The organism is Nocardia sp. Tas62D01 (assembly GCF_055232035.1).
In genome coordinates this window covers 914898-967941 of record NZ_JBUYUZ010000001.1, presented here as the reverse complement: position 1 = coordinate 967941, position 53044 = coordinate 914898, and the positions used below count along the sequence as shown (strand labels likewise).

The following is a 53044-nucleotide window of genomic DNA, read 5'->3' as shown; positions in this document are numbered from 1 at the left end:
GAGTCGAGATAGGTACGCATGGTGGGTTCACGTCCGATCGTGTCACGATCGACGATCTCGAGCGCAGCGTTCAACACTGCCGCCCGCGTGATCGGCCCCTCACCGCGACCATCGGCGGCAGGGCCGCGACCGTCGGCAGCGGGACCGGAATTGTTGCGGTTGGTCGGGGGTTCGGTCATCGCGGGAAGCTCCCTCCGCCGTAACAAGCACTGTAGATTATGAGTGTAGACCTACATCGTTGACATCAGGGTGTGGGCGGCGTGTACTGGGAGGATCACCAGATCCGAGCAAAGGCTTGGAGGATCGTCATGATCGTCATCATCGGGCTCGTCATCCTGATCGCCGCCGTGTTCGTCGGCGTCGCGGGCGTCTTCGCCAATGGTGGCAGCACCCACGCGTTGACCGATCACTTCGCGGTATTCGGCTACCACGTCACCGGCTCCACCGGCGTGCTGTTCCTCTACGGCATCGTGGTCGGCGGCATCGGAATCGCGGGACTGGGCATGTTATTAGCCGGCGCCCGCCGTGAACTCAAAACTTCCCGTCAAAACACCGCGGTCGACTCTGCCCGCCTGCCCGACCCGCAACAGCCCATCAGCCCCCAGCAGAACACCTCTACCTACTACAGCCACACCGGCACCACCGACGTTGCGGCCGATGCACCCGGCAACGACGCCGGGCAGGGGGCCGGCGACCGGCCCGGGACTCGCAGACGCGGTCTGGGCCAGCTGTTCGGTCACACTCCGGCCGGTCCCGCACCGGCCGGTACCCCTCGCGGCGATCAACGTCGATAACCGCGTTCCCATCGGCCATCCCGCCTTTGCCTCGTGACATCTCACGTATTTTCGAAATCAGGTATTTGCTCATGATCGTTCTCGGAGCCGTCCTCCTCGTCGCCGGATTCCTGCTCGGCATCCCGCTGCTGGTCACCGCTGGAATCATCGTGCTGATCATCGGTGTGGTGTTGATGGTCGCGGGCCGCACCGGCCACGCCATCGGCGGCCGAGCCCACTACTACTGACCGGCCCGGCGCAGCCTGCCGACATCGACTGCGCCGCAATCCGCCTGCTAGACAACCTGATTCGAAGGACAACACGATGCGGGAATCGGCCATCGACAGCCGGAACGAGACATTCTCGATCCGCGAGAAGCGAACTCTATGTGGCATACCGGAATTCACGCCCCCCGGTAGACCGGAATCCAGTGGAGGTGCGTGATGCGGCGTCTAGTGCCGTTGGTGGTGCTTGTGTGGTTGATCATCGGTGTGATCGCCGCGGGTCAGCGTGGATACTTCACCAACCGTGAACAGAACTGCGCCAGCGCAGGAACCATCTTCGTGACCGTGATTGCGGGGCCACTGAACTACGCCGGTATCAATCCCAAGGTGAACAGCTGCCACGTGCCGCAACCCAGTCCATAACGAGACCTCACAGGGGATTCGAAACCAAAGCACTACCCAGGAGCTTCCCGATGCTCGTCATCCTGATCGCCGGCGTCGTCATCGGCGCCATCGCAATGGCCGTACGGAACCGTCTATCGGCCGATGGCCGGCGTCCCGCCCTCGGCGGCGCAGCGCGACGTCTTCTGAGCCGATCGCGTCCCGAGGAGACCGCGATAAGCCGCGATCTCAACGAAAATGCCGGCGGCTCACGGCATATCCGCACCAACCCGAGTTGGCGGGACCGACTCGAATAACCGGACAACCCGGTAGCCGCACCCGTCTCGCAGAGGACAAGGACCACCACGATGAGCATCAGACGGACGATCGCCCACAAAACCAAAGTCGCCAGGGGCGCCATCAAGCAATTCCTCGGCCGTGCCACCGGAGATACCCGCCTGCGGAACGACGGACGTCTCGACCGCGCCACCGGCAACGCCGCGCGCACAGTCGACAAACTCGGCGACGCCTTCAAACCCTGACCCGCACCCACTGTCCGTATCGTCTGCTTGGGGTCGCCAGTCGGTCCGCTGCTGCGCTAGGGAGCGCATGTGCTGTTTGTCGGGGCGGGTTTCCAGACACGGTGGGGCGTACCCGCAGGACTGTAGACGACCCTCCCGGCGCACCTCCTGGCGGCGAGCCGATAGAGCGCGCTCCGAGGTCTCGGGTACGAATCCGAGCCGGCACGATGCAATAGGGCATCCACCGAATCCGCAATGTAGGTACGGACAAATCCTTGTTCGAACTGTCCGTGCGATCTTTTCGGGCCGCAGGCCAGTCGGTCGCTGCCCGCAAGGTTCGACCGGAACGGACACGAATTGTCCTGTGCAGGTATAGATTTCGGTGTTCGGGTTGGATTTCGGGGGTGGTTGCGGAGTTCGGACATAGTTTTCGGGTTCTGGGGACGTGGGTGATGGGCGGGTCCTGGCGGGCAGACTGCCTGCCTGCCTGCCTGCCGTGTCGGGCCTGAGCGTAGTGGACAGCGGCGCGTCAGCGCCGCCGGAGGGTGGGGAGTTCGAGATCGCCTACGTCGATGCCGAGTCGGGTGAGGGGGTGCTGCTGACCCGTGTGTGGGCGGTGCCGTTGGAGGACTGTCTGCCGGTATGCGGGTTCCCCTCGTACGAGGGGCCATGCGAGCACGTCGGGCGGTGGTGGACGGCCAGGACCAGTGGCCGTGTCGGTTACGAGTCGTGGCTGGAGCGGATCGGTTGGCGTTGTTGGATTTCGACCGAGGAGAGATCGTTGCCGCTATGGGGTCAGCACGAGTTTGGCTGGTGCTCCGTGCCGTTGTTGGTCCCAGGCGGTGGCGACGTCGGCTAAGGGCACGGGCAGTACGTCGATGGTGATGTCGGCCTGGGCGGCGTGTTCGGTCAGTTTCCTGTATGCCTCGCGTCGTACTTGTTGTGGGGCGTGGTTGAAGGCGAATCCGAGGATGTTCAATGAGGTGGCGCGGATCGTTGGCGCCGGCAGGGTGATGGTGGCGGCTGCGGAGTTCCCGATCTCGATGTGCCGGGCATCGGGTGCGGCGGCGCGCATGGCCGCGAGGGCGGGTTCGCCCCAGAGCGAGTCGATGATCACGTTCACCCCGGACTCGCCGGCTGCGTGCTGGAATGCTGTGGGCAGATCGGTGCTGTCGTCGAGGACGACTGTGGCATCGGCGCCTCGCTCCCGCAGGTGTTGCAGGCGGTTGGGGTCGCGGTCGGCGGCGATGACGCGGCCGGCGCCCTGTACCTTGGCCGCTTGCACCGCGACCGACCCCACCGCGCCGCCGGCGCCGAGCACGAGGACGGTTTCGCCGGGCTGCAGCCGCGCTCGCCAACTCAAGGCCAGCCAGGCCGCCATGCCGGTGTTACCGAGCGCGGCTGCGGTGACATCGTCGACGCCCTCGGCCGGTTCGAACAGGTCGGTGTCGGATACCAGGGTTTGTTGGGCCCACGACCCGTAGGGGGCGACTGGAGCGTCGAAGAACACTCGGCGTCCGTCCAGGGTGCGGCCGACACCATCGGAACCGACCACCGACGGTGTCACTGGCTTCCCGCTGTGGTGTGTGCCCGAGGTTCTGGCCAGGTCGAAGTGGTGTACACCAGCGGCGGTCACGTCGATCACGATCTGGCCTTCACCGGGCTCGGGAGAGGGAAAGTTGGTGAAGTGTGGTGCAACACCGACCTCGCTGAGGACTACGGCCTTCATCGATCCAGACATGGAATCGCTCCTTCGTGTGATTGCCCATCGCGCCACGAGCCGGGTCGGTACAACCAGCAAACCGGCACACTGCTACTGCGAGCAGCACGTGGCCGTGACAGCGCATCTGCGCCTTGTCACACGACTGAAGAAGACCGACAATCGCGCCGAACGAAAACGGCGGCTGTCCACGCTCAACGGTTGGCTGAGCCGGGAACCGGAACGCATGAGAAGGCACACCGGCCGCCCCGGCTACGGCGGGGCACGACAGGCATTGCCTGCAGGTGGTCCCGGATCTCGACATCGACGCCGTGCCGGTATCAGCCGGCGCCTGCTACATGCGTCGACCCGGCGCCGACGATGTCATCGGGTGACTCGTACGCGGTTTTCCGCGCTCAACATCCAGGCTTGCTTCTCGAGCTGGTCGATGATGGTGTGCAGCAGGTCGGAGGTGGAGGGGTCCTCGGCGTCGACGTCGTCGTGAACCTCCCGCAGGGCTCCGGCGGTGTGACGCAGTTGCGCGGTAACCGCGTCGACGATGACGCTGGTGTCCAGTTCGCCTGGGTCGATCGCGGGCTGGTCGGCAGCGGCAACGGTCCGGGGGCGTCCATCCGGCACGGTGTCGAGTGCACGCATGCGTTCGGCGATGGTGTCGCTTGCTCCGCGGGCGTCATCGACGATCTCGTCGAGCTGCAGGTGCAGGTCGCGGAAGTTGTGGCCGACGACATTCCAGTGCGCTTGCTTCGCATTGAGGTGGAGCGCGATGAGGTTGACCAAGACGCGCTGCAGGTGTGTGGCGAGCCTAGTGGAGGCGCGGAAGCCATTGGTTGAGTCGAAGCTGGACATGATGTCTCCCTTCGGTGTGAGGGGCGGACTATTGGAGGCACAGGTTCGAGGCTGACTTGGACGTGAATGGTCGGGGGTTGAGACATATCGGTGCTGGCGCGCGCGGTGTTGTCTGCGGTGATACCCACATCTAGCCGTCGAGAGCGCGGCTATACCCCCAGGAGAGTGTACGACTGGCACGGGCCATAGTGAAAGTCCCGACCCCTGACGCAGCCCCCAGGCGCCCCGGATCATCCCCCACTGAATCCGCAAGGTAGGTCCGGACACCACGATCGCCCGAGTCGTCCGGCCAATGTTTCGGACCGCAGGTCAACGGGCCTGTGCTCCGAAAGGTCTGTGCGGAACGGACAGTTCTGTTCGGGTATAGGTTTCGGTGTTCGGGGTTAGTTTTCGTGGATGGTTGCGGAGTTCGGACATAGTTTTCGGGTTCTGAGGACGTAGGAGGGTCCCGGCGGGCAGACTGCCCGCCCGTGTCGAGCCTGAGTGAGCGTCCGAGACCGCGGCCGTGTCCAAGCACGCCCGAGATTTCCGATTCGCCGGATCGGTGCTGACTCACGCGCTGCTGCTCGGCTCCCTGCCCGGGCCATCCGAACATCAGCGACAGCGCAATGGTTGCGTCCGCGCTCGTACATGGGCGCGGACCAGACTACTCGGTCGATCCGCTGCGGCCGGAAACTCGGCAGGCCAGACTGGGCGGGTGGCCGACCTACCCGTTGCCGCCGTGGTGTGTGCGTTCGTCGCTGCGGTGCTGTTCGCGGTGTCCGCGGTGGCGCAGCAGCGGGTGGTGTCGGACGAGCCGGATGGACAGGCGCTGCTGGCCCGGTTGATCCGCAGCCCGCGCTGGTGGGCGGGGTTGATCGGCGACGCGGGCGGGTTCGCATTCCAGGTGGCGGCGCTGGCGTTCGGGTCGGTGCTGGTCGTGCAGCCGATCCTGGTGAGCGCGCTGGTGTTTGCGCTGCCGTTGGCTGCGCACTACAGCGGGCGGCGGGTGACGCCGATCATGTGGGCGCAGACGCTCGCGCTGTCGGTGGCGCTGGCGGTGTTCCTCGTCGTCGGCAACCCCGCCGGGGGGCGCACGGATGTGCCGTGGCATCGCTGGGTGCTGCCGATGGGGCTGATGCTGGCGGTGATCGCGGTCGTGGTCGCGGTGGCGGCCACCGTGCGGGTGCCAGCGCTGCAGGCGCTGCTGCTGGGCACGGCTGCGGGTCTGCTGTTCGGCCTGTCCTCCGCGCTCATCCAGAACGTCACACAGTTGTTCGGGTACGGCGTCGGCGCGGTACTCGGCAGCTGGGAGCTCTATGCCGTGGCCGCGACCGGACTTATCGGCCTGTATCTGCAGCAGCGCGGCTATCAGGTGGGCCCGCTGTCGGCGTCGTTTCCGGCGTTCACCGTCGCCGAACCGTTGGGCGCGGCCGCCATCGGGATGACCGTGCTCGACGAGCGGTTGCGCAGCGGCCCGCTCGGGACCTTCTTTGTCTTGGTGGCGGTGCTGGTGATATGCGTGGAAGCTGTGCTGCTGTCGCACGCCCAGGCCGCGGCGTAGCGATCAGCGGAAATCCAGGCCGCCGTCGACCGTGACGGTCTGTGATCGGCAGGGGTTGGGGAGTGCGCTGTGTGGCCATGGGTGATTCGAATGTCGTAGCCGGGCGGGAGCATCAGCACACATACGGTGAGGCACGACAGGCATGCCTGCAGGTGGTCCCGGATCTCGACATCGACCCGGTGCCGGTATCAGCCGGCGCCTGCTGCACGCGTCGACCCGGCGCCGACGATGTCATCGGGTGACTCGTACGCGGTTTTCCGCGCTCAACATCCAGGCTTGCTTCTCGAGTTGGTCGATGATGGTGTGCAGCAGGTCGGAGGTGGAGGGGTCCTCGGCGTCGACGTCGTCGTGAACCTCCCGCAGGGCTCCGGCGGTGTGACGCAGTTGCGCGGTAACCGCGTCGACGACGACGCTGGTGTCCAGTTCGCCTGGGTCGATCGCGGGCTGGTCGGCAGCGGCGACGGCACTGCACTGCGAAGCGTCGCTGGCCTTTCCGTCACGACACGTGGGGGTTTCGCTTGTGGTGGGGGTCTCCCGGTCGCGGTGGCGTCGATCCCGGGCGATACGGTCAGGGTGTGTCGGTGCTGAGCGCCCGTGGCTCGTTCGGGAGCTACCACCTCGAACGTTTGGTGGGTCGTGGCGGTATGGGTGAGGTGTGGTTGGCGCGTGACCGCACCGGCAGCGCCGTCGCATTGAAGGTGTTGTCTGCGGCGTATTCCGCCGATTCGGGCTATCGGCGCCGTTTCGAGCGGGAGGCCCGGCTGGGCGCCCAGGTGCGCAACCCCCACATCGTGCCGATTCGCGCCTTCGGCGAGGTCGATGGTCATCTGTTTTTGGAGATGGCCTACATCGAGGGCGTCGATCTGGCCACGCGGCTGCGGTCGGGCGCGCTGGTGCCGGCTCGGGCGGTCGAGGTCATCGCCCAGGCCGCGGAGGCGCTGGATGCCGCTCATGCGGCGGGGCTTGTTCATCGGGATGTGAAGCCGGGCAATATCCTCGAGAACACCAGCGGTTTCGTGTATTTGATCGACTTCGGTATCGCCCGCGCCGCCGACGGCGCTGCCCTCACGGCCACCGGCCTGGTGGTGGGCACGATGGGCTATATGGCGCCGGAGCGGTTCACCGGCACGGCCGAGGCCCGCTCGGATGTCTATTCGCTGGCGTGCGTGCTGTATGAAACCCTCACCGGGAACCTGCCGTATGGTGACGGCGACCCGGCACAGCAGATGCATGCGCATTTAATGTCCGAACCCCCGCGTGCCTCGCGGGCTGCCCGCGGTGTCCCGCCAGCGCTGGACGCTGTCATCGCGCGCGGTATGGCCAAGGAACCGGGGGAACGCTACGCCAGCGCGGGTGAATTCGCCGCCGCGGCATGTGTGGCCTTGGGCTGGCCCGCATCAGCGCAACCGACCCCGCCGGTCGCGGACCCTGCGACATCGGGCCCTCATCCGCTTACCCGCGTCATGACCGCCGTCGGCCCGCCCCCGACCCTGGCCGCGACCCGGCCGGCGCCGCAAACGCCCGAGCCCCGGACATTCTCACCTGCTCCGGTCGCGCATCCGGATCCTCGGCGAAAGCTTCTGGCGCGCCGATGGTTACCGATCGCCGCCGGGCTAGCACTCGCTGCTGCGGCGGCACTGTGGCTGCTGAGCGGCGTCCTCGGGTCTGATTCTGCTCCAAGCACGACGACGCGCGCGGCCTCCGCTGCTGCCTCGACCGATTCCCTGCCGTTCTCGACCGGCGGACAACCCCCGGATCCGGCTGGTGCGGTGCGCGACGGGAACTTTGCTTTCACCGTGACCGAGGTGGTGTCCAACGTGAGCCGCACCGGTTCAGTGCACCCAGGCGGTTCCTACACCATCGTGACGCTGACGGTCACCAATGTCTTTCAACGCGAGCAAGTCTTCCGCATCGCCGATCAGCGCCTGATCACCGCCGCCGGCCGCTCCCTCGTCCCCGACGCGACCGCAACCACCGAACTCAACCCGTCCCGCAACGGCGTCGACCAGATCGATCCCGGCAGTACCCGCACGATCCGGCTGGCCTTCGACCTACCCAGCAAGGACAAGAACGGCAAGAAAAACTACAAGAAGAACGACGTCCCGAGCCAGCTGGTCCTGCACGGCGCCCCGTCGTCCCCCGGCGTGACCGTGCCGGTCGGCTAGCCGCAAGCCGACCGATATCGACGCGTCGGTACCCAGAACCTGGAGTCGGACGATTGTTCCAGATCGAATTGGCGAACCGCAGCACAATCAAGGCACGCCTCGCCATCAAAAGTCGGAACAGACTCGCCCGCCGGCGCACCGGACGACCTGTACGCCCTGCTCGCGGACCGCGCACACCGGCACGGAGTCCGCGTTGTCGTCGATAGTTCCGGAGATCCGCTGGCGGCCAGCCTGATTGGCGCACCGACCTGATCAATCCGAACTCCCACGAGCTCGCCGAACTGGTCGGACGAGACTTGGCGACCCTCGGCGACATCGTCGACGCCGCCAACGAAATCCGCGGCCGCGGGGTCGGCGCGGTCCTGGCAAGCCTCGGCGCCGACGGTGCGGTACTCGTCGACAACAACGGCGCTCTACACGGTGAAGCACCGGTCCAGTGCGTCGTGAGCACCGTCGGTGCCGGCGATGCCATCCTGGCCGGTTACCTCGCCGGCCGACCCTCACGAGAGCGCGCGCTGGCGACTGCGCTGGAACGGGGCGCCGCGGCAGTCCAGCACGAGGGCACCCTCTTCTCCCCCGCCAGTGCCCCAGTCGACGTCATCATCCACGACACCATCGACCGCGCCTGACGGCTCAGCCGCGACGAACCGGCACCCCGAAACCGCACAACCGCCGACGACATCACGACGAATTCATCATCGACGATGCCGGCATGAGCTTTTGATTCCGTTGCACCGCAACAACATTAATGCGATCACGAGGAATTCCCATGACTGACACGATGCATATTCCGTCCGGACACCGGCGAGCGCCTTCCCAAGGCTCATCGGGAGTGACGTGGCCGGTTACCAGATCCTAACCCTGATAATTCGGATCGTCGCGAGACACACTCACCGTCAGCGGCCCATGCTGGTCCACTGTCTCCGCCGGAAGCGACGGCAGGTTCGCAGTGATCGCCTCCTGCCACCTGTCGATCGTGACGGGCTCGGTCCAGACCCTAGCAGGCAGCGATTCCGAATCCTCGGCGATGGCCAGGGCCAGATGCTCGACACCGAGATACGGGTAACCACGGTCGCCGGCGATCTCGGCCGCACGGCGCATGATCTGTTCCAGACGCGGAGTCACCCATCCGTCGACGCGCAGGAAGTTCTCAGTCACGGTTTCCATGATGGAAGTTGCCTTCTTTCTCTTTTGTCAGGACCACACTTCAGCGCCGTCATACATGCCGCCGACACACTGGTGCGGAAAATTGCTGTTCTGATGCACGACGCCACCACCCTGCACGCAGACGGTTGCCGTCACCGAGGCCGCCTGGGCGGTGCCGGTGGCCATGAGCAACGCCGCCGAGGTAATCCCGAGGGCAGCGATCAACTTGGACAAGAAGATCGCGAACTCCATTCGATCATGCAGAGAACGGTATCTCGCCAACAGCACAGGCACATCGAATCCCATCCCCCCGCAACAGGTTTGCCGCAAGGCCGGATAGTTAACCGCTGAGGCGTCTTGTCAAGGTCGATCACTTCCACCACAGCTGCGACACCCCACCACCGTGCCTGGACTCCCGAGAACTTGTCGGTCGCCAGTTGCACAATCATCAACGAGGGTTGCCGGTGACGTCGCAAGCGCATCATTGGTGGCTCAGCTCGTGCAACGCACTGCCGGATGTGGGGAGTCGGGGATGTTCGAGCCACACGATCTACTGATGTTGACGGTCATCGCAGCAGCTCGGGAACAGGGCTATATATGTTTTCCCGACGGACCGAATAGTGTTGTGCTGGTAGGACAGTCGGAGCCTATCTATCAATCGCTGACCGATCTGCGTCGTCTGACCGCCGACGAACCGCATGATCGGTGGCCGATGCTGGTCGCTGACCGGCTCGGCACCTGGGTGATGGCGGTGGAGCTGGCACGTGAAATGCCCCTGGACTTCTCCGATTTCCATGTCATCGGTGGGCTGATACGCACCCGGCTCTACTCGACCAGCACCCCTGCCGGAGACACCGTGCGCCGGGTAGCGGCACCCGGGCTGATCCAACGAGTCGTGCTCGACCACGTCCACACCATGACACCGGTGACCTATGAAATGTTGCGGGACTGGCCGATCGATGAGACCGAGCTGTTCGATATCGCTGAACGCAACGTCCACAACGACGGTCCGCTGGAACTGCTGACGACCGAGTTCGATGTACCGATCGCCGCGGGTCTGCCGATCACGATGCTGTACGGGTCCGAGTACGCCTCCGCCCACGCCCGCTGGCTAGGCGAGTACCCGGTTACCGGGCCAGCCGGAGCGTTGCTCATCATCCCGTCGCAGTTGTACCTGTACTCGTATCCGATCGCTGACCTCGAGGCGCTGCGCGCGATGGCGGTCCTTGCCCAGATGGCGGTCCACGGGCACGCTGAGAAACCCTGGCCTGTCAGCCCTTTCGTCTATCGATGGCATCGAGGACGCCTCGGCTTGGCTGCCAGCACAGCACGAACCGACAACGGCATCAGCATTTGTCCGACCAAGGAATTCGAGGACCTACTGAATGGTCTCGGCCCTACATCCTCGTGACGCGGCAAGGCGGTGCGGCACACGAGAATCTCCCTCATGCGACGTGCAGGAGGCCAAGGTAGCCGACGAGTCCGCCTACGGCGACGGGTTTCGTCGACGGAAGGGGACCGGTGCCTGGTCGTCGGGCTACCGTTGAAGTTCGTCGAGGACGGTCAGCATTGTTTGCCGCTCGGCGGCGAGTTCCTGCTCGTCTTCGGCCAACTGCGCTCGGAGGAGGCCGTTCGCGGCAACCGAAAGCGATTGAGGGCCAGCCGAAAACATCCGCCCACACGCCGGAATCGGCCACCAGCCACCGAGCAGCCGCGCTCCACTACGCATGTACTGACTCACCGACACCGGAATCGCCATTCCCGCCAGCGTGATTCACGGGCCCGAACAACTCGCCTTCGAGATCACCACCGTGGAACCAATGTCCTGAGACACCACGGTTAGTGCGCGTTGTAGATTTGGACGATCGCGGCGGCAACCTTCTTCTTCATGTCGCAGGGCATTCGCCCGGACATCTCTACCTCATCGGCCCACGACTCGGCTCGTCCGTCGCCGTAGATGGCGCGACGGTCAGGGTGTTGTTCGTCCAAGAAGAGATCTATCTGGTGACAGTCCCCACTGCTGAGGTACCCGCGAGCGGTCCCGGCCCCGTTGGGTGCGGTGATGGTGACGACCTCGTGACTGATCGAGGGGGCGTCGCGGAGCATCTCCAGCGTCTTCTGGGTATAGACGAGGGTGATATCGGTGCCGTCCAATTTGAACTCGCACCAGTACGGCCGGGTGCTGCCTGAGACCAACAGCTTCGGATAGTCCTTGCTGAGGATCGTGAGCGCGCCGCACGGGTCGGAGTTGGCTAACTTCGTGTTCAGTGAGCTATGTGTGGTCGCGCTGCGCAGTGGTTTGGTGGCCAGTGTCGGCAGCGCGGCGCGCGTGAAAGCCATTGCCTCATCACAGGTGTCGCTTCCGTCACGGCCAACCACCTGGTACGCGAAGTCGATGACCGGGTAGGGGACGCTGACCGCGCAATAGTCGGGGAAGGTTGTGGTGATGTGGATCGGCGTGCCGTCGAGATCCACGGGGGGCTTCGAGCGGTCATACATGCTGAGATCCACGAGGGCCTCATTGATGCCGTCGGGACCGACGGACGGGTGGTACCGCACCGAGCACTGGTCGAAGTCCTGCGGCTGCCCGAAGTAGGCGGGCGTGCCAAGGGTGGCAATGGCCTCGGGGTTGATGAAACCGCAGGGGTCGAGCTGTCTGATTCGGTCCATCGCTGCGAGGTGGTCTTGGACGGTCACGGATTGGGTTCTGCGGTAGTCCAGGGCCGGGTTGCTCTCGCGAGCATGGCCCGGGATCTGCTGACCGCATCCCGTCAGCACAGCCAGAACGAGCAACGAGACCAATACAGGCAATTCAGATCCCCACCGCATCCCGCGAGCCTATCAACGCGCGTGTACGCGAACGCGCGCCAGCCGCGCCGACTCTGGATCCAGCTCGGCATGGCTGGGCAGCGATCTCCCTACGGCAAGCACGAGATCGGCGTGGTAGATCACATGATCCGAGGTCCTCGGCTCTTACGAATATGTGCGGTCGTCGAAACTGAACAGTGCCGAACGGCATCGGCAGTCGGTAGCGCTGACCAAGCCCGTCACTGCGGTTCAGTGGCGTCTCCGAATCCCTCCCATTCGACTTCGAGTGATTCGACGTCGTCGAATTTGAAGCCCATGTTGTCGCCGTAGCTCTCGAATGGGTCGGTATCCGACCAGTTCAGGGTTGCGTGCTGCTCTAGTAATGCGACGACTCGGGCGTCGTCAGCGGACGCCAACGCCAGGGCGAGCTCCCGGGATTCCTCCTCGGAGAACGGTTCGCGAGTGATTCCGAAGTCGAGGTTCTTCTTCGTCCTGTAGTCATATTCGTATCCGACGCCGCTGGTTATGGCGTTCCGGTCGAGCGCAGATCGCCAGTACGGCGGTAGGGGGGGTTGACGGAGTCGACCGGCGGGTTCAGGCCGGTTGGCGTGAGGTGGGGTGTGCTGGTGCTGATTTGGTCGGTGTGAAGGCGGGGCTGGGCTGGGGACGTCCTGCCAGCGGGTGGCGGAGGCGTAGGCACTCGCGCTGCGATCGTCGGTCGTTGCTCCAGTCGCTATCTGGCGCACGGGTTCCGACGACCAACACTCCCGGGGTGTAGTCGATGTCAGTCCAAAATCCTTAGGTGCCCCATGCGTTGGCGCGCCAGCCGGGGTGGGCGTGGTCAGACCGCGGCGATGAGCGCTGTCCGCGAGAGGGGGCTTGAACACGAAAACGTTGCAAACCTGCGCAAGGCAGGTGTTCATGGGGCCTAATATCCGCAGGCGGGTCCGCTGTCCGTCAAGCGGTGTTGGGGCGTGTGAGCTGGGGATATGCGATCGAAGGGCCTAGGGTTGGCCTGTTGATTGTGTCTGGGCCAGTTGGTGCCTGCGATTCTTGGATCCTTGTTGGGACGGAACTTTGCTCCGCTGCGGATCAGGGGCTTCTGGTTGATGGAGAGGATAGGTCGAGCGGGCGTTTCGGCGATGCCGGGCGCAGGCCGTTCAAGGCGGTAGGCTGGGCGTCGTGCCGGAGGAATCGCCAGGTCAGCGTCTGCGTCTTGCGTTGGAGATGTACGAGTTCGGTGTGCGTATGCAGCGTGCTCGCATCCGCCGGACACGACCGGAGGCTACCGAGGCCGAGGTGGAGGAAGCCGTTCAAGAGTGGCTTCTGTCCCGGCCTGGTGCACCGCTTGGTGATGCGGTGGGGCATCCGTCGTCCCGGTTCGTATGAATCAGCTTGAAGCCGCACTCCGTCGCGCGGCCGCAGATCTGAGTCGGCATGGCTATGGCTGGGCGCTGGTCGGGGGATTCGCGGTATCTGCGCGCTCGGCGCCGCGGTTCACCCATGACATAGACGTCGCGGTGGCAGTAGCGGACGACCGCGGGGCCGAAGAGTTGGTGCGTCTGCTCATCGCTGAGGGGTACGGCTTCTACGCCTCGGTCGAGCATGACAACGGCAGACTGGCCACGGTTCGGCTCAAACGAGCCATCGATGGCGTGTCGGTCTTGGTCGACATTCTGTTCGCGAGTTCTGGAATTGAGGCCGAGATCGTGGCGGCTGCCGAGAACTTGGAGATTGTGCCCGGGCTGACCTTGCCGGTGGCGACCACCGGCCATCTCATCGCGCTCAAACTACTGGCCCGTGACGATGTTTCTCGTCCCCAGGATCTCGCGGACCTCCATGGCCTGCTCGAGGCGGCAACCTCAGACGATATCGGGCAAGCTGAAGAAGCTGTCCGCTTGATTACCGAACGTGGTTTCAACCGCGAACGTGATCTGCTCACATCGCTTCACGAACTGACATCGGCATAGAACGCTCTGGCTAATTGATTGATTCCGTGCGTCCAGCGAACAGGAGGTCGCCTCTGGTAGGTGATTGATGGTTCATTAGCTCGTCGTCGCTTGCCGGTGGAAGTCCGGTCCGGGTAGCAGCCAAGGTGGCCCGGTAGCAGACTGGCGGCTTCACCTGGAAACGGGTGAATCCCAACGTCCGCCGCATCACCAGATAAGCCTCGGCGGCCTCACGCAGCGTGCTCATGACCGACCACCCACCGGCCACGGGCGGGCCAGGACCCGCAGAGCGTTGTCGTCGACCTTGGCGTAGATGCTGGTGGCGAGCTGGCTGCGATGCCGCAACACCTGCCCCACCTCGGGCAACGACGCCCCGGCGCGCAGCATCTCGGTGGCCTGGGTATGGCGCAGCCGATGCGCTCCTAGCCGGTCGAGGCCTGCGCGTTTGCAGGCTTGACCCATGATTCCGCGCACCGCTGCCGCCGAAAGACGTCGGTAGGGCGCGCGGACGGTGCAGAACACCGTCCGGGCGTCGCAACGTGGCCGGCCGTCGGTGACATAGGCGGCCATCGCTTCACCGACCTGCGCCGGCAACGGGAGCCGGTCGATCCGGTTGCCCTTGCCGTGCACGGTGACCTCGCCCGCGCGCCAGTCGATGTCGCCCAGTTCCAGGTCGGCGACCTCAGCTCCACGTAACCCCAACCGCGCCAACAGCAACAGGATCGCGTAATCACGGCGGCCGGTCACCGTGTCGCGGTCACAGCCGGCCAACAGTCGCGCCACCACCGTGGCGTCGAGACCACGCGGCAGCGACGCCAGCCGCCATCCCGCCACCGCGGGCACCGCGCCCGCCAACCCGACCGGGACATGCCCGGCCACGTGCAGGAACCGCAACAACGCCCGCAACGCCGTCACCATCGCCTTCGCCGACCCGCGGTTACGACCCTGACAACGGGGCGAGCATGAACGCGGTGACCTGAGCGCGAGGAGGCGTTGCAGGACACGGACGGTGACTCCGGCGATGGTGCGCCCGCCGTGGCGTTCGAGGTCGAGCTGGGCTTTGAAGGTCTGGTTGATCGACTCGATGACTTGGCGCAGCGGTTTGAACAGGGCGCTGCCGGGCCGTTCGGCCTCGCTCTTGCGGGCAGGACGCAGCAGCCGCAGCCCGGTCTCGGCCAGTTCGGTTTCGAACCCGGCGCCGAAGTAGTTCTTGTCGCAGATCAGGGTTTGTCCCGGCCGCTGGGCCGCCAGAGCGGGGTCGGCCGCCAAGACGCCCATCAGCGTTTCTCGCTCATCGGCTTTCGCGCCGGTCAGCGCGAACCCGATCGGCAAGCCACCGAGGGTGGCGACCAGGTGCAGGCGCAGACCCCAGAAGTAGCGCGAATGCGAAGCGCAGTACCCGTATTCGGCCCATCCCGCTAACTCGGAGCGTTTGACGGTCTCGCGGGAACGGCCGCATTCGACCGGGGTGGAATCGGCCACCCACACGTCGTCGGTCCACAAGCTGGTGTCGGTGGCAAGCGCCCTGATCACCGCCGTGATCAGGCCGGCAGCGTTGCGCAGCCGCTTGTTGTAGCCGGGCTGTTGGGGCAGGTACCCGAACAGATGCCGCAGATGCTTGCGGGCATGCCGCGGCCAGCGGGCCTCGGAGGTGTACCCGAGCAACGCCTGCATCACTGCCAGGGTCACCAGTTCGGCGTCGGTCAGCCGCGGGGCGAACCCGATTATCGGACGTCGTGGGGCCAGGTCGGGTCGGGCCTTCAAAAGGTCGTCGATCGTGACATAGAGTGCGGTGGCGAGGGTGTCGATGTCATTGCTCACAACCTTGATATTTCGGCATCCTCGCCCACTCTTCAGTTCGAATGAGCTTCCCCGGCAATAGCTTTCACGCAGAACCGCACGTAACAGCCACCGCTGCCGACAACCATCCACCACCACAAACGGGTACCGCCACTGTAGGTCGACGTGTCTCGATCCGAGGTGAGCTGCTTGGTCGGCGGCGCCTCGGGTGTGGCCACATTTACCTGTGAGGGAATTGGTTCGGATCGGCGGCGGGCGCAGAGTCCTTGCCATGACCACATACCCGATCATGACAATCGACACCGCGCCCGATGTCGCAAAGCCCGCGCTGACCGGCCTACACAGGGCATTCGGCCTGATCCCGAACGTCGCGGGGGTGATGGCGAACTCTCCGGCGCTGCTGAACTCGTTTTTCTCGGCATTCGGTCATTTCCGGGGTGACACCGGTACCTTCAGCCCAGCCGAACGGCAGGTGCTGTTGCTGTCCAACGCGATCAACAACAACTGCGCCTGGGCGGTGGCGTTCCACTCGGTGGAGGCGCTGGAAGACGGCGCCGCCGCCGAGGTGGTCGACGCACTGCGGCGGCGTGAACTACCGGCCGACCCGCGCATGGCGGCACTGGCCACGGTCAGCGCGAGGCTCATCGACCAGCGAGGCCACCTCGACGAGACCGATCTGAAGGCGTTCACCTCGGCCGGTTTCACCGCCAGCCAACTGCTGGAAGCGATTGCCGCGGTAGCGATCTCGACGATGACGAACTACGCCGGCAACGTCGCGAACCCGCCGCTGGAGGCGCCGTTCGAGTCCCAGGCATGGGATGGCGCACACTGATGCGATGTCGGATATCGGCTCGCAGCTCAGACACTGGCGGAGTGCTCGGCGGCTGAGTCAGCTGGCCCTTGCCTCCGAGGCCGCGGTGTCCATCCGGCACCTGTGCTTCATCGAGACCGGCCGGGCGAGTCCGAGCCGCGCAATGGTGCTCAAGCTCGCCGAGGTGCTCGAAGTCCCCCTGCGGGAACGCAATACGCTGCTGCTGGCCGCCGGTTTCGCGCCGGTGTATCGGGAGTCGGCACTGGACGCACCGGAGCTTGCCGCGGTGCGCGGCGCACTCGACGCGATCCTGGCGCAACAGGAGCCTTTCCCCGCCGTGGTGATGGATCGCGAGTGGAACATCCGCCACACGAATGCGGCAGCAGGCCGTTTCTTCGGTTTCCTCGGGGCCGGGCATACCGCAGAGCCGCCGGGTCCGGCCAACGTACTTCGGCGGCTGTTCCATCCCGACGGTGTGCGCCGCTATGTGACGAACTGGCCGGACGTTGCGGCAGCCCTGGTTCGGCGGGCGCGACGGGAGGCGATCGGTGGCATTGCCGACGAACGGGCGCAGCGGATCCTCGACGAGGTTCTCGGCTACCCGGGAGTGCCGGCATCGCTGCGGTCGCTGGACCCGACCGCCCCGCTGCTGCCGATCGTGCCGATCCGATACGCCCGCGGAGGGCAGCAGTTCGACTACTTCTCCACCGTCACCACGCTCGGCACGCCGCAGGACGTGACACTGCAAGAACTGCGCATCGAGTGCTTCTTCCCCGAGAACGAGACCACCCGGTCACATGCACACCGGCTGGCCGAGGCGGGCTCGGTAGTAGATTCGGATCATTGACCGCGACCGGCCGCACGGCAATTGCTCAATTCCGGTCGGCCCTCGTCCACTGTCATCGCGGTCGGGTAGGCCGCCCGCAGGCGCTGCTGGGCACCCGGGCTTGCCTCGAGGTGGTCGAGGCCGAGCAGGGCGGCGCCGAGAACGGTGGGGCGACGACGATCCGGGGTAGGACGATGTCGTCCTGACCAATTCCTTTCATTCGGTCCCGCAGGAGGACATGCCCCGCAGTGCCCGCTTCCTCTGATCAGGCAGCGGCGCAGCAGGTGTGGTTAGAAATGGCATACGCAACGCCTTGGCAAGTCAATGAAGTTCAGCTCGGCCGGTCCGAGAACAGTGGCTATCGCATTCGCGAACTGACCGCGCAACGTTTCGATCTACGATCCGACTGGGGTTACCTGTGCGCCGCGGGCCTGAGCCTGCTGACGTTCCTATTGCTGTTCCAGCCCTGGGTTTCGGCAACGGGACCGAACGGCACGGTCAGCGCCAATGCCTTCGGCCGAATCGACGGCTTCACCAGCAGCAGTTGGCAATCGGGCGGGCAGGACGCGGTGAGCATCAGCAGTGCATGGGCCGTCCTCACCACCATGGCAGTCGCCGGCACCGTCTTCTCGGTCGTGCTGTATTTCCGGGTGCGCAGCCAGACGCTGTCCCGCCTGGTCATGGGCACCAGCGGCGCTGCGGCTCTCTTCGTGCTCATCACCTTGCTGTATCTCAACAGCAAGGCGCCGGAGCTACGCGGACTTACCGAATCCGCCGCTCATGCCGGACTCTTCAGCTGGATCTTCGGCAATGACCTGACCTCGAACCTCGGGCCGGGTGAGCACCGAATCGCCAGTGCCGGGCTCGACCTCGGCGCGACGCTCAGTGCCATCTCCGCCTTCGGCGCCGCGCTGGCCGCCGCGGCGATGGGACTGCGCAAACAATCGATCGCCGTACTCCCCATGATCGCGACGCCGCGACCATATCGCGCGAAGATCGCTGCGTGACAACCTGACTCAAGTCGACCATCACTTGACGGTCGTGTTCACCCAGTCGACAACAGCCCGCTGATACGCAGCGGTATTCGGTGCGAGATTCACCGAATGTCCGCTGCCGGGCAGTACGAAGGTGTGCAGCTTCGCGGCCGGAGCGGTACAGCTCCGGCATTCCGTCGGCGGCCTCGACCACGGCCGGCAAGGCGTCGAGGGTGGCCAGCCCTCCGTTGGCCTGGCGGCTGCCATGGTGGGAAGTTGGCGGTGTTGAGGTCGCGGGGGCGCCATCTGGTCACCCAAGTGTCCAACGTCACGACAACGGCCTTAGGCGTCGAACATCGCGAAGAGGGTGTTGAGGCCTTCGCAGGAGCGAGTGCGTGAAGATCGCGTCCGCCATGGCGGTGTAAGTGAGCTTGCCCAGCATGGCGACTTGGATCATGGTCATGATCTCGCCGCCTTCACTGCCGAGGACCGCGCAGCCCAGGATCTGCCCGCTGTCCGCGTCGATGACGGCCTTCATGAAGCCGCGCGTCTCCCCGGTCTCGATGGCCCGGATAACGGCGCTCATCGGGAGCTTCGCTACCCGGATCGCGCGTCCTTGCGACTTGGTTGACCGAGAGGCTCGCGTAGAACTGAAGGCCCCGGGATCGAACATGCCGAACCCTGGGTGATGGCGTTTCGATGAAAGGTTCTGTTGCGAGGAATCCGCCGGGCCGGTTCGGGCCGCGCATGTGCGCGGATCCGGGCATGCAGCGACTCCAATCGATTCATGCTGGCGATGTGTGCGCAGGGCGCACATTCGTTCGTGCCAGCCGCACCATCGCGGCGCGTGGCATGATCCGGTAGCCACTGGCGAGCATCCGGTTTGCCAGGCCGGAGACGACCGAAGGACCGCGGCCGGAATCGAAGGCGCGCAACCCGACTGCCGCCACGTGTTCGGGGGTTTGGCGTCCGTGGGTCATAAACTCCCTGCCCGCAGCTTCAAAGAAGCGCGTCTCGGTGGCTCCGGGACACAGCGCCAAGACCCGTACTCCGGATCCCCTTGTCTCGTCCCAGAGTGCTTCGGTGAACGAGAGCACGAACGCCTTCGACGCCGCGTAGACGGCCATCGTCGGCACCGGCTGAAACGCGGCCGTTGAGGCCACGTTCAGCACTCCGCCGTGGCCGCGGGCAAGCATGCCCGGCAGCAGCCGTGCGGTCAACGCGACCAGTGAACCGCAGTTGAGTTGAATCTCGCGCGCAACATTGTCCGGATCTTCATCGACGAACAGATCATGCGACCCGAATCCGGCGTTGTTCACCAACATATCCACCGTCACCCCCGCCGCGACCAGCTTTTCGGCTAGCCCGGCCACGGCCGGTGAAACCGAGAGATCCGCTGGAATAACGGTGCTTCCCACACCCGGATGTGCCGTTTTCAGTTGATCGGCCAAGGACTGCAGCCGAACCTCGTTTCGGGCCACCAGCACAACGTTCACGCGGCGCGCCGCTAATTGACGGGCGAACTGCTCCCCGATGCCGCTGCTGGCCCCTGTCACCATTGCAGTACTGCCGGGTTCGATCATGACGAACACCTTTTCCCGGATCGGACGTGTGTTGTCATTGCTCAGTGTAGGCCGCGTCAGGTACACCGATCCGGCCCAGTTCAGTCGCTGCGGGTCGACCGGCGGGCAATCGGCCCGGCCCGGCCGCACCAAACACCAGCGTCGGGCCAGGCTGGCGTCGAACGTCGTCGCGCCGATCCCGTCATACACCGCCGCCACCCCGGTACCTCCGGTCAGCTCCCGGATCCGCGCACCGAACTGCTCAGGGTTGTCGGGGGAGGCCAGCACATCGCTGGCGCCGGCTCTTGATCAGACCTAATTGGATTTTCATGGCGTCATGCTTTTGGTGTTGTGTAGCGCTTGCCCTTTGCTTTGTCCGGGCGCCGGGTGCTCAACGGTGGCCAATGCGTGTCGAAAGCCGGCCAGAATACCCGGGGCAGAATCGGTGAGCGTTCCGTCGAGATCGAAAAGCGCAGTCGAGAATCGGCAGGGCGCCGAGGCGCCTAGCCTCGGCCATTCAGTGTGGTTCAGACACTGTATGTCGGAATCAGGAAAAGGTGCTCTGAGCTGCGATAATTCGACTTGTTTAAAATTGAATGTCGCAGTTGCAGGAGCACCTTTTCGGTGAGCAAGTCTACGTCGTGGTATCCGTCGCTGGCAGTTGACGGAGATGGTTCGGGGGTGTTCGGGGTATGTCGCAGGCGGGGACGGTGGCGTTGCTGCGCACGGTCGCCGAAACCGGGTTGGAGCGGTGGTTGTCGGCGGCACTGGCGCCGTGGCGCAAGCCCGCGGCTTCGGTTTCCACCCGCTGTTAGCGTTCGTCGACCACGGCGCCGACGGCACCGGCGAACCAGCCGCAATGATGCTGCGGCCCGGTAACGCCGGAGCCAACACCGCCGCCGACCACAATCAGGGTGCCAACGGGTCCCCGTAGAACCGGCATGAGACGGTCAGACCTGCTTTAGACCTCCGTCGACGAAGAGTTCTGCTCCTGTCATGAAACTGCTTTCGTCCGACGCGAGGAACAGCACCGCCGCGGCAATTTCCTCCGGTCGTCCGACTCGCCGCATCGGCACCGGTGCGGCCAGGCCATCGAGAAACTCTTGTTCGTGGCCAGCTGGCGCTGCGCCCTTGAGTCCGGGTGTTTCCACTGGCCCGGGCACGACTGTGTTCACCCTGATCTGTTTGTCGACGAGTTCGGCCGCCCAGGTCCGACCGAACGACCGGATCGCCGCCTTCGATGCGGAATATGCGCCGAAGGCAGGCATGCCGCTGTAGGCGTTGGTGGACCCCGACAGGATGATCGAGGCACCTGGTTTAAGGATCGGCAAGACCTTTTGCACAGTGAACACCGTGCCGCCAACGTTGCGGTTGAACGTGGCGAGGAAGTGCTCGGTTGTAGTGTCGGGCAGCGTGGCGACTTCGCCGCCGCCAGCGTTCGCGAACACGATGTCCAGCCCGTGTCCGTAGGCCGTGACCACGTCGACGATGTTGTCCAGATCGGTCGGGTTGGTGACGTCGCTCCGAATGCCTGCGGCCGCGACCCCTATTGACGCGGCGGCCTCATCAACTGTCTGCTGGTTGCGGCCCGTGATGAAGACGTGTGCGCCCTCGGCTGCCATCCGCTGCGCGGTCGCGAGTCCGATACCAGAGGTCCCCCCGGTGACGAGTGCGGTCTTGTTGATGAGCTGGTCCATGATGATGTCTCCGTTCTGCGTCATTGGGAGCGCGATTCGAGAGGAGTTGTCGTCAAAGTGGTTTTCAGTCGCATGTTGTGATATGTCGTGATGAACTTTTCGATGCCGACTTCGGAGGCACGAAGTTCGCACCGTCGCGATCGAAGTCGTGCCTCCTGTCGATGACGAACTGCTCTACGGTCATGGGGGAGCGATTGCCGATGACCTCGATGAGGTTATTCGTGCCCTGGAAGATGCCGTTCTGGTAGTCGATGGCGACATTGCTCAGGTGCTGGATCAGGTGGGACGACACCCCCAGGGAAGCCAACCCGTCCGCGAACTCCTCGACGCTGATGGGTTCGTACGTGACGGGGATCCTGAGTGCTCGCGAAACCGCCTTGGCGATCCCGTAGTGGTCCATCTCAACCGGGCCGTGCAGAGGATATGCCTGGCGATCGTGCGGCTCCGGCTTCTCGAGGATGGCGGCGATCACGTATGCCTGATCAATCCCGGCGACGGGAGCGTGACGGCCGTTTCCGAACGGCAGGCGGAGCACGCCCTCGTCTCCCTGGCGGCCCCACCACCAGCTGATCGCACGGTGGTTTTCCCCGTGTTCCCCGTTGCGCCGGTGATCAGGAAGGGCGGTCATCGTTCTTCGTCATGTTCGTCGGCCTCCTTGCGAATCGTGCCTGCCCGCGACCGGGGAATGGTGCGCAGCTCAGGAAGGCGCCGGGCGGGCGGCTGGAGTGTTGTGGCAGGGTGGCCTGCGACCTGCGCGAGGCTGGCGCCCTCCAACGCCTGGTCCAGGCCTTTCCGCGAGATCAGGGCGACACCTGTGGGCAGTGCCGCGGGGACGGCCTCATGTCGGACCGCGGTCAGCTTCTGCACCACCTGGGAGCCGATCCGTCCGGTACCGCCGATGACTATGAGCTTCATGGTTCTCACCCTTCACGGCGTGTCACCCGGGCATGCCGGGGGTTCATAGAGGTCGATTGCACTGATGTCCGAAGTCGTGTTCACTGCGGCGGCCCGAAGTCGATCCCGCCCATTCCCGCGGCCGTGGGCACGAGCGGTCGACTACCTTGCCGCGTCTACAGCATCCCACCAGCAAACAGGTGGCGGAATGTGTCTGTCAGAAGTCGATGAATTCGAGCCCTGCGGCGTCATGTTGGGGTCAACCTCAACGCCGCGTGCTCCGCAGTGGCAAGCTGCGTCAGGTTGGAACCCGTAGAGGGCTTTCTGACGTCTGCCTGTTGGGTTTCTCAGGCTTCGATACCGGTACAGCGTTCCCGTCGCCACGCTCGTCTCCGCCGATCCGGCACCGCGGCCTGGGAGGTCTAGCTAGGCGTATATGGCTCGGCGTCCAGGACGTACTCGAGGCCTCTGATCTGGTCGGCTCCCTCTTGTGTGAGGAGGAGATGACGACGCGGTCGGCGCCGCAGAGCTGGACGACTTCGGCGTCGGTGGTTTCCAGCCGGTCGAAGAATTTCCCCCGAATCCCTGGCGGAGTCGCGGTGTCGCCGAGGATGAATGGATCGAGCCGGACCAGGTCGGTGTGGCGTCGCGCTGGCATAGCGCTCTCCTTCAGTCGTCCGGGGTAAGCGGTGCATGCGGAGTTGTCCGTCATGTGCTGGGCACCGTCGGGGCACGATGTTCGTTGTGCGGCCGGGAGACCGGTCTTGTCACGGCGATGCAAGGCGAGATCTGGTGTCGCCGGTACCGGCCGGCCACCGTCATGCTGGCTCTGGGTACAGCATGCGGTCAGCCGGCGCCCGCATCGGACATGCGGGTGTTCGCCATTCTCGGCACGAAGGTCAAGTCGGTCGGGCGCACCAGCGCCAGGTCCTCCAACAGGGTCGACAGGTCGCTCTTGGCGGCGAAATAGACCGTGCCGCCGCGGCCGAGCGATCCATACACGCAACTCTGGCGAATTCTTCTGCCTACGTGTCGAATTCGTGGAGCGGTGATGTCGACGGTGTCAATTGCTGCGGTGCGAGCTGAAGAGCAGCCGGATCAAGCACGTGCAAATCGCGGTATTCGAGCGAGTCGGGCGTCACCACACCAGTTCGGTGCCCGCTGCCACCATGTCCGGCATGGCGGATAGGTCGAACTTATTGTGGCACCGTCAACCTACCCCGCTTGTGGCGGGTAAGGTCATCCTTGATCATCGATGAGTTCGCAGCATTGGTGAAGGTTTCTCCCCGTGCGCATCGCGGTGGCGTCGACGGCCGATCGATCGCGGGCTGTCGGTTGTGTAGCCTCGCGCGTGACGTACTCACACTGGAGACGCTGCGCAACAGTAACGTAAGGATTCTCGTCTGGCTTGCGAAAGGGAACCGATGGGTACCAAAGCAACGGTCGCGTCGTGTTTGATGCGAGTCTCCGACGTGAATTTCTACTGTGATGTGTTCGGATGCCGTGTATCGATTCACGAACCGGGCGCGGCGCTTCTCTTGACGCCCGATGGCTTCCAGATGTACTTACGCTCGCATGAGGCGATCAAAAAGCGCTGCATCGGCTATATCGGCGTCGAGCAGATCATTTGGTCCGTCAGCAGCGATGAAGAACTGCAGCGGATCGAACAGCGGCTGCGGGCCCACTACCCCAGTACGTACTCGGACACGCTGAACGGGATCAGTTTCGTCGCTGGCGCCGACCCGGACGAAATTCGCGTGCTGGTCGCCTACCCGTCTCCCGAACAGCTTCCGCGGGAGGTCATCGACGAACGGTTTCGGTGACGGCCGCTGGCGGCTCGTTCATTACCCGGCGGCAGCATCAGCGCGTCCGAAGGCACGAGTTCGTGGCGGATTCTCCCCGCTCGGCGGCGGCTACAACGAGGACCACGAAGCTACCGCCGGACCATATAGACAGCGAACCGAAAAGGGAGGCGCGGAATGGAGAAGATGTCGTTGACGGCCTTGGCGCGCGAGCAACTTCAGGTGGCACGTACTGCGTCGAGTGGCCGCCGTGCCCAGACCGTGTACGGCGGGCACGAGCATGTGCTGCGCCAGACCCTGATCTCCATCGTCGCCGGTCAGGCACTCGAGGAGCGCGATAGCCCAAGGGACGCGACCGTCTACGTGCTCAACGGGCGTGTCCGGTTGATCGTCGGCCACAACTCGTGGGACGGCATGGTCGGCGATCTGCTGATCGTGCCCGACTCCTGCCACACCCTCGAAGCGCTGGTGGATGCCACCGTGCTGCTCACCGTCGGCATGCACATCCCCGCCGAGCCAGCGGCTGACGACCACCCACATCGGATTCGACGGTGCGGCTCATGACAGAAGAACACACGACCACGACACGTTCGCGGGCATCCGGCAGGCCACCTACCATGAGGTCCACATTCCCGGCGCCCGGGTCGAGCTACAGGTTCCGGGTGCGCAGCTGTCGAGTGCGCGACAGTTGACCCTTGTCGGGTGCTACCCACCCGAGCCGGCAGCACACCTCACCGGAGGACTGACGGTGCCGATGCTCGACGACGTGCTGAGGTCGGCCCGAGACCTTGCCGGACTGTGACCAGTCGGGTCCGCGCGCCGATCGCCCGAAACCGACAGTATGAGCAACCGCCGGGAGTGCCATGTCGACCGTTTACACCACCGGCCACTCCACCCACTCCGTCGAGGAGTTCATTGGGCTGCTGAAGCATTTCGACATCGGTCTGGTGGCAGACATACGAACGGTGCCCAAGTCCCGGCACAACCCACAGTTCCACATCGACCGGCTCGCGCGGTCGCTGGCCGCGGCCGGTATCGACTACCGGCCGCTGCCGGGGCTCGGCGGACTACGTAAGCCGGCAAAAGATTCGATCAACACCGGATGGCGCAACACGTCCTTCCGCGGGTACGCCGACTACATGCAGACGCCCTCGTTCGAGGAGGCGATCGAGGAGCTCATCGCGCTGGCCGCGGACCGCGACCGTCATCATGTGCGCTGAGGCCGTTTTCTGGCGGTGCCACCGTTGCCTCGTTGCTGACGCGCTGCTCGTGCGTGGCGTCGATGTCCAGCACATCATGGGCGCGGCAACGCTCACGCCGGCAGCGATGACAAGCTTCGCGAAGAACTCGACTGGCCACGTCGTCGCGCGGATAGGCGGGATTGAAATCACGCCGGCCACGACGGGTGCATTGATCTACACCGCCTTGGTTGTCGTAGCGATCAGCTTCTGGGGTTTGTTGGCATACGAGACCTTCACGGTTCTCGCGGTCATCGTTGCGCCCGGCCTCCTGGATCTGAGTGCCTTTTCGCGATTGGGCGGACTGCCGGGACGACCAACATTAGACGAGGCTAGGTCAACGATTCTGCATAAGACCGAGCGTCAAGGGCTTCCAGGGTGGCGATCTCAGCGTCGTCAATTGCCATCAAGGCGTAGTCGATCGAAGCCGAGGCATAGCCCTCCGCGTCATCGGCTCGGCGATTTGCGACATTCAGGTCGTGAGTGTCTTTCTTGGTCGCAATAGTGTTCTTGATTTTCTCGACCCGCTTGTTATGCTCCGTCTGGAGTGTTTCCCAGTCGGAAGCCGCGGCAGCCTTCCTCGCTGCGACATTCGTCTTGAATTTATCCTGCCTGACTTTTGCCTCCGCTTTGGCGGAGTCGATAGCGGCATCCATTTTCTTCTCAGTTTCTTTCTGAGCCGCCGCTATCTCCTTCTCCGCGTGCGCTGCATGGTCTTTAAGTTCTTGCACCTTTTCCGAAATCTTCGTCATGATCCTTTCCTTTCTTTTCCTAACATATCCACAAATACTATTATAGCTCGTAGTGCACTTGAACGACAAGATGAGACGAATGTGTATCTCGAATCCCGTATACCGCCGGGCAAGGGAAAGGAAAATTGTAATTGGTCACGGTCTGGCCGGCGTGGCGTCGTGTCTGGCGTATTGCGTTGTGGCACAGTGTGTTCATGCCGCAGCCGACCTATGAGCGACTTGCCGAGTTGGTGGTTGCACAGGTTGCGGAGATAGCCGCGTTGAAGGCCCGGATCGTTGAGCAGAACACCGGTATCGCGGAGCTGGAACGCCGGCTGAGTATGAACTCGAAGAATTCGTCGAAGCCGCTGGGTAGCGAGGGCTGTGCAAGCCGTCGCCGAAGTCGCTGCGTCAACGGTCGGGCCGCAAGCCGGTGGCCAACCTGGCCTTGGGGGCCGCAGCCTGCGGCAGTCGCACTCGCGATGGTCGTCCTCGCGATCCTCACGACCGCGGCCCTGAAATGGCTACAACGCCGTGCCCCTACACCACCGATACAGCTCGCGCCCGTCATCGACGCCACCGAGAAGGACCGCTGGCGGATGCCGCCGCTGACCCTGCTCGAACCCGTAACCTGGTCGGCCGGAACAAAACTCGGGATGCTTGCCCTGCGCGGCTACCTCATCGTCGGCGCCATCCTGCTGCTGGTCAAAGCCATCCAACTCGGCCGCGGCTGACCGATGAAAGCTCGCACGCCAGCCGGCTGACAAGAGCCCGTATCGCGCGACCAACCTGCCGGACCCTATCGTTTCCGCCGACGACGGAGGCGCTCAGACCACCTTGGATTGGACCGACCGCGACCAGCACTCCCACGCCGACTGCTGACCACAACCCAAACCGTTACCGCCAGAAGTATGACGATGAACAGTCCCGTCCCGATCCATACGCCGGTCTGGCTATATGCCGGTACATCAGGGGTCTGCGAAGAGCTCGCCGCCAGTCCAGTGGCGAGTTCGGCGGACAATCCCACGACCATGGAGGCGATGACGGCACCTTCCTGACAGAGTTACCGGCCAGTGCGATCAGCGAGGTGTGCGTTATTTATCCTGACACCGCCTGCAGGCCGCTTGTACCCAATCACCATCAATACTGTTCACCGTCATAAAGCCACGGTAGGCCTGTACCCCGGTATCGGTTGCAACCCCGAATCGAACCCCAAATGTCTGTTGCTCACCGACCAGCGTGACGCGACCGCGGCACCAGCTGTCGGTGCGCAGTTGGGTGATCGAGTCGAAGTAGAAGACCGGGGTGCGGTCCAGTTTGTCAGCCAGCGGTCCACCTGCGGTGCAAGCTCGGCGAATGCCTCGCGGAGCATCTCTTTTTGCCGGGCGGTGTCTCGGAGGTGGTAGTCGAGCGGTTCCTGGGTGCGGAACAGAAACGGTCGGTCCGACCGGATGCGACCAGCGAGCCGCGTTGTCCGGTCGTGTGAGGCTAACCGACCGGTGGTGTTGGTCTTCCGGTAACCAACACGTTGCCTCGGCTGAATCTAGGAGTTTCAGGCTCGTCCAAGTGCCGGCTGCTGAATATGCCGCGGCGCCCCGACTCGAGGAGCAACCGATCCCATGTCCCCCTTCACCAAGCGCGTGCTGATCGCGCTGGCCGTGACCGCGTCGGCCACCCTCTCCGTTGTCGGCTGCAGCAGCAGCTCGTCGACCAGCGCGAACGGCGGCACCCGCAATCCGGACACCCTGGTGTTCGCCGCGGTACCGGCCGAGGAGTCCAGCGCGCTGGAGCAGAGCTACAAGCCCATCACGGATCTGCTGGCGAAAGAGACCGGTAAGAAGATCAAGTTCCAAAAGGCCACCGACTACGCCGCCATTATCGAGGCGCAGCGCGCCGGCAAGGTCGACATCGCCCAGTACGGGCCGTTCTCCTATGTGCTAGCCCGCACCTCGGGTGTGAAGACCAGCCCCGTTGCCGCGCAGGTCACCGCCAAAGGCGCCATCCCTGGCTACTACTCCTACGGCATCGTGCCGACTGGGTCGCCGATCAAGGATCTGGCCGGGTTCAAGGGCAAGAAGGTGTGCTTCGTCGACCCCGCTTCCACCTCCGGCTACCTATACCCCAAGGCCGCATTGATCAAGGCCGGAATCAACCCCGATCGTGACATCACCCCAGTGATGGCCGGCGGGCATGATGCCTCCGCCCTGTCGGTGGCGCACGGTCAGTGCGACGCCGGGTTCGCCTCGGACTCCATGGTCGACCACACCCTCATCGACAAGGGTCAGCTGGCCCCGGGCCAGCTGACCGTGGTGTCGAAGTCGGATACCATCGCCGGCAACCCGGTGGCGGTGTCCGATGATCTGGATCCTGCGCTGCGCACCGCCATCACGAAGGCGTTCCAGGACAAAGCCAACGTGGACTATCTGAAGGCCAACGGATTCTGCGCCGACAAGTGCACCATCGGCGACTCGACGGTGTGGGGCTATGCGCCGGTGGACGATTCGTTCTACAACGGCATCCGCGCCGTGTGCGACGCGACAAAGGACAAGCAGTGTCTGCCGTCGTAACCTTCGACCGGGTCACCACCCGGTTCGGGGATGTTATTGCGCTGAACGATGTTTCGTTCGAAATGTCGGCGGGCGAGATCACCGTGCTGTTGGGTTCGTCCGGTTCCGGGAAGTCCACGCTGCTGCGGCACGTGGACGGCCTGCAGCCGGCGGGCTCGGGCGTGGTGCGGGTGCTGGGCACCGAGCTCGCGGCCGCGCGCGGACGGCGTCTGCGGCACTTGCGACGGCGCATCGGTTTCGTATTCCAGCAGTTTCATCTGGTCGGCAGGCTGAGCGTGCTGGAGAACGTGTGCACCGGCGCGCTCGGTCGGCTGCACGGGCCTCGGCTGGGCCTGATCTCCTATCCGCGCGCTGTGCGGCGTGAGGCACTGCGGCATTTGGATCGGGTCGGCTTGGCGGACAAGGCTTTTCACCGCGCGGACACGTTGTCCGGCGGCCAGCAGCAGCGGGTCGCGGTGGCGCGGGCGCTGATGCAGCATCCGGACGTGCTGCTCGCCGACGAACCGGTCGCTTCCCTGGACCCGGAGTCGGCATCCCAGGTGATGGCGCTGATCCGGGAGATCGCCGCCGAACGCGGCCTCACCGTCCTGTGCAGCTTGCACAATGTGGACCTGGCGCTGTCCTGGGCCGATCGGGTGATCGGTCTACGTTCCGGCCAGGTCGTGCTCGACAGGCCGGCCGCGGAGCTGGATCACTCCGCGGTGCTCGCGCTCTATGCCGGCCAGGCCGGTTCCACCGCGGCATCCGTGGTGGCCGCGGCGACTATGCCGACCTACGCGGCGGTGCGGTGAGCCGACGATCCCAGCGGATGGCGTCGCCGGGTCCCGGCACGCGAGCGCGCCTCGGCCCGGCCACGGCAGCCGACGGTCCCGTAGGTGTCCCGGAGGGCGCGATGAGCACGGTCGACGCATCCCGGGCGACGACGGCCGCGCAACCGGCATCCGGCGCCGGCCGGACGCTCGTGCGGCCGAGCAGTACCAGCATTGTCGCCGCAGCCGTCGTGCTCGTCCTGGTGGTGGCGGGGGCGCTCGCACTCGGGAGCCTCGGGATCGATCCACAGTCCATGTCCGGAAGTGTCGGCAACGCAGTCGATTTCGTACACCGCATGCTGCCGCTGGAGTTCCCGCCGATCGGGGAGATCGCGCGCCTGACCGGGCGGACGCTGGCCATGGTCGCCCTCGCCACGCTGCTGTCGGTGGTACTCAGCCTGCCGGTGGCGGTGCTGGCGGCCCGCAATGTCGACCGGTCGTGGGCTGGGCGGACCGGGGCGCGCGGGTTGATCGTGGCCGCGCGGGCCGTTCCGGACGTGGTGCTGGCGATCGTGTTCTTCCGCATTTTCGGGCTCGGCGCGCTCACCGGAGTGCTCGCGATGGGGCTGCATTCGGTCGGCATGGTGGCCAAGCTGTATGCAGATGCCATCGAGCAGATCGACGAGGGGCCGCGGCATGCGGTGCTGGCCTCTGGCAGCGGCCCGGTGCAGGAGCTGATCTCCGGCGTGCTGCCGCAGGTGCTTCCCGCGTTCGTCGCGGTCGCGCTGCATCGGTTCGACATCAACTTGCGGGTGTCGGTGGTGCTGGGTTTCGTCGGCGTCGACGGGCTCGGTTACGCGATCGCCGCGAATATCCGCCAACTGGACTATCGGCAGGGCATGGCATTGGCGTTGGTGGTGCTGACGCTGTGTGTCGTGGTGGAGATCGTGTCCGGCACTATCCGCCGGGCGCTGCTACAGCCGGGGACACCGTCGCGCGCGGGCGGCCGGTTCGCGCCGGAATGGCCGTGGCAGCGCATCCGCCGCTGGTGCTACGGCGCGGTGACGCTCGCCCTGATCGTCGCCGCCGTCCGCGGCGCGGGCCTGTCGCTCGGGCAGATCATCGCCGGTGTGGGTCGCATTCCGCAGACGTTGAAGCTGTTCTGGCCGCCCGCCGCGCCCGGCGGCATGCTGCCCGCCTTGTTCGGCGACCTGTGGACGACGGTGCAGATCGCGCTGGCCGGCACCCTCATCGGCGCGATCGCGGCGCTGCCGCTCGGTGCGCTGGCCGCGGCGAATGTGGCGCCTACACCGTGGGCGAGACGGGCGGCGCGTGGCGCGATCGTGGCCGTGCGCGGGGTCCCGGAATTGGTGCTGGCCATCGTGTTCGTGGTGATCACCGGGCTCGGCGCGCAGGCCGGGGCGCTCGCGCTCGCGGTAGGCGTGATCGGATTGCTCGGCAAACTGGTCGCCGACTCGCTCGAAGAGGTGGATCGCGGGCCGGAGCAGGCGCTGCGGGCCACCGGCGCCGGGCGCTGGCAGGTGTTCTGGTCGGCCACGGTGCCGCAGGCGGCGCCCGCGCTGATCGGGCAGGTGCTGTATCAGCTGGATGTGAACGTCCGGGCGGCGACCCTGCTCGGCATCGTTGGTGCGGGCGGCATCGGCTACGAGCTGCAGAACGCCGCTCGCGTCCTGGAATTCGGCGTGGTGACGACCGTGCTGCTGCTGGTGTTCGCGGTGGTACTCGCGATCGAGGGACTCGCGGCCTGGCTGCGGCGCCTGCTGGCGTGACCGTCGTGCCGGGGCGAATTCGATACAACTGTCTCGAATGTTCACCTCAGTGAACGGCCGGATTCGCCGCAGGGCAGTTGTCCGGACAAGCCGTCAGGACATCGTGTTGTATGTGAAATCCACACGGTATCTACAGATCGCAGACCAATTGGCGGCCGAACTGGCCGGGTCCGGGCCTGGCAACCGGGTGGCCAGCGAACACGACATCGCCGCCCGGTTCGGGGTCGGCCGGGCGGCGTCCCGGTCGGCGCTGCAGGAGTTGGAACGGCGACTGGTCGTGCGGCGAGTGCAGGGTGCGGGCACCTTCGTCAATCGCCGCATCGATTACGTGATCTCGCATCATCGGCGTCCGTCGTGGAGCGCCACGGTGCGAGCCGCCGGCGCCACACCCCGCGCCCTGGTCCGGGTGACCGAGCGGGCACCGCTGCCGCCGGAGCTGACGCCACTGCTGGAATTGCCCGCAGGCACGCCGATGCACCACGTGACCCGGCTCTGCTACATCGATGACCTGCCAACCAGCTGGATTCAGGAATGGATTCCCGTGCAGGTGGCCGCCGACCTGGACTGTGCCCTGCGCACCGTGGAGTCGCTGGAGCTGGCGCTGCGGGAGCTGGGCCGGGTGGAGCCGGTGCGCTCATGGTGCCGGGTCAGCATGGACGTGCCGCCGCCTGCGGTCCCGGCCGAACTGGGCATTGATGCCGGAATTCCGGTGTGGCACGTCGAAAGTGTCAGCCGCGACGCCACCGACGACCGGGTGCTGCTGTTCAGCGAGGCCTGGACCCGTTCCGACGGGGTGCGTGTGGTGGTCGAACTGGGCGACAAACAGCACATCTCCGCCTCATCACCGATCGGCCCGCATCTCACCGACGTCCGTCCCGACAACCAGGAGGAACAGTGACTTCCCCACGGCCGGAAAAGATTCCGGCACCTCGCACCCGCGAGCAACGATGTGCACTGCTGGCCGCTGCCGAGTCGGCCGAGCTGATCGCGCTGGCCGACGTCTGCCTTGCGGATGATCCCGCGGTGCGGGTGCTGGTCGGGGCCGAAACCGGTTGCGTGACGGTGCAGGTTCGCGAACCGGTCGCCCAGGATCGCTTTCTGCTCGGGGACGTGCTTGCCTGCCGTGCCGAGGTCGAGCTGACCGGGGTGCGTGGCTGGGCGATGCGGCTCGGCGACGACCGCGCCGCGGTGCTGGCCGCCGCAATTCTCGACGCCGAGGTGCAGGCCACCCGCCCGCATGCCGCCGACGTGCACGCCCTGTGCGATCGGGTCGCTGCGGCCCAGGTGGTACGCGAACAGCAGGAGTGGGCCGAATTGGCGCCCACTGTGGTGGAATTCGAGGTACTGGCATGAGCGGGGCTGCTGTCGAGCCTGCCAGCATGGTCGTCGACGGGTCCGGGGCGCAGGCCGTGATCGCGGCTGCGGCGGCCCGGCTGCCGGCCCACGCGCACCGAACTTTCCGGGCGGTACTGGATGCTCTGGCGCGGCCGGGGACGGTTGTCCGATTGCCGGAGACCGAGGTACCACCGGTGTTGCTGCCATTGCTGGCATTGGCCGACCTCGGAACCGGGATCTGCGTACTGGATGCGGACCCCCGGTGGCCAGAGGCCGCTCGCATCGCCACCGATGCGCCCGCGGTGGGTGCGGAGAAGGCGAAATTCGTCGCAGCGCTGCGGAATATTACCGGCCACGAGTTGCGGGGGATGTGCCGTGGCAGTGCACCCCGGCCGGAGGCGGGTGCGCTGGTGATGCTGGGGGTGCCCGCCCTCGCTGGCGGCACCCGCACTTGGCGGCTTACCGGTCCCGGTGTGGACGGTTCGGAAACCATTGCCCCGCAAGGGATTCCGGCGGACTTCGTGGCCGCACGCGCGGAGACGGTGGCCGATTACCCCGCAGGTGTCGACGTGCTGCTGGTGGACGGCGACGGGTGGGCCCTCGGGCTGCCCCGCACCACCGTGATCGAGGAAAGGTAAGCACATCAATGGGATATTCGGGTGCCCGCGGCGGCCTCAACGCGATTCTGGCCGCTGAGAAACTGGTGCGGCACAGCCGCGATCACGCCCCCGCGGCGTGGGCCGACACCGCACAGATCATCGCGCGCTTCCGGCTCGCGGTGGACCGGATCATGGGCGAGGCCGGGCTGTACGACGAGTCCGCTGCTGCCGCCGCCTTCCGTCAGGCCGAGGGCGACACTCTGGAGGCGGCGCACCTGCTGCGCACCCACCGCTCCCGGCTGCCGCGCCTGGCGATCAGCGAACCGGTGGATCCGGACGAGATGGTGATCCTGCGCCGCATCGTTCCCGCTTTCCGCAGCCCGGACGGCCCGCAATTGCTCGGCCGCACCGGCGACTACATCGGTCGCCTGCTGGAACGCCCGGACGGTCCACCGGATACCGAAACCACCCCCGCGGCTCGTGCTGCCGCCGCGGACGCACCGCCGACGGCTGCCGCGGACCACGGTCGAGCCGACGCCCCGGATGTCCCCGAGCGACGGGCCGTCGGCGCCGAGGACGGGTCTGGCGTCGGGGCACAGCCCGAAAACCGTAGTCCGCAAAGGTTTCTGGATCTGTTGCGCAAGCTCGACTTGGCCGTCGAACACCGCTGGGAGAACGGCGACGCCGAGCCGGAGGACATCACCCGTACCGCGGTGCGGCCTCCGGCGCCGCGTTCGGCGGTGCTGGCCGCGATGGCGCGGGCCGAGACCGGCACGCTGCTCGGCACCTGGTATCGCTCGATCTTGGGGCCGGACGGCAACATCAACGAGGTCACTCTGGGTGAGGTCCGGCACGGTCGGCTGCCGCTGCGAATCCGTCACCCGCACACCGGGAATCCGGTGACGATCGGCGAATTCCGGCTCACCGAAGCGGAGGCGATCGAGGACCTCGACGGGGCAGACGAGGACCGCGCCCGCTTCGACGTCGGGTACGGCTGCTGCTTCGGGCACAACGAGCGCAAGGCCATCGCCATGGCCAATCTGGACATCGCCAACCGGCGTTTCGGCCGATCCGGGCCGCTGGAGCAGGTATTGCTGCTCACCACCGACGGCCTGGACTCCAGCGGCTTCCTGGAGCATCTGAAGCTGCCGCACTACGTGACCTTCCGATCCATGATGGACCGCAAGCTGGCCATGCGTGCTGCGGCCGACGCCGGAGAGCCCGTCCGCGTCACCGAACCGACCGGAGCGGACTGTCGATGACTACGACCATGGAAACAACCGCCCAGCAATCCAATTCGAAACTGGCCGCGCTGCTGGACGGTGCCGAGCAGAGCATCGGAATTCTCGACGAGAGCGGCAAACGAGAGATCCGCCGTGCCGTGCTGGCCGCGGTGTGCGTGCCCGGCTACCAGGTGCCGTTCGGCTCCCGCGAGATGCCGGTGGCCCGCGGCTGGGGGTCCGGGGGCCTGCAGATCACTCTCGCGGTGGCCGACGCCACCGACATCGTCAAGGTGATCGATCAGGGTGACGACGCGGGTGTCAACGCCACCAACCTGCGCCGCATGATCACCGCCGCCACCGGCAGCGCGGAGACCGCCGACACCCGGGAGGCGACAGTCGTGCAGACTCGCCACCGCCTGCCGGAGCAGCCGATGACCCGCGACCACATCGTCTCGCTGCAGGTGCCGGTGCCGGAACCGCTTCGGGGCGTGGAGAAGTCGGTGATCGAATGCGCGCGCATGCATGCCGAGGGCGACTACGCCAAGATCTGGGTAAGCCTGTACGAGGATCTGGTGCGCAACGGCGTGATCAGCCGCACCACCGGCTACCCGGCCCTGGTCGCCGGCCGTTACGTGATCGCCACCACCCCGATCCCGCGCTGGGATGTGCCGCGGCTGCACGACAGCCCCCAGTTGCACCTGTTCGGCGCGGGCCGGGAGAAGAAGATCTACGCCGTTCCGCCCTATACCGACGTCGCACCGCTGACCTTCGACGACGTGCCGTTCGAGGTCGAATACACCCCGGGCGCGCGGTGCTTGCGCTGCGGCAGCGATGATGTCTTCCTCGTCGACGCCGGGCCCTCCGGGGGCTACCTGTGCAGCGACACCGAATGGTGCGGCCGCACCCTCGACGGCGACAGCGATGCGGCCGCACACCGGGAAGTCGCTCCGCTGCACTACCTTCCGGATCCCACCCGGCGCGTCCGCGCCGTCGTCACCGACCCGCTGCACGGATCCACGATCACCGAGGGGCAGTCCCGGGGTTCGGCCATGGTGCGTGGGGATGCCCGGCTCGGCGATCGCCCGCCGAGACCCTCTGACCCGCAACGGGAATGGGCGCTGAAAGTGGAAGGCGTCGGCAAAGTGTACGGGTCCGGCGGGGCCGATGCGGTGCCCGGCACCGGGCCCGAGTCCGGCACCGCGATCAGCCCCGCCACCGGCGCGTTGGTGGCGGCGTGGGATGTTTCGTTCGACGTGGCGCCCGGCGAGGCGCTCGGGGTGATCGGCGAGTCGGGCTCCGGCAAGTCCACTGTATTGGCCTGTGTCGCAGGCGATATCGCGGCAACCGCAGGGCGGGTGCTGCTGGCGGGAGTCGGAGACGGGGCGACCGACCTGTTCGGGTTGCCGGCCGCTCAGCGGCGGCGGCTGCGCGTCGCGGATATGGCTGTGGTGTACCAAGATCCGGCGGCCGGGCTGGATCTACGGGTCACCGCCGGCGGCAACATCGCCGAGCAGCTCACCGCGGCCGGCTGGCGCAGCTATCACGACATCCGCCGGCGCGCAGCGGAACTGCTGGATCGAGTCGAGGTGCCGCTGGCGCGGATGGACGATCCGGTGCACACCTACTCCGGCGGCATGCGGCAGCGGGTGCAGATCGCGAAGGCGCTGGCCACCGAGCCGGCGGTGCTGCTGCTCGACGAGCCCACCACCGGCCTGGACGCGTCGGTCGCCGCGGGCGTGGTGGATCTGTTGCGTGGCCTGCTCGCCGAAAGTGACATCGCGGCTGTGGTGGTCAGTCACGACTTCGCAGTGATCGACGCTCTCACCGATCGTTCCTTGGTGATGCAGTTGGGCCGGGTGGTCGAACAGGGACTCACCGATCAACTGTTCCACGACCCGCACCACCCATACACCCAGCGGCTCGTCGCCGCGGCCCGGAGGTAGTCGTGACCCTTACCATGCTCGAGGTGCCGGTGCTCGGCATCCGGTCGCTACACAAGAGTTTCACCCTGCACACCATTGACGGGCGGCAGGTCGTGTCGCTGCGCGGCGTCGACCTGGACGTGCGCGCCGGGGAGCACGTCGCCCTGGCCGGGCCCAGCGGCGCCGGGAAATCCTCGCTGCTGCGCTGCGTGAACCGCACCTACCTGCCGGATGCCGGCACGATCCGGCTGCATCTGCCGGACACCGGTGCCGGGGCCCCGGTGGATCTGACCACGCTAGGCGATCGTGCCATGGCGCGCTTGCGTGGCCGCGAATTCGGTTACGTCTCACAGTTTCTGAATTCTCCACCGCGCACCGGCCCGTTCCGGGTGGTGGTGTCGGCGGCGCTGCGCCGCGGCCTGGACACCGATGCCGCCGCGGACGCCGCAGCCGATATTCTGCACCGGCTCAACGTCGACGAGGCGCTGTGGGACGTCGACTGCGGTGTGCTGTCCGGCGGTGAACGTCAGCGAGTCAATCTCGCCGCCGGCATCGTATCCCCGCCGCGACTGCTGCTGCTCGACGAGCCGGTGTCGGCCCTGGACCCGGCGAATCGCGAGGTGGCGCTCGATCTGATCGGCGACCTCGCCCGGCAGGGGGTGGCGGTGCTGGCCGTGTTTCACGACCTCCCGGCAATGCGGCAACTGGCCTCGCGCGTCGTGCTGATGGGCGATGGCCGCATCGTCCGCGCCGGCACGCCGGAAGAAATCCTGGCGGACCCGGCGTGAGCGGTCGGGGTCCGGAGGAGGCAGCGTGCGTTACCACGCAGGGCCCAGGGCTCATGCCCGATGGACCCGGCGTGAGCGGTCGGGGTCCGGAGGAGGCAGCGTGCGTTACCACGCAGGGCCCAGGGCTCATGCCCGATGGACCCGGCGTGAGCGGTCGGGGTCCGGAGGAGGCAGCGTGCGTTACCACGCAGGGCCCAGAGCTCATGCCCGATGGACCCGGCGTGAGCGGTCGGGGTCCGGAGGAGGCAGCGTGCGTTACCACGCAGGGCCCAGAGCTCATGCCCGATGGACACGGCATGAGCGCACGGGTTCGTGCGCGCGGACCAGTGTGCGGGACCAGGTGTGCGCCGGGTGCCGGCCCGGATCGAGTTCGAAAACTGTGGCAGGAGATGGCATGAGCAAGACGGAAACGATGGATCTCACGGTCGGGCGGCCGCCGGTCGGGGCGTGGCCGCTGTGCGCGGCCCCCACCGACTACGTGCTCGGCCACGTGCGGGCGGTGCTGCCGGATCGGGTGCTCGACGATGCGCTGATCGCGGTGCGCGACGGGCTGATCGCCGAGGTCGCACCGCACCCGGCCGGGGTGGCCGCGGATGTGGACGGCAGTGGGCTGCTGTGCCTTCCGGGCCTGGTGGATGTGCACAGCGACGGCCTGGAAAAGGAGCGGCTGCCGCGGCCCGGCGCGGTGCTGCCGCTGGACTTCGCGCTGATCTCGTTCGAGGGCAAACTGCACGCGGCCGGTGTCACCACCGTCTTCCACGGCGCCGCCTTCGAACACAGCAGGCGCCGCGGCCTGAACCGGACCGTGGACGCCGCGGAGGAGATCTGCGACCTGGTGGCCACGCAGGACGCGGCGATCGTCGACCATCGCGTCCTGTACCGGCTGGACGTGCGCTGCCCGGACGGCCTCGCCGCACTGCGGAATCGGATCGCGTCCGCGGCACCGGGTGCGCTGGTGTCGCATGAGGATCACACGCCGGGAATCGGCCAGTATGCCGACCGCGCCTACTACGAGCGCTACGTGATGGGCAACCGCGAACTCACCGCTGAGGAGGCCCGCATCCACGTCGACGAACTGATCGAAGAGCGCGCTGGGCGGCTGGGCGTGCTGGAGGAGGCGATGGCCTGGCTGGGCGACCATGCCCGCTCCGGCGACATCCGGTTGATCGGCCACGACCTGGAGACGGTCGACGACGTCACCGACCTGGTGGCCCGCGGCGGTACAGTCGCGGAGTTCCCGACCACCCTGAAGGCGGCCGCCACCGCCCGCGAGCACAGCCTGCCGGTGGTGATGGGCGCACCGAACGTGCTGCGCGGGTCCTCCCACAACGGCAACGCCTCCGGCCGGGACCTGATCGGCCGCGGCCTGGTCACCGCCATCGCTTCCGACTACCTGCCGTCGGGCCTGCTGGCGGCGGCGTTCGCGGTGGCCGCCGACGGCCTCACCGACCTGGCGGGCGCGATCCGGCTGGTCACCGGGGGAGCGGCGAGCGCGGCAGGCCTGACCGACCGCGGCAGCCTGCTCCCTGGGCAGCTGGCCGATCTGGTGCTCGTCGAGGGCAGCGGTCGCTGGCCCCAGGTTCGCAGCACTGTGAAATCCGCAGTGCCACTGTGAAATCCACAGTGCCGCACTGAAGTTTGCGGATCATCTCTGGGCGTACCGGGCCCAGCGGCCGGGCCCCGGTCCGCGGTCCGGGATCACCGGCATCGGCAGATGACCACAGCCGTCACAGTGGCGCTGTTCGGCAGTACTCGACCGCGCGATCGATCGATGGCTGCCGCTGCTGAACATCCCTACCATTGAAAGGTGTTGTGCCACAGTGAACTCAGCATTGATCGGCTGGCCGGTCCCAGAGCCCGAGTTGCCGCCGGGCGTGGATCCCATACTGGCCGAAACGGTTCGGGCGGCGGCGCGGGCGTTCGCCGACGCGCGGGCCCGGTACGGCCGGGCGGAGCTGTCGCAGAAGGTGGGCATGGGCGCGGACGGCACGCCGACCATGCGGTTGGACCTGCTGGTCGATTCCGCGGTCGCCGAAGTGGTGCAGGCGCACCGGGTGAATCTGCTCAGCGAGGAGATCGGCGTTATCGACAACGGGTCCGCGATTACCCTGGTCGTCGACCCGGTGGACGGTACCGCCAACGCCGCCGCCGGGGTGCCGCTGTCGGCCTTCGCGGGCGCGGTGGTACGCGATGGCGTGATCACCGAATCCCTGACCTGCTGGTTCGATACCGGCCGCTGCTGGCATGCGGTGGCAGGGAGGCCCACCAGCTACCGCACCACGGGTCGCCGCAGCCTCGACGGCGCCGCGGTCAGCCTGCTGCGCCCCCACCCGCACACGGTGCCTGCCTGGCAAGCGGTGACCGCCCGCGCCGCCCGGGTCCGCATCCTGTCCACCACCTGCCTGGAGGCCGCCCTGGTCGCTGAGGGGTCTACCGACGCCTTCGCCGACGCCGGCTCGGACACTCACCGCATCGTCGACCTGGCCGCTGCCCTGCTCCTGGTCCCTGCCTCGGGTGGCGCCGTCCTAGACCTCCACTCCCGCCCCTTCGACATCGGCCCCGACCTCACTGGCCGCTGGTCCGGCATCATCGCCGCTACTCCGGAGCTGGCCGAGGAGATGGTGGACACCATCCGGGCGGGGCTGACGGCGTGATCGGTCGGCAACCGTGGTCCGTCAACGGCGTGGGCGAGATGTTCCGCGCGGCTGCCGGCTACGGATCGCCAGGTGCCCGATCCCTTGCGCCACATGCGTTTTGCCGACTCCAGTCCAGGAACACGACGTTCTCTTTCGCGGTGACGAAGTCGAGCGTGGCCCGGCTGGGCGATCATGTCCCGCTCGAGGCGGCGGGCGTTGCCGAAGTCGAACTTTTCCAACGACTTTCGATATGGAAGCGAGTGGAGCGGATGCGGCCCTCGCCGCCATAGGACTCGTGGGCGGAGAACTCGCGCTGCAGGCAGGCGCCGAGAACTGTTCATGGCTCTTGCTGCGCGAAGCATTGCGACTGCTGCCCGACGTGCTGCGGTTGGTGCGCCGCCTCGCCGCCGACAAGACCCTGCCCCGGGGAGTTCGTATCGGGTTGGCGTTGCTGCTGGTCTACCTGGCGATGCCCATCGATCTGATCCCCGATTTCATTCCGGTGCTCGGTTACGCGGACGACGCGATCATCGTCACCGCTGTTCTCCGTTCGGTGGTGCGCCGGGCGGGCTCGCCGTGGTGCGCGCGCACTGGGCACGCTCTAGTCGAGGCGGGTGGCGGTCACGGCCCACACCGGCAGGCGCACCTGGTTGTTTTTCAGCAACGGCGCAAGGATCTGGAGTTGTTCTTGCATCGGCTTCATTCGCTCAGCCCATCCCGAGTCGCCGCTCATCTCCTTGGAGAGATAGGCGACCGTCTCCGGGCTGAAGGTGGCTCGGTAAGTGGTGGTTCCCAGGTAGTCGATGCGCCACCCGGCCGCGGAAAGCACCCGGTCGAAATTCTCCGCCGGCAAACCTTCGGGCTGAAGGCCGTTGACGTTGTGGCGTCCGACTTCGAACATAAACAGTCGCGCCCCCGGTTTAGTGGCCCGGTGCAGGGCCTGCGCGTACTGGGTCTGGGTTTGTTCGTCGTCGAGGAACACGTGGTAGAACGCGCTGTCGACGACGGTGTCGAACCGATCCTCCAGGCCGTCGAGTTTGGTGGCATCGGCCACCTGGAAGTCCACCTTCACCCCGGCGCGCTCCGCGTTGCGCTTGGCCCGCTCGATCGCCGCTGGCGACGCGTCGATCCCGGTGGCCGAGTAGCCCTTGGACGCGTAGTAGATCGCGTGATGTCCCGGGCCGGTTCCGGGGTCGAGCACCTCACCCCGCACAGCGCCGTAGGCCACCAACTGCTGCACCACCGGCTGTGGGCCGCCAATGTCCCAGGGGATCAGCGCAGGAGCATCCTGCTCCGGCGGCGCGTCACGGTACAGCGCTAGCACAGTACGCTCGATCGGTAAAGTGCTGTGCGGTGACAAGACGTGTAATTCGTGTCGGCGCGCCACGCCCCATCTTCGGGCCGCCAGTTGGTCGGCGGAAAATGGTTGGGCGGGACGACGTTCGGGCTGATAGTGTCCGGGATTCCGTGACACACGCGAGGAGGTGAGACCCATGAACGCTGTAACGATTGGGTGCTCCCCATCTTCTTCACGGTCGGGCGATTGACATAGGTGTCGCCGGGAGCGCCTCCACAAGGCAAGCCCGAAAGGCAACACACTATGCATTTCACCGCGGAGACATCGTCGAACGGTGTCATCGAACGCAACTTCACTCTGGATGAGGTCACCGGCGTGCTCTGGTCGCCCGCATCCGGCTCCGATGGTGCGCCCCTGGTCCTGATGGGTCACAGTGGCGGCCTGCACAAGAAAGCACCGGGAATCCTGGCCCGTGCACACCACTACGTGACCAGCTGCGGGTTCACCGTGGCCGCCATCGACGCGCCTGGACACGGCGACCGGCCGCGAAACGCGCAGGACGAACAGTGGGTCGCCGCTCTGCAGGCTCGGGCGGCAGGCGAGCCGATCGGCCCGATCATCGTCGACTACAACACCTCGCTGGCGGAGCGTGCCGTGCCGGAATGGCAGGCAACCCTGGACGCCCTCCAGGCACTGCCCGAGATCGGCACCGAAGCGCCGATCGGCTACGGGGGCATGACGTTGGGCGTCGCGATCGGGCTGCTGTTGACGGCGATCAAACCCCGGATCACCGCCGCGGCCTTCGGTGGGGTCTTGGTGTTCGAGGCCCTGACCGAGGCGGCGAGACGGATCACCATCCCGATCGAGTTCGTGCTCGCGTGGGACGACGAGGAAATCGACCGCCAATCCGGTCTCGCGTTGTTCGACGCCTGCGCCTCGAAGGAAAAGGCGTTGCACGCCTACCCGGACAGGCATAACCAGGTGCCCAGCTTCGAGGTCGACAACTCGGCCCGGTTCTTCGCCCGGCATCTCGGCCGGGCCGGCATGTCACCGGCCTGACGTGACGGGGTATCGCTGGGCACCTTCAGCAGTCACTTCACCGAACTGGCCGGTATGCCGCCCAGCACCTACCACCTACCGGCGGCGCGCGACGGCGGGGATGCCGCCATGCGTGGCGAAGCAGGTGAGCAGACCGATCAGGAATCGAGAAGCGCCGGTCACTGAGCAGCACTTAGCGTTACTGCCATGAACATCACCACTGATCAGACCTCTATCGAGTCCGTCATCCTCGAGGTGCCCGACCCCGCGGCCGCCGCGGCCTTCTACGCCGCAGCGTTCGGCCTTGGCGACAAGGTGCGCGTCCGCGCCTCGGAGGCGCCGACGACCGGCTTTCGTGGCTTCATGCTGTCGCTCGTGGTGTCTCAGCCGAGCACCGTCGACAGCCTCATCGGCACCGCTCTCGACGCAGGCGCGACGACGCTGAAGCAGGCCAAGAAGGGCTTCTGGGGCTACGGCGGCGTCGTCCAGGCTCCGGACGGGGCGATCTGGAAGGTCGCGACGTCGTCGAAGAAGGACACCGGCCCGGCCACCCGGGAGGTCGACGATTTCGTGGTGCTGCTCGGGGTCGACGACGTCAAGGCGACCAAGCAGTTCTACGTCGACCGCGGCCTGGCCGTGGCGAAGAGCTTCGGCAGCAAGTACGTCGAGTTCGACACCCCACCATCGTCGGTCAAGCTCGCGCTCTACGGGCGCCGTGCCGCCGCCAAGGACGCCGGCGTCCCACCGGAGGGCACCGGGTCGCACCGGATCGTCATCGGCGGCGATATTGGGCCCTTTGCCGACCCGGACGGGTTCGCGTGGGAGGTCGCCCCGGTCTGAGCAAGTCGGTCGGAGGCCGGTCGGTCTGTTTGGGCCAAGCACACAGAACGTTGCTCCGCAACCGTCACGGCCTCGTTATGGTGATCCCAAAATTCTTCTGTACCAACATCTTCAGACGAGAAGCGGTGTCGAGATTCGTCTGGAAGTGGCCTACTGACAGACGGGCGCGGACTGTGCTGGATCAGGTTTGCACGGCCGCGGTCGAACATCCGCACGCAAGGTTCGTGGCCTGATGGCGCAGAGATCATCGGTATGTCCGCATCCCGGAGGTGGCGAGCGAAGAGCATCTTCACCTGCCGGTCGTCGTTGTAGACGATCGGAGCGCCGTGCGCGCCTCCTAGCTCGTCCAACAGCCACTTGCAAAGCTTGTCGATCGGCGGGATGTTCCGCCTCGTCGTCTCAAATTCAATGTCGAGTGCCAATTGAGCGCGCGACCCGCCGAGGTGTTCCTGAGAACCAGGTTTGCGAGCGTTCCATCGCCGCCCGATAAGCTCTGCTCAGCCGTCGCAGGCCATGTACCCGGCCCCCGCCTCGCTGAGCAAGACCAGACAGTGACGCGGCGCCGTGCCGACCGTGGTGCGGCCCAGGCCATATAGGAGGAGAGAAATATGACCAATTCGGCTCCAAATCGTCCCCCATTCCATCTCGCGATGCCAGTCGACGACCTGGACGCAGCGAGGGAGTTCTACGGCGGTGTGCTCGGACTAGAGGAGGGACGGTCCGCGCAGAATTGGGTCGACTGGAACCTCTACGGGCACCAGTTCGTGACACACGTCAGCAAGGGTGCTGGCGGCGAGGTGGGACACAGTTCGGTGGATGGGCACGAGGTTCCCGTCCCGCACTTCGGGGTGGTTCTGACCTTCGAGCAGTTCCATGCCCTGGCGGACCGTCTCAAGGCGGCCAACACCGAGTTCGTGATCGAGCCGTATCTGCGGTTCGAAGGGCAGCCGGGGGAGCAGTGGACCATGTTTTTTCGAGACCCCGCTGGCAATGCGCTGGAGTTCAAGGCGTTTCGTGACATCTCGCAACTATTCGCCAAGTAGCGCCCCAACACGCACGGTCGGGGCGGTCAGCAACCGACGAGCCGTTGTTGCAGGAGGGTCTCCTGTATCGCCGGCAGTGAGATTTTCACCACGCTGACGTCGAGCAGGGACATGCAGAATCACACCATTCGCCACCAACACGACGTCGGCGGCGATCGACATCAGAGACCGTCGCTGGGAGTCCTGCGGTGCTGGTGTTCGCGTTGCCGGATCTCCTTGCCGACTGACTCCTCAACAGCGAGAGGCTGGCGGCACCGCGAGTGCGGCCTTCAGGGAGCCAGGCGTAGATGCTTACGGCGATCGGGCTGGGCTGCGGAGAACCGACACTCATTTAGCTCTGAGTAAGAGGTATTCTATGTGACATGGAGATGGCACCTGAGATCGCAGCCCACACGGAGCTGGTCGGGCGACTGATGAGTGCGTTCGGGCGTTTTCGCCGGCAGGTCTCGCGAGTGGCGGGCCGATCGTTCGATCAGGAGCCAGAGGTAAGCGCCTCGCAAGCGGAGTTTCTGCGCCTGGTCGCCCGCAACCCTGCCATCTCCGTGAAGGCGGCTGCCACGGAGCTGGGCTTGGCACCCAACAGTGTGTCGACCTTCGTCACGGCGCTGGCGAAGGTGGATCTGCTGGTGCGCGAGTCGGATCCAGCAGATCGGCGGGTGATGAGGCTGAGTCTGCCCGCCCGGGTGCAGCACGTGGTCGACGAGACCCGCAGGCGCCGTCACGGACTGGTCGCGGCGGCCCTCGACGAGCTGACTACGGATGAGCGCGATCAGTTGGTCCGTGGGCTGGCGGTCGTCGACAAGTTGACCGACATCCTGCACGAGTACGAACAAGGAAAGCGACGATGACATCGAAATCCGTTGATCCACCGATGAATTGCCCAGCCGTCGAATGCGCGGGCCTGACGCACCGCTACGGCGAGCACATCGTGGTCGATCACCTGGATCTGCGGATCGAGCGGGGCGAGGTATTCGGCCTACTCGGCCCCAACGGCGCCGGGAAGACCACGACGATCCGGCTGCTGAACACGCTGATGCCAGTGCAGGACGGGACGATCCGGGTGCTCGGTTTCGAGGTCGGCCGCCGCGACACCGATATCCGCTACAACCTCGGCTATGTGCCGCAACAGCTGTCGATCGAGGCGGCGCTGACCGGGCGGCAGAACGTGGCCTGGTTCGCGCGGCTGTTCGATGTGCCGCGTCGCGAGCGGGCCCAGCGGGTGGACGAGGTATTGGCCGCGATGGACCTGCTCGACGTGGCCGACCGGCTGGCCGGCGGCTATTCGGGCGGAATGATCCGCCGACTGGAGCTGGCGCAGGCGCTGGTCAATCGGCCCGCCCTACTGATTCTCGATGAGCCGACGGTCGGTCTGGATCCGATCGCACGCGACAGCGTCTGGGCCCGAGTGCGAGATCTGCGACACCGATACGGCACCACGGTGCTGCTGACCACCCATTACATGGCCGAAGCCGACAACCTGTGCGATCGGATAGCGCTGCTGCACAAGGGGAGGTTGCAAGCAGTCGGGACGCCGGCGGAACTGAAGGCCGCGCTCCGGGCCGATGCCACGCTCGAGGACGTGTTCCGCCACCACGCCAACGCGGGACTCGATGAGGACCCGACGACGGAGGGAGGGCTGCGCAGTGTCCGAAGCACACGTCGAACCGCTCAGCGCGCGAGCTGATCACCCGCCCGTGCGGCTGGCGCCGCGCGGTGCCGGTCGGCTTGTCGCACTCGGCTCGCAGATCGCGACATTCGTGCTGGTCGAGTTGCAGAAGCTGCGCCACGATCGCACTGAGCTGGTGACTCGCGCGGTGCAGCCGGTGCTCTGGATGCTGATCTTCGGCACGACTTTCGCGCGGCTGCGCACCATCCCCACCGGGGACATGTCGTACCTGGACTTCCTGGCGCCGGGGATCATCGCTCAATCGGCGCTGTTCATCTCGATCTTCTACGGCATCCTGCTGATCTGGGACCGCGACGCCGGCATTCTCAATAAGCTGATGGTCACCCCGACGCCGCGAGCGGCACTGATTACCGGGAAGTGCTTCGCGGCCGGAGTGCGTGCGGTGGCGCAGGTGCTGATCATCGTGGTGCTGGCGTTCGTCATGGGTGTGCACCTGACGATGAACCCAGCCAGGCTGTTCGGTGCAATAGTGGTCGTGGTTCTGGGTGCGGCGTTCTTCGCCTGTCTGTCGATGACCATCGCAGGTCTGGTGGTGAAGAGTGACCGGTTGATGGGGATCGGGCAGGCGATCACGATGCCGCTGTTCTTCGCCTCGAACGCGCTGTACCCGCTGAATCTGATGCCCGGGTGGCTGCGCGTCGTCAGCCACGTGAATCCGCTCAGTTACGAGGTAGATGCTCTACGTGGCCTGTTGGTCGGTGGCGCCTACCACCTGTGGCTGGATATGGGAGTGATGGCGCTGGCCGCAATCGCTGGGATCGCCTGTGCCTCTTCGCTGCTGGGGCGACTGACGCGGTGAGCCTGCCCGATCGGAGCCGCTGCTGCGAGCAGCACGGTGGCTGTGGCCGGGCCCATTCCGACCGCGATGCGAAATAGACGTCCCGCGACCCCGCGGCCGAGACCCGGCAGGCGTTCCTGGGCGGGCACTTCCCGGTGCCCAACAGCGCGGAGAAGATCGCGGAGGCGATGATTGACCTCGTTGACTCCGGCGCGACTCCTCTCCGCCTCCCGCTCGGCCCCGATACCTACGAAGACGTCCGCGCTGCCCTCACCGGCCGGCTCGCCGAGCATGAGGCTCATCGCGACGTCGCCCACTCGGTGGCGGCCACAATCGCCGGGTGACCGAGACCCGCGTCAGTCGGCGGTCACTGCTGGCGTAGTAGAGAGCGAAGCCCCATCGGCTCGCGGTACCCCCGGCGCAGGCGCATCAGCTTGACGGCCTCGCCGTCGGCCAGTTCGCCTTCCACGTAGGCGAATGCCCCGCGGTGGCGGATGTGCAGGTTCGTCAGTTGCGGCCAGGTGGTGCGGGCGTGTTCGGTCAGCCGCTGGGCAAGTGACAGCCGGGTGTGCTCCGGCGTCGTGGGCATGGCGGCCATCCTGCCGGAGCGGAAATCCGCACTCGCCAAGGAATTCGGCATCAGCCGCGAAACCGTCTACAACTACCTGCGGGCCGAAATTACAGCGGCAGTCACTTGCTGAGTCGGGGCGCGGATCTGGCCGCCCGTCAGCCGGGTACAGCCCGGCGAACCAGCGCTACGACGCCGCCGTGACGAGGTGCGCTTGCAGGCCACGACGTGCTCGACGACCACGCCGCCCGCCGGTCCCCGCTGGTCGACAAGCATCTCAACGTGCACGGCGCTACACCTTCACCGCCAGCGGTGTCGCCCGTCGCCGCAAATGTCAGGCCGGTCATCGGTAGATGCGGGTCAGGGCGTCGAGTGTCTGGGTGATGTGTTCGCGTAGTCCGGCCGGGGCGAGGATCTCGGCGTCGGCGCCGAGTTTGAGAAGTTCGGGAAGTGCCTGTTCAACGGACTCGATCGGGATCGTCACCCGGGTCCAGCCATCGGCATCCGTGGGCGTGGCGGTCCGGTGTGCGGCATCGGCCATGGCTGAGTCCCACAAGTGGGGCAACCGGTAGAAGGCGCTTGGAGACAGGCGGAGGGTCGCCTCGTCCTGGTGGCGGCGCGAGTCGAAGAACTGCAGGTAGTTCTGCCAGTGGTCGGCCAGGTCGAACCCGTCGGGCCGTTCGAACCGCTCATCGAGGACGTGAAGGTCCACTATCCGCGAGATGCGGTAGGTGCGGAGCTGTTCGGTGCCGCCAGCCACGAGGTACCAGTGACCTGCCTTGAGTACAAGCCCGTACGGTTCTACGGTCCGGGTGATCTCGCGGGGTTCGGCCCAGCGCAGATAGCGCATCCGCACGGTTCGGTTGTTCCACACCGCCTCCGCGACCGCGCTCAGGTGCGGCGCGCGGTCGCTTTCTCGGTACCACGCCGGGGCGTCGAGGTAGAAACGCTCAGCGATCCGGCCGGCGCGGTCGCGCAGCTCGGCGGGCAGCGAGGCCATCAGCTTGAGCTGCACAGCGGTCACGACTGCGCCCATGCCAAGATCGGCGGCAGCCGTCGGCAGGCCGGTCAGAAACAGCGAATCGGCCTCATCCGTGGTCAGCCCCGTTAGCTGGGTGCGGAAACCGCCGAGCAGCCGGTAACCGCCGTCGTGACCGGGTTCGCCGTACAGCGGCACACCTGCCGCGCTGAGGGACTCCATGTCACGGTAGACGGTGCGCACAGACACCTCCAGCGTGTCGGCCAGCTCCTGTGCTGTCATCCGTCCCCGGTTCTGCAGGAGCAGCAGGATGGATACCAGTCGGCTCGCGCGCATGCGCTGAAGTTTGCCTCAGTCCACTGACACAAGGTGTCAGTGGAGCTGAAATAGCGTCTCGCCCATGGACATCGACATTGATATCGACGAGTTTGTCGAGCGGTACGTCGCGGTGTGGAATGAGCCCGACTCGGTGGCGCGCCGACGCGCTATCGCTGAGCTGTGGGACGCGGACGGTGTCGAGACCACCGAATCCGCGCGGTACCACGGTCACGACGCCCTCGAAGCCCGGATCACCGAGACGCACAACGATCTGGTGCGAGACACAGGATTCGTCTTCCGGTGCGCGGGCGACGCGACCGGTCATCACGACACGATCACCTTCACCACCCACATGGTCCCCTTAGCCGGAGGGGGCATCGCCTGGACCGGCCGCACCGTTCTCACCCTCGGCGAGAGCGGACTCATCCGGCACGAATACCAGTTCACCGTGGACATGGCGGCCGAGATGAAGGCAAGTACTCGTGCCACGGCGGAGGACTTCCTTCGTCGGCTGAGCGAGGGTGACCCGGACCGGATCGCCGAACTGTTTGCCGAACACGTCGACTGGCAGTTGAACTGGCCGGACAGCGGCCACCCGGCGGTGCCGTGGATCCGTCCCCGCTCGACCCGCGCCGACGTCGCCGACCATTTCCGGGAAATAGCCGCCTTCCATCTCCCTGAGGAGTCGGCCGGAACGGCATCCCGCGCCTCGTCGACAGCACGGACGCGATCGTGCTCGGCGGCATCCGGCAGACAGTAAAAGCCACAGGTAAGCCGTACACGGCCCTGTGCGCGCTCCACCTCACCGTCGAAGACGGCCTGATCACCCGGTACGCCGTCTACGAAGACAGCCTCACCGTCACCGAAGCCCTCGCCGGCCAGCCGGTACACCGCTGAATAACGGACCTGACCGGTATCGGAGCTACTCCCCGCCGGGCGGCGCAACCTCGCCAGCTACTGGACCAAGCGCGAGAGGCCATGCGCCACAAGGAAATCGTGGCGCTGTGGTGGAAGCGGCCACCAGGGGAGCGCTACGCGCGCACACCTGCCGAGATACCTCGACGTCGGGCACGGAGAGGTTTTCGACACTACGGTCCGGGCCGTATAGGCGAAGGGCTGCCGCCAGCTCGCCCTCGACCTTGCAACCGGCCGTACTCCGCCGCATCCTCATCACGCACAGGCAGACATGAAACCAGCAGCGGCGCAACACCGCTCGCGGTTCGCCCGAATCAGGACGATCACCCCCAGCCCCTAGCTAGCGACCGCCGACCGCCTTTAGTGGTGTCGTCGCCGGCGTGCTCGGTGTCGTGTATGCGTTTGGCGAGCTCCGCCCAGCGCTCGTGCGGCGCGGCGATGAACTCCATGAGGATGGCGGCGCTCTCGACGTTCGAGCCGATTCTTTTAGCTGGCCCTCAACGGCCTATGAGTGATGTCGAAATTCAGGGCGAAATCCGCGCGCAGCCGCTGTTCCCACGCCTGGGTGGTGATCATCGGACACCTCCTGGCGTCGGGTCGTGGTTCGGCAGCGGCATCATCACTTATGCGGCAGGACAAGTGGAGCCGATGTTCAGCTCGGACTCGATGGCGGTAGCAGCGAAATGTAGCCCGGCCTCCCGCAACTCGGTGATCCGGGCGCGGACTGTGTCCTCGCCGTACTCGCGGACGACGTCGGCAATTCCAAGGCGGCGCGGCGGGAAGCTGATCCCGGTGTCGGTCGCCGACCACAACCCCATGAGTGCGCTTTCCCTTCGATTGGCGTATCGCCCGCCGGTCAGCGAGTTGTTCCCGCCACCATTTCCTGTCAAGTCTCGGCCGATAGGTATGTCCTGGTCATCGGGGGCATCTAGGGATTTGATCCGGTCCCGCCTCCTGCAATGGGCTGTGGACCTCCAGAATCGACCACCGCCCACCCGATGTCGTCACCGCTGACACCTATCTGCGCTTCCGAACCACATTGTCGCCTGCCAGGGTGATGATGGGACCACTGGTTTGCCATGAGAATGGGACCGGGTTGAGTCCGGTCGCGGGCCGTGTGCTGATGGTGACTGATGACCGGGCTGTTGGTCAATCCGGGTCGGTCGGTTCGGTTGGTTTGCCGCGGCGCGGCTTCTGCCGTTGCCGGTAGGACTCGCCCTCGACGACGAGTTCGTAGGCGGCTGATTGCAGCCGGTCCATACCTCGGGCACCGGGCCATCGCGGTGGCAACAGCAGCGTCCACGACCACGGTGTTGCCTTCACTGCGAACGTCGCCGATCACCAGATCTGTGAAGTGCGGCAAGAACTTTCGAACCAGATCACCAAAGCACGCCCGCTACCATCGCCCATCATCAACCGGATCCGACGGCAACACGCCGACTAGCAGAATCACGATGTCTGCGCCAGAACCCTTCCACCTGGCAGCCGACAGCGGCCGAGATGCCTGGGGTGGGTGAGATCATGGTGCTGAGAACTGATCGGTTCCCGACGTGACATCGTCGCTTCAGGACCCAGCCTTGATCACGCGACAACGACATCCTTATGAGGGGGACCCGATGCCGACCTACATCGACCTCGGTGACGAGAACATCGGGTTCGTGAACGCCGATACGGTGACCTGCATCCAACGGGACGCCGGCGGCGGCTACATCATCATCGGATACCCCGACAACCAGAAGACCTTCCACTACAAGCAAGTTGGCCTAGCCACGGGCGCCGCCGTTCTTCAAGAGTTGTTGCGTGAACTCGGCAGACCCGCCACACAGCCGGGAACCCGCGTGATCACCCTGGAGAACGGCCATGTCGTCTCGCGCTATCTCTCGTAACCGATAGCCGTCGGCCCGGCGGACACTACCGCTCGTTCGGCGAGATGGACGAGGAAGTGCGTAACCACGGCGAACCCAGCCGCGCCACGCTCGTGCTGCGTGCGCTGGAAAGAGAGCGCCGCCGTATCGCCGCTATGCGGGATGCTCAGACTCTCGCGGCCTCCAACGATGTCGACGACATGGACGCGCTGGCGAACTACGCCGCCACCACGTTCGGCGATATCGACTGATGCGACCCATCCACGTGGCGCAACTCGACAAGTCCCGCCCGGTGGTCGTCCTCACGCGCGAAGTGGTCCGACCACATCGCAACAACATCACCGTGGCCCCGATCACCGGCACGATCCGCGGCCTGTCCACCGAGGTGGCCGTGGGCCGCGCCAACGGCCTCGACAAGGACTGTGTTGTCAGCTGCGACAGCATCATCACCATTCCTGCTACCGCACTGGGTAGACAGATCGGATTTCTGTTCCCCAACCAGGAGTCCGATCTCACCGGCGCGGTCCACAACGCCTTCGACCTCGACGCACCCTGACGGGGTTCGTTCCGCGAACCTACATGCGGCAGCTTGGCGGTTCCGGCTCGACATCAGTACCTGCCTGGACCTCACTCGCACCATATACGAGCGGCGTCTTCGCCCGCGATGGCAGTCGATGAGGCCCGGCCGATATCTCCGACAGCGACTTGCGATCGCTGCGCAGCAGTCGCGCGCCGACCAGTTCGGGTGGCTGTGTTACCGGCGGGGTCGGCTAAATTGGGAGAGTACTGCCTTTGCAAGGTAGATGGTGAGGGGTGGACGGGAGGAGGCTCGGTGGACGCGAAGGCCGAGGTGGCGGCGGGTCCTGCGACCTTCGACGAGCTGGTAGTAGAAATCCGCGGCCGGATGGATTCGCTGTCCGCCTCGCACAAGAAGCTGGCTCAGCGTGTGCTGTCCGATCCCGAAGCTGTGGCGTTCATGACCGTATCCGAGCTCGCGAGCGCGGTCGGGGTCAACGAGGCCACTGTCGTGCGCTTCGCGAATGGTCTGGGTTTGAAGGGGTACCCCGGGCTGACGCGATTGTGTCGCGAACGGCTGCAGGAGCAGGCGCAATTGTTGCGCCGCTTCGACAATCTCGAGCACCTCATAGCCGAGGGGGCGGGGCTGCGCGAACAGACCGTGGCGCTGGACCAGGCCAACATCGCCCGGACGTTCGCGCGCATCGACGACGCGATGTGGGAGTCGGTCGTCGATCGGCTGGCCCATGCACCCCGGGTGCACGTGATGGGGCTGCGCAAGTGTCACGCACCGGCGTATCTGCTGAGCTACCTGCTGGGGATGCTGCGCGAGGACGTGACGGCGGTCGATGCCAGCGCCGGATCCTTGACCGATGAACTGCGCCGGGTGCGTGCGGGCGATTGCTTCGTGGCGATGTCGATCCACCGCTACAGCCTCGACACCGTGCGTGCCGCGCAATGGGCTCGGCAGCGCGGTGCCCACGTCATCGCGCTGACCGATACCGCCGTCTCACCGCTGGCGGTGTCGGCGCACGACACGTTCTACATCGAGGCGTCCAGCGCCAGCGTGCTCCGATCGATGACGGCATTTACCTCCCTCGCCCAGGCGATGACGGGTGCGGTCGCACACATCCTGGGGCATCAGGTGCGCTCGACACTGCTCGAGGAGGAAAAACTGCTG

At 65.9% G+C, this 53044-nt stretch carries 62 protein-coding genes and 7 pseudogenes (1 of these 69 running past the window's edge); 45 read left to right on the top strand and 24 right to left on the bottom strand.

All coding sequences use genetic code 11. From position 1 onward, the window contains the following. Nucleotides 1-308 precede the first annotated feature (308 nt). From ACV7NQ_RS04855 to ACV7NQ_RS04840, 4 genes are all read left to right on the top strand, one after another. A complete protein-coding gene (locus tag ACV7NQ_RS04855) occupies nt 309-794 on the top strand; it encodes a hypothetical protein (RefSeq protein WP_463358516.1) in 486 nt (161 codons plus the stop codon). 71 nt (nt 795-865) lie between these two features. After that, the gene (locus tag ACV7NQ_RS04850) at nt 866-1021 is read left to right on the top strand and encodes a DUF6131 family protein (protein WP_463358515.1); all 156 of its coding nucleotides are present in this window, start codon (nt 866-868) and stop codon (nt 1019-1021) included. Between the two features lie 195 nt (nt 1022-1216). Then, on the top strand, nt 1217-1420 hold the full coding sequence (locus tag ACV7NQ_RS04845; RefSeq protein WP_463358514.1) for a hypothetical protein: 204 nt from the start codon (nt 1217-1219) through the stop codon (nt 1418-1420). 326 nt (nt 1421-1746) lie between these two features. Continuing rightward, the gene (locus ACV7NQ_RS04840; protein ID WP_463358513.1) at nt 1747-1920 is read left to right on the top strand and encodes a CsbD family protein; all 174 of its coding nucleotides are present in this window, start codon (nt 1747-1749) and stop codon (nt 1918-1920) included. Between the two features lie 766 nt (nt 1921-2686). Here the strand turns inward: ACV7NQ_RS04840 and ACV7NQ_RS04835 are convergent. Both ACV7NQ_RS04835 and ACV7NQ_RS04830 read right to left on the bottom strand, forming a co-directional pair. Further along, on the bottom strand, nt 2687-3640 hold the full coding sequence (locus ACV7NQ_RS04835) for a quinone oxidoreductase family protein (RefSeq protein WP_463358512.1): 954 nt from the start codon (nt 3638-3640) through the stop codon (nt 2687-2689). Nucleotides 3641-3982: 342 nt separating this feature from the next. Beyond that, a complete protein-coding gene (locus ACV7NQ_RS04830) occupies nt 3983-4465 on the bottom strand; it encodes a Dps family protein (RefSeq protein WP_463358511.1) in 483 nt (160 codons plus the stop codon). Between the two features lie 697 nt (nt 4466-5162). On the opposite strand from ACV7NQ_RS04830, the gene ACV7NQ_RS04825 reads away from it, so the two are divergent. Then, nucleotides 5163-6008: a DMT family transporter gene (locus tag ACV7NQ_RS04825; protein ID WP_463358510.1), complete on the top strand. Its 846-nt coding sequence runs from the start codon at nt 5163-5165 to the stop codon at nt 6006-6008. 231 nt (nt 6009-6239) lie between these two features. On the opposite strand, the gene ACV7NQ_RS04820 is transcribed toward ACV7NQ_RS04825, so the two are convergent. After that, on the bottom strand, nt 6240-6701 hold the full coding sequence (locus tag ACV7NQ_RS04820; RefSeq protein ID WP_463358509.1) for a ferritin-like domain-containing protein: 462 nt from the start codon (nt 6699-6701) through the stop codon (nt 6240-6242). Between ACV7NQ_RS04820 and ACV7NQ_RS04815 the strand changes: the two genes are divergently transcribed. Together ACV7NQ_RS04815 and ACV7NQ_RS04810 are read left to right on the top strand one after the other, a co-directional pair. Then, entirely contained in the window at nt 6590-8173 is a 1584-nt protein-coding gene (locus tag ACV7NQ_RS04815; RefSeq protein ID WP_463358508.1) for a protein kinase domain-containing protein, read from the top strand. The two genes, ACV7NQ_RS04820 and ACV7NQ_RS04815, sit on opposite strands and share 112 nt — an antisense overlap. A gap of 248 nt (nt 8174-8421) precedes the next feature. Continuing rightward, nucleotides 8422-8802 carry a PfkB family carbohydrate kinase gene (locus tag ACV7NQ_RS04810; protein WP_463365541.1) on the top strand — a complete coding sequence of 127 codons (381 nt, stop codon included), beginning with the start codon at nt 8422-8424 and terminating at the stop codon, nt 8800-8802. 226 nt (nt 8803-9028) lie between these two features. Here the strand turns inward: ACV7NQ_RS04810 and ACV7NQ_RS04805 are convergent, their stop codons facing one another. Next, nucleotides 9029-9331, bottom strand: coding sequence for a Clp protease N-terminal domain-containing protein (locus ACV7NQ_RS04805; protein ID WP_463358507.1), 303 nt, complete (start codon nt 9329-9331; stop codon nt 9029-9031). Nucleotides 9332-9367: 36 nt separating this feature from the next. Continuing rightward, a complete protein-coding gene (locus tag ACV7NQ_RS04800; protein WP_463358506.1) occupies nt 9368-9571 on the bottom strand; it encodes a hypothetical protein in 204 nt (67 codons plus the stop codon). A 280-nt stretch (nt 9572-9851) separates the two neighbouring features. Between ACV7NQ_RS04800 and ACV7NQ_RS04795 the strand changes: the two genes are divergently transcribed. Beyond that, the gene (locus tag ACV7NQ_RS04795) at nt 9852-10730 is read left to right on the top strand and encodes a DUF1444 domain-containing protein (RefSeq protein ID WP_463358505.1); all 879 of its coding nucleotides are present in this window, start codon (nt 9852-9854) and stop codon (nt 10728-10730) included. Nucleotides 10731-10856: 126 nt separating this feature from the next. Here the strand turns inward: ACV7NQ_RS04795 and ACV7NQ_RS04790 are convergent, their stop codons facing one another. The 3 genes from ACV7NQ_RS04790 to ACV7NQ_RS04780 all read right to left on the bottom strand — a co-directional run bounded on the left by ACV7NQ_RS04790 (nt 10857) and on the right by ACV7NQ_RS04780 (nt 12543). Beyond that, nucleotides 10857-11078 (bottom strand): hypothetical protein, encoded by a 222-nt coding sequence (locus ACV7NQ_RS04790; RefSeq protein WP_463358504.1) that lies wholly within the window; start codon nt 11076-11078, stop codon nt 10857-10859. A gap of 80 nt (nt 11079-11158) precedes the next feature. Further along, nucleotides 11159-12130, bottom strand: a complete 972-nt coding sequence (locus ACV7NQ_RS04785) for a hypothetical protein (protein WP_463358503.1) — start codon at nt 12128-12130, stop codon at nt 11159-11161. 236 nt (nt 12131-12366) lie between these two features. After that, nucleotides 12367-12543 carry a hypothetical protein gene (locus ACV7NQ_RS04780; RefSeq protein ID WP_463358502.1) on the bottom strand — a complete coding sequence of 59 codons (177 nt, stop codon included), beginning with the start codon at nt 12541-12543 and terminating at the stop codon, nt 12367-12369. Between the two features lie 766 nt (nt 12544-13309). Here ACV7NQ_RS04780 and ACV7NQ_RS04775 point away from each other — a divergent pair. Together ACV7NQ_RS04775 and ACV7NQ_RS04770 are read left to right on the top strand one after the other, a co-directional pair. Continuing rightward, nucleotides 13310-13516 (top strand): hypothetical protein, encoded by a 207-nt coding sequence (locus ACV7NQ_RS04775; RefSeq protein WP_463358501.1) that lies wholly within the window; start codon nt 13310-13312, stop codon nt 13514-13516. Beyond that, the gene (locus ACV7NQ_RS04770; RefSeq protein ID WP_463358500.1) at nt 13513-14097 is read left to right on the top strand and encodes a nucleotidyl transferase AbiEii/AbiGii toxin family protein; all 585 of its coding nucleotides are present in this window, start codon (nt 13513-13515) and stop codon (nt 14095-14097) included. The genes ACV7NQ_RS04775 and ACV7NQ_RS04770 overlap by 4 nt, the downstream gene beginning before the upstream one ends. A gap of 10 nt (nt 14098-14107) precedes the next feature. Here the strand turns inward: ACV7NQ_RS04770 and ACV7NQ_RS04765 are convergent, their stop codons facing one another. From ACV7NQ_RS04765 to ACV7NQ_RS04755, 3 genes and pseudogenes are all read right to left on the bottom strand, one after another. Then, a complete protein-coding gene (locus ACV7NQ_RS04765) occupies nt 14108-14323 on the bottom strand; it encodes a hypothetical protein (protein WP_463358499.1) in 216 nt (71 codons plus the stop codon). After that, nucleotides 14320-14994 (bottom strand): tyrosine-type recombinase/integrase, encoded by a 675-nt coding sequence (locus tag ACV7NQ_RS04760; RefSeq protein WP_463365540.1) that lies wholly within the window; start codon nt 14992-14994, stop codon nt 14320-14322. Before ACV7NQ_RS04760 ends, ACV7NQ_RS04765 begins: the two co-directional genes overlap by 4 nt. Before the next feature lie 60 nt (nt 14995-15054). Next, nucleotides 15055-15897, bottom strand: a pseudogene (locus ACV7NQ_RS04755) (IS982 family transposase); the annotation flags it as partial. 250 nt (nt 15898-16147) lie between these two features. Here ACV7NQ_RS04755 and ACV7NQ_RS04750 point away from each other — a divergent pair. From ACV7NQ_RS04750 to ACV7NQ_RS04740, 3 genes are all read left to right on the top strand, one after another. After that, nucleotides 16148-16708: a carboxymuconolactone decarboxylase family protein gene (locus tag ACV7NQ_RS04750; RefSeq protein WP_463358498.1), complete on the top strand. Its 561-nt coding sequence runs from the start codon at nt 16148-16150 to the stop codon at nt 16706-16708. A 4-nt stretch (nt 16709-16712) separates the two neighbouring features. Continuing rightward, a complete protein-coding gene (locus ACV7NQ_RS04745; protein WP_463358497.1) occupies nt 16713-17534 on the top strand; it encodes a helix-turn-helix domain-containing protein in 822 nt (273 codons plus the stop codon). A gap of 275 nt (nt 17535-17809) precedes the next feature. Next, a complete protein-coding gene (locus ACV7NQ_RS04740; RefSeq protein WP_463358496.1) occupies nt 17810-18520 on the top strand; it encodes a hypothetical protein in 711 nt (236 codons plus the stop codon). Nucleotides 18521-18815: 295 nt separating this feature from the next. On the opposite strand, the gene ACV7NQ_RS04735 is transcribed toward ACV7NQ_RS04740, so the two are convergent. Next, nucleotides 18816-19073: a hypothetical protein gene (locus ACV7NQ_RS04735; RefSeq protein ID WP_463358495.1), complete on the bottom strand. Its 258-nt coding sequence runs from the start codon at nt 19071-19073 to the stop codon at nt 18816-18818. 199 nt (nt 19074-19272) lie between these two features. Beyond that, a complete protein-coding gene (locus ACV7NQ_RS04730) occupies nt 19273-20337 on the bottom strand; it encodes an SDR family NAD(P)-dependent oxidoreductase (protein WP_463358494.1) in 1065 nt (354 codons plus the stop codon). Nucleotides 20338-20741: 404 nt separating this feature from the next. On the opposite strand from ACV7NQ_RS04730, the gene ACV7NQ_RS04725 reads away from it, so the two are divergent. Beyond that, entirely contained in the window at nt 20742-20864 is a 123-nt protein-coding gene (locus ACV7NQ_RS04725) for a hypothetical protein (protein WP_463366091.1), read from the top strand. A 135-nt stretch (nt 20865-20999) separates the two neighbouring features. Here ACV7NQ_RS04725 and ACV7NQ_RS04720 read toward each other — a convergent pair whose 3' ends face one another. From ACV7NQ_RS04720 to ACV7NQ_RS04705, 4 genes and pseudogenes are all read right to left on the bottom strand, one after another. Then, nucleotides 21000-21746 (bottom strand): SDR family oxidoreductase, encoded by a 747-nt coding sequence (locus ACV7NQ_RS04720; protein ID WP_463365539.1) that lies wholly within the window; start codon nt 21744-21746, stop codon nt 21000-21002. Between the two features lie 64 nt (nt 21747-21810). Further along, entirely contained in the window at nt 21811-22281 is a 471-nt protein-coding gene (locus ACV7NQ_RS04715) for a Rossmann-fold NAD(P)-binding domain-containing protein (RefSeq protein WP_463358493.1), read from the bottom strand. An 89-nt stretch (nt 22282-22370) separates the two neighbouring features. Continuing rightward, the gene (locus tag ACV7NQ_RS04710; RefSeq protein WP_463358492.1) at nt 22371-22661 is read right to left on the bottom strand and encodes a hypothetical protein; all 291 of its coding nucleotides are present in this window, start codon (nt 22659-22661) and stop codon (nt 22371-22373) included. Between the two features lie 834 nt (nt 22662-23495). Continuing rightward, a pseudogene (locus ACV7NQ_RS04705) lies at nt 23496-23642 on the bottom strand (hypothetical protein); the annotation flags it as partial. Between the two features lie 455 nt (nt 23643-24097). Here ACV7NQ_RS04705 and ACV7NQ_RS04700 point away from each other — a divergent pair. The 3 genes from ACV7NQ_RS04700 to ACV7NQ_RS04690 all read left to right on the top strand — a co-directional run bounded on the left by ACV7NQ_RS04700 (nt 24098) and on the right by ACV7NQ_RS04690 (nt 25662). After that, entirely contained in the window at nt 24098-24463 is a 366-nt protein-coding gene (locus ACV7NQ_RS04700) for a VOC family protein (RefSeq protein ID WP_463358491.1), read from the top strand. A gap of 156 nt (nt 24464-24619) precedes the next feature. Then, on the top strand, nt 24620-25006 hold the full coding sequence (locus ACV7NQ_RS04695; protein WP_463358490.1) for a cupin domain-containing protein: 387 nt from the start codon (nt 24620-24622) through the stop codon (nt 25004-25006). A gap of 299 nt (nt 25007-25305) precedes the next feature. Next, nucleotides 25306-25662 carry a DUF488 domain-containing protein gene (locus tag ACV7NQ_RS04690; protein ID WP_463358489.1) on the top strand — a complete coding sequence of 119 codons (357 nt, stop codon included), beginning with the start codon at nt 25306-25308 and terminating at the stop codon, nt 25660-25662. A 350-nt stretch (nt 25663-26012) separates the two neighbouring features. Here ACV7NQ_RS04690 and ACV7NQ_RS04685 read toward each other — a convergent pair whose 3' ends face one another. Then, entirely contained in the window at nt 26013-26432 is a 420-nt protein-coding gene (locus tag ACV7NQ_RS04685; RefSeq protein ID WP_463358488.1) for a hypothetical protein, read from the bottom strand. Between the two features lie 194 nt (nt 26433-26626). Between ACV7NQ_RS04685 and ACV7NQ_RS04680 the strand changes: the two are divergent. Further along, nucleotides 26627-26794: pseudogene (locus ACV7NQ_RS04680) on the top strand (DUF6444 domain-containing protein); the annotation flags it as partial. Between the two features lie 843 nt (nt 26795-27637). On the opposite strand, the pseudogene ACV7NQ_RS04675 reads toward ACV7NQ_RS04680, so the two are convergent. Beyond that, a pseudogene (locus ACV7NQ_RS04675) lies at nt 27638-27846 on the bottom strand (FAD-dependent oxidoreductase); the annotation flags it as partial. 184 nt (nt 27847-28030) lie between these two features. Here ACV7NQ_RS04675 and ACV7NQ_RS04670 point away from each other — a divergent pair. The 12 genes and pseudogenes from ACV7NQ_RS04670 to ACV7NQ_RS04615 all read left to right on the top strand — a co-directional run. Next, nucleotides 28031-28978: a phosphate/phosphite/phosphonate ABC transporter substrate-binding protein gene (locus ACV7NQ_RS04670; protein ID WP_463358487.1), complete on the top strand. Its 948-nt coding sequence runs from the start codon at nt 28031-28033 to the stop codon at nt 28976-28978. Continuing rightward, a complete protein-coding gene (gene phnC, locus ACV7NQ_RS04665; protein WP_463358486.1) occupies nt 28963-29769 on the top strand; it encodes a phosphonate ABC transporter ATP-binding protein in 807 nt (268 codons plus the stop codon). The genes ACV7NQ_RS04670 and phnC overlap by 16 nt, the downstream gene beginning before the upstream one ends. Before the next feature lie 101 nt (nt 29770-29870). Then, the gene (gene phnE / locus ACV7NQ_RS04660; protein WP_463358485.1) at nt 29871-31517 is read left to right on the top strand and encodes a phosphonate ABC transporter, permease protein PhnE; all 1647 of its coding nucleotides are present in this window, start codon (nt 29871-29873) and stop codon (nt 31515-31517) included. Between the two features lie 112 nt (nt 31518-31629). After that, nucleotides 31630-32415, top strand: a complete 786-nt coding sequence (locus ACV7NQ_RS04655; protein ID WP_463358484.1) for a GntR family transcriptional regulator — start codon at nt 31630-31632, stop codon at nt 32413-32415. Continuing rightward, entirely contained in the window at nt 32412-32870 is a 459-nt protein-coding gene (locus ACV7NQ_RS04650) for a phosphonate C-P lyase system protein PhnG (protein WP_463358483.1), read from the top strand. The genes ACV7NQ_RS04655 and ACV7NQ_RS04650 overlap by 4 nt, the downstream gene beginning before the upstream one ends. Continuing rightward, nucleotides 32867-33490, top strand: a complete 624-nt coding sequence (gene phnH, locus ACV7NQ_RS04645; RefSeq protein WP_463358482.1) for a phosphonate C-P lyase system protein PhnH — start codon at nt 32867-32869, stop codon at nt 33488-33490. Before ACV7NQ_RS04650 ends, phnH begins: the two co-directional genes overlap by 4 nt. 8 nt (nt 33491-33498) lie before the next feature. After that, nucleotides 33499-34713 (top strand): carbon-phosphorus lyase complex subunit PhnI, encoded by a 1215-nt coding sequence (locus ACV7NQ_RS04640; protein WP_463358481.1) that lies wholly within the window; start codon nt 33499-33501, stop codon nt 34711-34713. Next, nucleotides 34710-36617: an alpha-D-ribose 1-methylphosphonate 5-phosphate C-P-lyase PhnJ gene (locus tag ACV7NQ_RS04635; protein WP_463358480.1), complete on the top strand. Its 1908-nt coding sequence runs from the start codon at nt 34710-34712 to the stop codon at nt 36615-36617. The genes ACV7NQ_RS04640 and ACV7NQ_RS04635 overlap by 4 nt, the downstream gene beginning before the upstream one ends. Nucleotides 36618-36631: 14 nt before the next feature. Next, nucleotides 36632-37384: an ATP-binding cassette domain-containing protein gene (locus ACV7NQ_RS04630; protein WP_463358479.1), complete on the top strand. Its 753-nt coding sequence runs from the start codon at nt 36632-36634 to the stop codon at nt 37382-37384. A gap of 394 nt (nt 37385-37778) precedes the next feature. Continuing rightward, the gene (locus ACV7NQ_RS04625) at nt 37779-38999 is read left to right on the top strand and encodes an alpha-D-ribose 1-methylphosphonate 5-triphosphate diphosphatase (protein ID WP_463358478.1); all 1221 of its coding nucleotides are present in this window, start codon (nt 37779-37781) and stop codon (nt 38997-38999) included. A gap of 205 nt (nt 39000-39204) precedes the next feature. Then, nucleotides 39205-40038, top strand: a complete 834-nt coding sequence (locus tag ACV7NQ_RS04620) for an inositol monophosphatase family protein (protein WP_463358477.1) — start codon at nt 39205-39207, stop codon at nt 40036-40038. A gap of 232 nt (nt 40039-40270) precedes the next feature. Further along, nucleotides 40271-40632: pseudogene (locus ACV7NQ_RS04615) on the top strand (YkvA family protein); the annotation flags it as partial. Here the strand turns inward: ACV7NQ_RS04615 and ACV7NQ_RS04610 are convergent. Next, nucleotides 40622-41344, bottom strand: coding sequence for a class I SAM-dependent methyltransferase (locus tag ACV7NQ_RS04610; RefSeq protein WP_463358476.1), 723 nt, complete (start codon nt 41342-41344; stop codon nt 40622-40624). The pseudogene ACV7NQ_RS04615 and the gene ACV7NQ_RS04610 overlap by 11 nt on opposite strands. A gap of 276 nt (nt 41345-41620) precedes the next feature. On the opposite strand from ACV7NQ_RS04610, the gene ACV7NQ_RS04605 reads away from it, so the two are divergent. From ACV7NQ_RS04605 to ACV7NQ_RS04570, 8 genes and pseudogenes are all read left to right on the top strand, one after another. Next, complete coding sequence (locus ACV7NQ_RS04605; RefSeq protein WP_463358475.1) at nt 41621-42376, top strand: alpha/beta hydrolase family protein; 756 nt, start codon at nt 41621-41623, stop codon at nt 42374-42376. Between the two features lie 12 nt (nt 42377-42388). Continuing rightward, a pseudogene (locus ACV7NQ_RS04600) lies at nt 42389-42566 on the top strand (AraC family transcriptional regulator); the annotation flags it as partial. Then, nucleotides 42563-43195: a glyoxalase gene (locus tag ACV7NQ_RS04595; RefSeq protein WP_463358474.1), complete on the top strand. Its 633-nt coding sequence runs from the start codon at nt 42563-42565 to the stop codon at nt 43193-43195. The pseudogene ACV7NQ_RS04600 and the gene ACV7NQ_RS04595, both read left to right, overlap by 4 nt. 608 nt (nt 43196-43803) lie before the next feature. Next, nucleotides 43804-44238 (top strand): VOC family protein, encoded by a 435-nt coding sequence (locus tag ACV7NQ_RS04590; protein WP_463358473.1) that lies wholly within the window; start codon nt 43804-43806, stop codon nt 44236-44238. 362 nt (nt 44239-44600) lie between these two features. After that, on the top strand, nt 44601-45086 hold the full coding sequence (locus ACV7NQ_RS04585; protein ID WP_463358472.1) for a MarR family winged helix-turn-helix transcriptional regulator: 486 nt from the start codon (nt 44601-44603) through the stop codon (nt 45084-45086). Then, nucleotides 45083-45922, top strand: coding sequence for an ABC transporter ATP-binding protein (locus tag ACV7NQ_RS04580; RefSeq protein WP_463358471.1), 840 nt, complete (start codon nt 45083-45085; stop codon nt 45920-45922). Before ACV7NQ_RS04585 ends, ACV7NQ_RS04580 begins: the two co-directional genes overlap by 4 nt. Before the next feature lie 10 nt (nt 45923-45932). Then, on the top strand, nt 45933-46724 hold the full coding sequence (locus ACV7NQ_RS04575) for an ABC transporter permease (RefSeq protein ID WP_463365538.1): 792 nt from the start codon (nt 45933-45935) through the stop codon (nt 46722-46724). A gap of 167 nt (nt 46725-46891) precedes the next feature. Continuing rightward, nucleotides 46892-47047 carry a hypothetical protein gene (locus ACV7NQ_RS04570; protein WP_463358470.1) on the top strand — a complete coding sequence of 52 codons (156 nt, stop codon included), beginning with the start codon at nt 46892-46894 and terminating at the stop codon, nt 47045-47047. Nucleotides 47048-47070: 23 nt separating this feature from the next. Here the strand turns inward: ACV7NQ_RS04570 and ACV7NQ_RS04565 are convergent, their stop codons facing one another. Beyond that, the gene (locus ACV7NQ_RS04565; RefSeq protein WP_463358469.1) at nt 47071-47292 is read right to left on the bottom strand and encodes a hypothetical protein; all 222 of its coding nucleotides are present in this window, start codon (nt 47290-47292) and stop codon (nt 47071-47073) included. On the opposite strand from ACV7NQ_RS04565, the gene ACV7NQ_RS04560 reads away from it, so the two are divergent. Beyond that, the gene (locus ACV7NQ_RS04560; protein ID WP_463358468.1) at nt 47291-47404 is read left to right on the top strand and encodes a helix-turn-helix domain-containing protein; all 114 of its coding nucleotides are present in this window, start codon (nt 47291-47293) and stop codon (nt 47402-47404) included. The two genes, ACV7NQ_RS04565 and ACV7NQ_RS04560, sit on opposite strands and share 2 nt — an antisense overlap. Nucleotides 47405-47614: 210 nt before the next feature. Here the strand turns inward: ACV7NQ_RS04560 and ACV7NQ_RS04555 are convergent, their stop codons facing one another. Further along, nucleotides 47615-48586, bottom strand: a complete 972-nt coding sequence (locus ACV7NQ_RS04555; RefSeq protein ID WP_463358467.1) for a helix-turn-helix transcriptional regulator — start codon at nt 48584-48586, stop codon at nt 47615-47617. Nucleotides 48587-48650: 64 nt separating this feature from the next. Between ACV7NQ_RS04555 and ACV7NQ_RS04550 the strand changes: the two genes are divergently transcribed. Together ACV7NQ_RS04550 and ACV7NQ_RS04545 are read left to right on the top strand one after the other, a co-directional pair. Beyond that, nucleotides 48651-49328, top strand: coding sequence for a nuclear transport factor 2 family protein (locus tag ACV7NQ_RS04550; protein WP_463358466.1), 678 nt, complete (start codon nt 48651-48653; stop codon nt 49326-49328). Next, on the top strand, nt 49301-49465 hold the full coding sequence (locus tag ACV7NQ_RS04545) for a nuclear transport factor 2 family protein (RefSeq protein ID WP_463358465.1): 165 nt from the start codon (nt 49301-49303) through the stop codon (nt 49463-49465). Before ACV7NQ_RS04550 ends, ACV7NQ_RS04545 begins: the two co-directional genes overlap by 28 nt. 641 nt (nt 49466-50106) lie before the next feature. Here the strand turns inward: ACV7NQ_RS04545 and ACV7NQ_RS04540 are convergent. Together ACV7NQ_RS04540 and ACV7NQ_RS04535 are read right to left on the bottom strand one after the other, a co-directional pair. Next, nucleotides 50107-50301 (bottom strand): hypothetical protein, encoded by a 195-nt coding sequence (locus ACV7NQ_RS04540; protein WP_463358464.1) that lies wholly within the window; start codon nt 50299-50301, stop codon nt 50107-50109. A gap of 331 nt (nt 50302-50632) precedes the next feature. Further along, a pseudogene (locus tag ACV7NQ_RS04535) lies at nt 50633-50743 on the bottom strand (ATP-binding protein); the annotation flags it as partial. 356 nt (nt 50744-51099) lie between these two features. On the opposite strand from ACV7NQ_RS04535, the gene ACV7NQ_RS04530 reads away from it, so the two are divergent. The 4 genes from ACV7NQ_RS04530 to ACV7NQ_RS04515 form a co-directional block, all read left to right on the top strand. Then, on the top strand, nt 51100-51369 hold the full coding sequence (locus ACV7NQ_RS04530) for a hypothetical protein (RefSeq protein WP_463358463.1): 270 nt from the start codon (nt 51100-51102) through the stop codon (nt 51367-51369). 44 nt (nt 51370-51413) lie between these two features. After that, nucleotides 51414-51599 (top strand): antitoxin, encoded by a 186-nt coding sequence (locus tag ACV7NQ_RS04525; RefSeq protein ID WP_463358462.1) that lies wholly within the window; start codon nt 51414-51416, stop codon nt 51597-51599. After that, the gene (locus tag ACV7NQ_RS04520) at nt 51599-51904 is read left to right on the top strand and encodes a type II toxin-antitoxin system PemK/MazF family toxin (protein ID WP_463358461.1); all 306 of its coding nucleotides are present in this window, start codon (nt 51599-51601) and stop codon (nt 51902-51904) included. The genes ACV7NQ_RS04525 and ACV7NQ_RS04520 overlap by 1 nt, the downstream gene beginning before the upstream one ends. A gap of 276 nt (nt 51905-52180) precedes the next feature. Beyond that, on the top strand, nt 52181-53044 hold the 5' portion of the coding sequence (locus ACV7NQ_RS04515; protein ID WP_463358460.1) for a MurR/RpiR family transcriptional regulator. It continues 141 nt past the right edge of the window; 864 of the gene's 1005 nt are visible here — the first part of the coding sequence; it begins with the start codon at nt 52181-52183; the stop codon falls past the right edge of the window.

Bases quoted from the DNA above. Each gene is read 5' to 3' on its own strand.
- ACV7NQ_RS04855 (WP_463358516.1), top strand. From the start codon at position 309: ATGATCGTCATCATCGGGCTCGTCATCCTGATCGCCGCCGTGTTCGTC.
- ACV7NQ_RS04850 (WP_463358515.1), top strand. From the start codon at position 866: ATGATCGTTCTCGGAGCCGTCCTCCTCGTCGCCGGATTCCTGCTCGGC.
- ACV7NQ_RS04845 (WP_463358514.1), top strand. From the start codon at position 1,217: ATGCGGCGTCTAGTGCCGTTGGTGGTGCTTGTGTGGTTGATCATCGGT.
- ACV7NQ_RS04840 (WP_463358513.1), top strand. From the start codon at position 1,747: ATGAGCATCAGACGGACGATCGCCCACAAAACCAAAGTCGCCAGGGGC.
- ACV7NQ_RS04835 (WP_463358512.1), bottom strand. From the start codon at position 3,640: ATGTCTGGATCGATGAAGGCCGTAGTCCTCAGCGAGGTCGGTGTTGCA.
- ACV7NQ_RS04830 (WP_463358511.1), bottom strand. From the start codon at position 4,465: ATGTCCAGCTTCGACTCAACCAATGGCTTCCGCGCCTCCACTAGGCTC.
- ACV7NQ_RS04820 (WP_463358509.1), bottom strand. From the start codon at position 6,701: ATGCGACGGCGCTGCCGGTGCGGTCACGCGCCAACCACACCTCACCCA.
- ACV7NQ_RS04800 (WP_463358506.1), bottom strand. From the start codon at position 9,571: ATGGAGTTCGCGATCTTCTTGTCCAAGTTGATCGCTGCCCTCGGGATT.
- ACV7NQ_RS04795 (WP_463358505.1), top strand. From the start codon at position 9,852: ATGTTCGAGCCACACGATCTACTGATGTTGACGGTCATCGCAGCAGCT.
- ACV7NQ_RS04790 (WP_463358504.1), bottom strand. From the start codon at position 11,078: ATGGCGATTCCGGTGTCGGTGAGTCAGTACATGCGTAGTGGAGCGCGG.
- ACV7NQ_RS04770 (WP_463358500.1), top strand. From the start codon at position 13,513: ATGAATCAGCTTGAAGCCGCACTCCGTCGCGCGGCCGCAGATCTGAGT.
- ACV7NQ_RS04765 (WP_463358499.1), bottom strand. From the start codon at position 14,323: ATGAGCACGCTGCGTGAGGCCGCCGAGGCTTATCTGGTGATGCGGCGG.
- ACV7NQ_RS04760 (WP_463365540.1), bottom strand. From the start codon at position 14,994: ATGGTGACGGCGTTGCGGGCGTTGTTGCGGTTCCTGCACGTGGCCGGG.
- ACV7NQ_RS04750 (WP_463358498.1), top strand. From the start codon at position 16,148: ATGACCACATACCCGATCATGACAATCGACACCGCGCCCGATGTCGCA.
- ACV7NQ_RS04745 (WP_463358497.1), top strand. From the start codon at position 16,713: ATGTCGGATATCGGCTCGCAGCTCAGACACTGGCGGAGTGCTCGGCGG.
- ACV7NQ_RS04740 (WP_463358496.1), top strand. From the start codon at position 17,810: ATGGCATACGCAACGCCTTGGCAAGTCAATGAAGTTCAGCTCGGCCGG.
- ACV7NQ_RS04735 (WP_463358495.1), bottom strand. From the start codon at position 19,073: ATGAGCGCCGTTATCCGGGCCATCGAGACCGGGGAGACGCGCGGCTTC.
- ACV7NQ_RS04725 (WP_463366091.1), top strand. From the start codon at position 20,742: ATGTCGCAGGCGGGGACGGTGGCGTTGCTGCGCACGGTCGCCGAAACC.
- ACV7NQ_RS04720 (WP_463365539.1), bottom strand. From the start codon at position 21,746: ATGGACCAGCTCATCAACAAGACCGCACTCGTCACCGGGGGGACCTCT.
- ACV7NQ_RS04710 (WP_463358492.1), bottom strand. From the start codon at position 22,661: ATGAAGCTCATAGTCATCGGCGGTACCGGACGGATCGGCTCCCAGGTG.
- ACV7NQ_RS04700 (WP_463358491.1), top strand. From the start codon at position 24,098: ATGCGAGTCTCCGACGTGAATTTCTACTGTGATGTGTTCGGATGCCGT.
- ACV7NQ_RS04695 (WP_463358490.1), top strand. From the start codon at position 24,620: ATGGAGAAGATGTCGTTGACGGCCTTGGCGCGCGAGCAACTTCAGGTG.
- ACV7NQ_RS04690 (WP_463358489.1), top strand. From the start codon at position 25,306: ATGTCGACCGTTTACACCACCGGCCACTCCACCCACTCCGTCGAGGAG.
- ACV7NQ_RS04685 (WP_463358488.1), bottom strand. From the start codon at position 26,432: ATGACGAAGATTTCGGAAAAGGTGCAAGAACTTAAAGACCATGCAGCG.
- ACV7NQ_RS04670 (WP_463358487.1), top strand. From the start codon at position 28,031: ATGTCCCCCTTCACCAAGCGCGTGCTGATCGCGCTGGCCGTGACCGCG.
- phnE (WP_463358485.1), top strand. From the start codon at position 29,871: ATGAGCACGGTCGACGCATCCCGGGCGACGACGGCCGCGCAACCGGCA.
- phnH (WP_463358482.1), top strand. From the start codon at position 32,867: ATGAGCGGGGCTGCTGTCGAGCCTGCCAGCATGGTCGTCGACGGGTCC.
- ACV7NQ_RS04640 (WP_463358481.1), top strand. From the start codon at position 33,499: ATGGGATATTCGGGTGCCCGCGGCGGCCTCAACGCGATTCTGGCCGCT.
- ACV7NQ_RS04635 (WP_463358480.1), top strand. From the start codon at position 34,710: ATGACTACGACCATGGAAACAACCGCCCAGCAATCCAATTCGAAACTG.
- ACV7NQ_RS04630 (WP_463358479.1), top strand. From the start codon at position 36,632: ATGCTCGAGGTGCCGGTGCTCGGCATCCGGTCGCTACACAAGAGTTTC.
- ACV7NQ_RS04625 (WP_463358478.1), top strand. From the start codon at position 37,779: ATGAGCAAGACGGAAACGATGGATCTCACGGTCGGGCGGCCGCCGGTC.
- ACV7NQ_RS04605 (WP_463358475.1), top strand. From the start codon at position 41,621: ATGCATTTCACCGCGGAGACATCGTCGAACGGTGTCATCGAACGCAAC.
- ACV7NQ_RS04595 (WP_463358474.1), top strand. From the start codon at position 42,563: ATGAACATCACCACTGATCAGACCTCTATCGAGTCCGTCATCCTCGAG.
- ACV7NQ_RS04590 (WP_463358473.1), top strand. From the start codon at position 43,804: ATGACCAATTCGGCTCCAAATCGTCCCCCATTCCATCTCGCGATGCCA.
- ACV7NQ_RS04585 (WP_463358472.1), top strand. From the start codon at position 44,601: ATGGAGATGGCACCTGAGATCGCAGCCCACACGGAGCTGGTCGGGCGA.
- ACV7NQ_RS04580 (WP_463358471.1), top strand. From the start codon at position 45,083: ATGACATCGAAATCCGTTGATCCACCGATGAATTGCCCAGCCGTCGAA.
- ACV7NQ_RS04570 (WP_463358470.1), top strand. From the start codon at position 46,892: ATGATTGACCTCGTTGACTCCGGCGCGACTCCTCTCCGCCTCCCGCTC.
- ACV7NQ_RS04560 (WP_463358468.1), top strand. From the start codon at position 47,291: ATGGCGGCCATCCTGCCGGAGCGGAAATCCGCACTCGCCAAGGAATTC.
- ACV7NQ_RS04565 (WP_463358469.1), bottom strand. From the start codon at position 47,292: ATGCCCACGACGCCGGAGCACACCCGGCTGTCACTTGCCCAGCGGCTG.
- ACV7NQ_RS04555 (WP_463358467.1), bottom strand. From the start codon at position 48,586: ATGCGCGCGAGCCGACTGGTATCCATCCTGCTGCTCCTGCAGAACCGG.
- ACV7NQ_RS04550 (WP_463358466.1), top strand. From the start codon at position 48,651: ATGGACATCGACATTGATATCGACGAGTTTGTCGAGCGGTACGTCGCG.
- ACV7NQ_RS04540 (WP_463358464.1), bottom strand. From the start codon at position 50,301: ATGGGGTTGTGGTCGGCGACCGACACCGGGATCAGCTTCCCGCCGCGC.
- ACV7NQ_RS04530 (WP_463358463.1), top strand. From the start codon at position 51,100: ATGCCGACCTACATCGACCTCGGTGACGAGAACATCGGGTTCGTGAAC.
- ACV7NQ_RS04525 (WP_463358462.1), top strand. From the start codon at position 51,414: ATGGACGAGGAAGTGCGTAACCACGGCGAACCCAGCCGCGCCACGCTC.
- ACV7NQ_RS04520 (WP_463358461.1), top strand. From the start codon at position 51,599: ATGCGACCCATCCACGTGGCGCAACTCGACAAGTCCCGCCCGGTGGTC.